Source organism: Escherichia sp. E4736, from assembly GCF_005781225.1.
In the GTDB taxonomy this organism is placed as follows: domain Bacteria; phylum Pseudomonadota; class Gammaproteobacteria; order Enterobacterales; family Enterobacteriaceae; genus Escherichia.
Genome location: NZ_VATT01000005.1, coordinates 115,344 through 162,165, shown reverse-complemented (window position 1 = coordinate 162,165; position 46,822 = coordinate 115,344). Strand labels below are relative to the sequence as shown.

General features: G+C 48.7%; 48 protein-coding genes and 3 pseudogenes (1 of these 51 running past the window's edge). 22 read left to right on the top strand and 29 right to left on the bottom strand.

Going from position 1 to position 46,822, the window contains the following annotated elements; translation table 11 throughout:
- The 6 genes and pseudogenes from FEK46_RS04100 to FEK46_RS04080 form a co-directional block, all read right to left on the bottom strand.
- A pseudogene (locus FEK46_RS04100) lies at window positions 1–195 on the bottom strand (glutamate decarboxylase); the annotation flags it as partial.
- Between the two features lie 360 nt (window positions 196–555).
- Window positions 556–651, bottom strand: a pseudogene (locus FEK46_RS23635) (hypothetical protein); the annotation flags it as partial.
- On the bottom strand, window positions 633–779 hold the full coding sequence (locus tag FEK46_RS23380) for a hypothetical protein (protein WP_167852915.1): 147 nt from the start codon (window positions 777–779) through the stop codon (window positions 633–635). The pseudogene FEK46_RS23635 and the gene FEK46_RS23380, both read right to left, overlap by 19 nt.
- A gap of 35 nt (window positions 780–814) precedes the next feature.
- A complete protein-coding gene (locus FEK46_RS04090) occupies window positions 815–1,183 on the bottom strand; it encodes a helix-turn-helix domain-containing protein (protein ID WP_135559574.1) in 369 nt (122 codons plus the stop codon).
- A 56-nt stretch (window positions 1,184–1,239) separates the two neighbouring features.
- Entirely contained in the window at window positions 1,240–1,491 is a 252-nt protein-coding gene (locus FEK46_RS04085) for a DUF1471 domain-containing protein (protein WP_135559589.1), read from the bottom strand.
- Window positions 1,492–1,616: 125 nt separating this feature from the next.
- On the bottom strand, window positions 1,617–2,399 hold the full coding sequence (locus FEK46_RS04080) for an SDR family oxidoreductase (protein ID WP_135559573.1): 783 nt from the start codon (window positions 2,397–2,399) through the stop codon (window positions 1,617–1,619).
- A 148-nt stretch (window positions 2,400–2,547) separates the two neighbouring features.
- On the opposite strand from FEK46_RS04080, the gene FEK46_RS04075 reads away from it, so the two are divergent.
- Window positions 2,548–3,441 (top strand): LysR family transcriptional regulator, encoded by an 894-nt coding sequence (locus tag FEK46_RS04075; protein WP_135406649.1) that lies wholly within the window; start codon window positions 2,548–2,550, stop codon window positions 3,439–3,441.
- Window positions 3,442–3,687: 246 nt separating this feature from the next.
- On the opposite strand, the gene FEK46_RS04070 is transcribed toward FEK46_RS04075, so the two are convergent.
- The 7 genes from FEK46_RS04070 to FEK46_RS23630 form a co-directional block, all read right to left on the bottom strand.
- Complete coding sequence (locus tag FEK46_RS04070; RefSeq protein ID WP_130210830.1) at window positions 3,688–4,752, bottom strand: alpha/beta fold hydrolase; 1,065 nt, start codon at window positions 4,750–4,752, stop codon at window positions 3,688–3,690.
- A gap of 157 nt (window positions 4,753–4,909) precedes the next feature.
- Window positions 4,910–5,671, bottom strand: a complete 762-nt coding sequence (locus FEK46_RS04065) for a carboxymuconolactone decarboxylase family protein (RefSeq protein ID WP_130210828.1) — start codon at window positions 5,669–5,671, stop codon at window positions 4,910–4,912.
- A complete protein-coding gene (locus tag FEK46_RS04060; RefSeq protein WP_130260642.1) occupies window positions 5,649–6,128 on the bottom strand; it encodes a cupin domain-containing protein in 480 nt (159 codons plus the stop codon). The genes FEK46_RS04065 and FEK46_RS04060 overlap by 23 nt, the downstream gene beginning before the upstream one ends.
- 64 nt (window positions 6,129–6,192) lie before the next feature.
- A complete protein-coding gene (locus FEK46_RS04055) occupies window positions 6,193–7,650 on the bottom strand; it encodes a heavy metal sensor histidine kinase (RefSeq protein WP_135559572.1) in 1,458 nt (485 codons plus the stop codon).
- A 15-nt stretch (window positions 7,651–7,665) separates the two neighbouring features.
- On the bottom strand, window positions 7,666–8,346 hold the full coding sequence (locus tag FEK46_RS04050; protein ID WP_135559588.1) for a heavy metal response regulator transcription factor: 681 nt from the start codon (window positions 8,344–8,346) through the stop codon (window positions 7,666–7,668).
- A 40-nt stretch (window positions 8,347–8,386) separates the two neighbouring features.
- Window positions 8,387–8,839, bottom strand: a complete 453-nt coding sequence (locus FEK46_RS23555; RefSeq protein WP_240731113.1) for a hypothetical protein — start codon at window positions 8,837–8,839, stop codon at window positions 8,387–8,389.
- Between the two features lie 62 nt (window positions 8,840–8,901).
- Window positions 8,902–9,696, bottom strand: a complete 795-nt coding sequence (locus FEK46_RS23630; protein ID WP_240731112.1) for a hypothetical protein — start codon at window positions 9,694–9,696, stop codon at window positions 8,902–8,904.
- Window positions 9,697–10,188: 492 nt separating this feature from the next.
- Between FEK46_RS23630 and FEK46_RS04040 the strand changes: the two genes are divergently transcribed.
- A complete protein-coding gene (locus FEK46_RS04040; RefSeq protein ID WP_135559571.1) occupies window positions 10,189–11,238 on the top strand; it encodes an alpha/beta hydrolase in 1,050 nt (349 codons plus the stop codon).
- 357 nt (window positions 11,239–11,595) lie between these two features.
- The gene (locus FEK46_RS04035; RefSeq protein WP_130219576.1) at window positions 11,596–12,942 is read left to right on the top strand and encodes an ISNCY family transposase; all 1,347 of its coding nucleotides are present in this window, start codon (window positions 11,596–11,598) and stop codon (window positions 12,940–12,942) included.
- 176 nt (window positions 12,943–13,118) lie between these two features.
- Here FEK46_RS04035 and hipA read toward each other — a convergent pair whose 3' ends face one another.
- The 4 genes from hipA to lsrR form a co-directional block, all read right to left on the bottom strand.
- Window positions 13,119–14,441: a type II toxin-antitoxin system serine/threonine protein kinase toxin HipA gene (gene hipA, locus FEK46_RS04030; protein WP_135559570.1), complete on the bottom strand. Its 1,323-nt coding sequence runs from the start codon at window positions 14,439–14,441 to the stop codon at window positions 13,119–13,121.
- Complete coding sequence (gene hipB / locus FEK46_RS04025; protein WP_130209223.1) at window positions 14,441–14,707, bottom strand: type II toxin-antitoxin system antitoxin HipB; 267 nt, start codon at window positions 14,705–14,707, stop codon at window positions 14,441–14,443. The genes hipA and hipB overlap by 1 nt, the downstream gene beginning before the upstream one ends.
- Before the next feature lie 365 nt (window positions 14,708–15,072).
- On the bottom strand, window positions 15,073–16,665 hold the full coding sequence (gene lsrK / locus FEK46_RS04020; RefSeq protein ID WP_135559569.1) for an autoinducer-2 kinase: 1,593 nt from the start codon (window positions 16,663–16,665) through the stop codon (window positions 15,073–15,075).
- A 78-nt stretch (window positions 16,666–16,743) separates the two neighbouring features.
- A complete protein-coding gene (gene lsrR, locus FEK46_RS04015; protein WP_135559568.1) occupies window positions 16,744–17,697 on the bottom strand; it encodes a transcriptional regulator LsrR in 954 nt (317 codons plus the stop codon).
- A gap of 248 nt (window positions 17,698–17,945) precedes the next feature.
- Here lsrR and lsrA point away from each other — a divergent pair, with 248 nt between their 5' ends.
- Genes lsrA through tam form a run of 7 tightly spaced genes read left to right on the top strand, consistent with a single transcriptional unit; the run spans window position 17,946 to window position 24,566 of the window.
- Window positions 17,946–19,481: an autoinducer 2 ABC transporter ATP-binding protein LsrA gene (lsrA, locus tag FEK46_RS04010; RefSeq protein ID WP_130209229.1), complete on the top strand. Its 1,536-nt coding sequence runs from the start codon at window positions 17,946–17,948 to the stop codon at window positions 19,479–19,481.
- The gene (gene lsrC, locus FEK46_RS04005) at window positions 19,475–20,503 is read left to right on the top strand and encodes an autoinducer 2 ABC transporter permease LsrC (RefSeq protein ID WP_135559567.1); all 1,029 of its coding nucleotides are present in this window, start codon (window positions 19,475–19,477) and stop codon (window positions 20,501–20,503) included. Before lsrA ends, lsrC begins: the two co-directional genes overlap by 7 nt.
- Window positions 20,503–21,495: an autoinducer 2 ABC transporter permease LsrD gene (gene lsrD / locus FEK46_RS04000; RefSeq protein WP_001222725.1), complete on the top strand. Its 993-nt coding sequence runs from the start codon at window positions 20,503–20,505 to the stop codon at window positions 21,493–21,495. The genes lsrC and lsrD overlap by 1 nt, the downstream gene beginning before the upstream one ends.
- Window positions 21,496–21,506: 11 nt before the next feature.
- Window positions 21,507–22,535: an autoinducer 2 ABC transporter substrate-binding protein LsrB gene (gene lsrB, locus FEK46_RS03995; RefSeq protein ID WP_135559566.1), complete on the top strand. Its 1,029-nt coding sequence runs from the start codon at window positions 21,507–21,509 to the stop codon at window positions 22,533–22,535.
- A gap of 26 nt (window positions 22,536–22,561) precedes the next feature.
- A complete protein-coding gene (gene lsrF / locus FEK46_RS03990) occupies window positions 22,562–23,437 on the top strand; it encodes a 3-hydroxy-5-phosphonooxypentane-2,4-dione thiolase (RefSeq protein ID WP_000774178.1) in 876 nt (291 codons plus the stop codon).
- A 23-nt stretch (window positions 23,438–23,460) separates the two neighbouring features.
- Entirely contained in the window at window positions 23,461–23,751 is a 291-nt protein-coding gene (lsrG, locus tag FEK46_RS03985; RefSeq protein ID WP_130209237.1) for a (4S)-4-hydroxy-5-phosphonooxypentane-2,3-dione isomerase, read from the top strand.
- A gap of 56 nt (window positions 23,752–23,807) precedes the next feature.
- Entirely contained in the window at window positions 23,808–24,566 is a 759-nt protein-coding gene (gene tam / locus FEK46_RS03980; RefSeq protein ID WP_135559565.1) for a trans-aconitate 2-methyltransferase, read from the top strand.
- Window positions 24,567–24,569: 3 nt separating this feature from the next.
- On the opposite strand, the gene FEK46_RS03975 is transcribed toward tam, so the two are convergent.
- The 6 genes from FEK46_RS03975 to sad form a co-directional block, all read right to left on the bottom strand.
- Window positions 24,570–25,484 carry a bestrophin family protein gene (locus FEK46_RS03975; RefSeq protein WP_130260624.1) on the bottom strand — a complete coding sequence of 305 codons (915 nt, stop codon included), beginning with the start codon at window positions 25,482–25,484 and terminating at the stop codon, window positions 24,570–24,572.
- A 197-nt stretch (window positions 25,485–25,681) separates the two neighbouring features.
- Window positions 25,682–27,133 carry a tagaturonate reductase gene (gene uxaB / locus FEK46_RS03970; protein ID WP_135495305.1) on the bottom strand — a complete coding sequence of 484 codons (1,452 nt, stop codon included), beginning with the start codon at window positions 27,131–27,133 and terminating at the stop codon, window positions 25,682–25,684.
- Window positions 27,134–27,378: 245 nt separating this feature from the next.
- Window positions 27,379–28,797 carry a diguanylate cyclase gene (locus FEK46_RS03965; RefSeq protein WP_135559564.1) on the bottom strand — a complete coding sequence of 473 codons (1,419 nt, stop codon included), beginning with the start codon at window positions 28,795–28,797 and terminating at the stop codon, window positions 27,379–27,381.
- 138 nt (window positions 28,798–28,935) lie between these two features.
- On the bottom strand, window positions 28,936–29,295 hold the full coding sequence (locus FEK46_RS03960) for a DUF4186 domain-containing protein (protein ID WP_135559563.1): 360 nt from the start codon (window positions 29,293–29,295) through the stop codon (window positions 28,936–28,938).
- The gene (gene glsB, locus FEK46_RS03955; RefSeq protein WP_130260621.1) at window positions 29,295–30,221 is read right to left on the bottom strand and encodes a glutaminase B; all 927 of its coding nucleotides are present in this window, start codon (window positions 30,219–30,221) and stop codon (window positions 29,295–29,297) included. The genes FEK46_RS03960 and glsB overlap by 1 nt, the downstream gene beginning before the upstream one ends.
- A gap of 63 nt (window positions 30,222–30,284) precedes the next feature.
- Window positions 30,285–31,673 (bottom strand): succinate-semialdehyde dehydrogenase, encoded by a 1,389-nt coding sequence (sad, locus tag FEK46_RS03950; protein WP_130258981.1) that lies wholly within the window; start codon window positions 31,671–31,673, stop codon window positions 30,285–30,287.
- Between the two features lie 100 nt (window positions 31,674–31,773).
- Between sad and FEK46_RS03945 the strand changes: the two genes are divergently transcribed.
- The gene (locus tag FEK46_RS03945) at window positions 31,774–32,655 is read left to right on the top strand and encodes a LysR family transcriptional regulator (protein WP_135522405.1); all 882 of its coding nucleotides are present in this window, start codon (window positions 31,774–31,776) and stop codon (window positions 32,653–32,655) included.
- 88 nt (window positions 32,656–32,743) lie between these two features.
- Window positions 32,744–33,934, top strand: a complete 1,191-nt coding sequence (gene ydeA / locus FEK46_RS03940; RefSeq protein WP_130260618.1) for an L-arabinose MFS transporter — start codon at window positions 32,744–32,746, stop codon at window positions 33,932–33,934.
- A gap of 24 nt (window positions 33,935–33,958) precedes the next feature.
- Here ydeA and marC read toward each other — a convergent pair whose 3' ends face one another.
- Window positions 33,959–34,624 carry an NAAT family transporter MarC gene (gene marC / locus FEK46_RS03935; RefSeq protein ID WP_130209251.1) on the bottom strand — a complete coding sequence of 222 codons (666 nt, stop codon included), beginning with the start codon at window positions 34,622–34,624 and terminating at the stop codon, window positions 33,959–33,961.
- Between the two features lie 210 nt (window positions 34,625–34,834).
- Between marC and marR the strand changes: the two genes are divergently transcribed.
- Genes marR through marB form a run of 3 tightly spaced genes read left to right on the top strand, consistent with a single transcriptional unit; the run spans window position 34,835 to window position 35,922 of the window.
- Window positions 34,835–35,269 carry a multiple antibiotic resistance transcriptional regulator MarR gene (gene marR / locus FEK46_RS03930; RefSeq protein WP_130209253.1) on the top strand — a complete coding sequence of 145 codons (435 nt, stop codon included), beginning with the start codon at window positions 34,835–34,837 and terminating at the stop codon, window positions 35,267–35,269.
- Window positions 35,270–35,289: 20 nt separating this feature from the next.
- Entirely contained in the window at window positions 35,290–35,673 is a 384-nt protein-coding gene (marA, locus tag FEK46_RS03925; protein WP_130209255.1) for an MDR efflux pump AcrAB transcriptional activator MarA, read from the top strand.
- Between the two features lie 30 nt (window positions 35,674–35,703).
- Window positions 35,704–35,922, top strand: a complete 219-nt coding sequence (gene marB / locus FEK46_RS03920; protein ID WP_130209257.1) for a multiple antibiotic resistance protein MarB — start codon at window positions 35,704–35,706, stop codon at window positions 35,920–35,922.
- Between the two features lie 30 nt (window positions 35,923–35,952).
- Here the strand turns inward: marB and eamA are convergent, their stop codons facing one another.
- Window positions 35,953–36,852: an O-acetylserine/cysteine exporter gene (gene eamA, locus FEK46_RS03915; RefSeq protein ID WP_130260617.1), complete on the bottom strand. Its 900-nt coding sequence runs from the start codon at window positions 36,850–36,852 to the stop codon at window positions 35,953–35,955.
- 194 nt (window positions 36,853–37,046) lie between these two features.
- Between eamA and ydeE the strand changes: the two genes are divergently transcribed.
- Window positions 37,047–38,234, top strand: coding sequence for an efflux MFS transporter YdeE (gene ydeE, locus FEK46_RS03910; protein ID WP_135559562.1), 1,188 nt, complete (start codon window positions 37,047–37,049; stop codon window positions 38,232–38,234).
- Between the two features lie 40 nt (window positions 38,235–38,274).
- Here the strand turns inward: ydeE and FEK46_RS03905 are convergent, their stop codons facing one another.
- Window positions 38,275–38,670 carry a rhodanese-like domain-containing protein gene (locus FEK46_RS03905; protein WP_001271101.1) on the bottom strand — a complete coding sequence of 132 codons (396 nt, stop codon included), beginning with the start codon at window positions 38,668–38,670 and terminating at the stop codon, window positions 38,275–38,277.
- Window positions 38,671–38,764: 94 nt separating this feature from the next.
- Between FEK46_RS03905 and ftrA the strand changes: the two genes are divergently transcribed.
- The 3 genes and pseudogenes from ftrA (at window position 38,765) to FEK46_RS23625 (ending at window position 40,041) form a co-directional block, all read left to right on the top strand.
- On the top strand, window positions 38,765–39,736 hold the full coding sequence (gene ftrA, locus FEK46_RS03900; protein ID WP_135559587.1) for a transcriptional regulator FtrA: 972 nt from the start codon (window positions 38,765–38,767) through the stop codon (window positions 39,734–39,736).
- Window positions 39,737–39,843: 107 nt separating this feature from the next.
- Window positions 39,844–39,939, top strand: a complete 96-nt coding sequence (gene mgtS, locus FEK46_RS03895) for a protein MgtS (protein WP_064529968.1) — start codon at window positions 39,844–39,846, stop codon at window positions 39,937–39,939.
- A pseudogene (locus FEK46_RS23625) lies at window positions 39,939–40,041 on the top strand (hypothetical protein). Before mgtS ends, FEK46_RS23625 begins: the two are co-directional and overlap by 1 nt.
- Before the next feature lie 114 nt (window positions 40,042–40,155).
- On the opposite strand, the gene FEK46_RS03890 reads toward FEK46_RS23625, so the two are convergent.
- Both FEK46_RS03890 and dcp read right to left on the bottom strand, forming a co-directional pair.
- A complete protein-coding gene (locus FEK46_RS03890) occupies window positions 40,156–41,046 on the bottom strand; it encodes a diguanylate cyclase (protein ID WP_135559561.1) in 891 nt (296 codons plus the stop codon).
- A gap of 363 nt (window positions 41,047–41,409) precedes the next feature.
- The gene (dcp, locus tag FEK46_RS03885) at window positions 41,410–43,455 is read right to left on the bottom strand and encodes a peptidyl-dipeptidase Dcp (protein ID WP_135559560.1); all 2,046 of its coding nucleotides are present in this window, start codon (window positions 43,453–43,455) and stop codon (window positions 41,410–41,412) included.
- A 136-nt stretch (window positions 43,456–43,591) separates the two neighbouring features.
- Between dcp and ydfG the strand changes: the two genes are divergently transcribed.
- The 3 genes from ydfG (at window position 43,592) to ydfZ (ending at window position 45,492) form a co-directional block, all read left to right on the top strand.
- Complete coding sequence (gene ydfG / locus FEK46_RS03880; RefSeq protein ID WP_130260613.1) at window positions 43,592–44,338, top strand: bifunctional NADP-dependent 3-hydroxy acid dehydrogenase/3-hydroxypropionate dehydrogenase YdfG; 747 nt, start codon at window positions 43,592–43,594, stop codon at window positions 44,336–44,338.
- 88 nt (window positions 44,339–44,426) lie between these two features.
- The gene (gene rspR, locus FEK46_RS03875; protein ID WP_130209269.1) at window positions 44,427–45,113 is read left to right on the top strand and encodes a DNA-binding transcriptional regulator rspR; all 687 of its coding nucleotides are present in this window, start codon (window positions 44,427–44,429) and stop codon (window positions 45,111–45,113) included.
- Between the two features lie 175 nt (window positions 45,114–45,288).
- Window positions 45,289–45,492, top strand: coding sequence for a putative selenium delivery protein YdfZ (gene ydfZ, locus FEK46_RS03870; RefSeq protein WP_000214710.1), 204 nt, complete (start codon window positions 45,289–45,291; stop codon window positions 45,490–45,492).
- Between the two features lie 39 nt (window positions 45,493–45,531).
- Here the strand turns inward: ydfZ and FEK46_RS03865 are convergent, their stop codons facing one another.
- Window positions 45,532–46,822, bottom strand: partial view of a mannitol dehydrogenase family protein gene (locus tag FEK46_RS03865; protein WP_135559559.1) — the 3' portion only. 170 nt of this gene lie beyond the right edge of the window; the window shows 1,291 of its 1,461 coding nt (coding positions 171–1,461); its start codon lies off the right edge, out of view — the gene reads right to left on this strand; the stop codon is at window positions 45,532–45,534.

The following is a 46,822-nucleotide window of genomic DNA, read 5'->3' as shown; positions in this document are numbered from 1 at the left end:
CTGGCAAAAAGTTGCCAGATTTTGACGAGCGTTACCGTCGAGAAATAATTCATCATTGATAATTTGAAATGCGACATCATCACGCATTTCATGCAGCGGAAAATGTTTAGATTCAGCGATGGTGGAAATAGATTTTGTACCAAAACGTGAATCGAGTAGTTCCGACTTTAAATCCGTTACTTGCTTCTTATCCATTTCAAACTCCTTAAAATGATTGGAACGCAATAAAAAAGTAGGATTTATCGATAAAGTAAGCAAGCTCAATGGCCTGGCCTTTAAATAACAAAATCCTAATCTTGTTTAGTCTCTGACAATAATTACATTATGTTTTTTTAAGTAAAAACAAAAGGATGAGCAATATACTAATGATAATTTCGATCTTTTTAGCGTTATTTTAATGTGTTTTTTTACCTGCCGTTATTATCACGTAAAAATTAGCCAATAAAATATCATTATTAGTTAGTGGTTAATTTTTTTTGAACGTTTTTAAAGATTATCGAATAAAAAAGATATAATTACCAGAATCCCCGCCAACATTGTTCGTGGGGTAAGTTGTTATTTCGGCAGTAATACTCCGGTATAAGTATTCACCGGATGGGTAAGATGTTGTTTAACATTAGTGTTAACGTTTTCTACTGTCGGTTGGTGGATGTCCGGGAATCATAACGCTTCCACTGTGAAACTTGTGCTACAGGTTCGTTTTGTTCTTTTACCGTAACAGCTGCGCTCCAGCGTTTCAGGCTGGAAGAGGAGAGTTCGCCAACACCGCTGCCGCCCACGGCTTTATGCAGAATAAATTACCATTTAAGTGATACTACGTAAGTGTGAAATTATTTAAAATGTTAATGTTTTTTATCCTTTCGGTGTTTCTATATTTTAATGGTGACAATTTGTATTTTTTAGAGAAAATCCGAGTAAAGGTCTGTTGTGAATCGAACCCATATTTATAGGCGATGCTCATCACAGACTCATTAGTCCCGACAAGATCTTTAGCTGCAAGACTAAGTTTTTTATCTTTGACATATTTCCCAAGGCTAACTTTTTTTATCTGTACAAAAATCCGCTGAAGATGCCACTTAGAATATCCAGCCCGCGTAGCAACATCGTCTATCTTCAGCGGTTTATGTATGTTTGAATCAATCCATTGAGTTACCTCATCGATAATATCTTCTGTTCTGGACATAAGACGACGCTAACTATAAGAGGGCTGTGACATATATTGTTAAAAATGCTAATTACTTACTTATAGATTTCAGCAACCCCGTGCAACCGGTTATTCCCCGCGGTTGACAGAATTTTGAATGATGTTGCTCCTTGCTCATCAGCTTTACGAGAAAGCGCATTCGATAATTCATCAAGCGTCAGGGCATTACTGGCTGAGACTACACCAATCTTTTCTTTGCCATCTGCATGACGAATCTCCTCAGCAGCAGATGCAGTATTTGTCGAAATGAATCCCATGAATAATGTAGTAATTAGTAGTGCTTTCATATCTGATACCTGTTTTAAACGATATATTTGGAAGTTGACAAATATCAGAAGGAGCTTCCTCCTTCTTGATCTGTAAATATACAGTTCTAAGCTGTCATAAGACTGACTGTCATATGACAACGCTGTCAGATTTTTGAATTTTTCGAATACAGATTCAGGTCGTTAATAACGCACTCAGGTTCTTCAGTAAGGGGCATATTGTCTATATCGAAAACCCCATCATTTTTTTGGGGATTATCACTCTGCAGCTCTGCAAACAGAGGAGTGAGATCCTGCTGTGCTTCTCCTCGCTCTGCGACCAGTTCGAACGTTTTATTTTTTGCCGCATCATTGCTCAAGGCCGTTACCAGTACCCGGGCGATTTGTTCCCGGGAAATAACACCATCTTCCGGCGTTCCCGCATGGCGTTTATCCCCCTGAAGCATGACGATTCTGTGCTCATCATCATTATTGTAATCAAACCAGCCGGGTCTGACGATAGTGTAGATATGCCCGCTGGCTCTGACCAGGCGTTCAGATCTTCTCTTCCAGTCATGAACTTCAGTACGTTGATTCCAGCTACTGAGCCGCTCAGTAACGCCAATCGTTGTCATCAGGGCGATGCGAACAGGTGTATCCATGAATATTCGCAAAATGTTACGTACACCGCCGTAATCTATCGCTCTGGCACCAATACGTCCCTGACCATCGGAGCCGAGTGTAAAAATGATGGCATCAATATCTTTCGGTAAATCGGTGAGTGTTTCAGGTATTGAAACATCGCCATAGAAAATATCTGTTCCACGAGGGAGTAACTTGATTTTCCGCCGATTCCTGATCAGAGCCACTGGCTGATGGCCCATTGCAATAGCAGTATTCACAACATGAATACCAATGCTTCCTGTTGCGCCAGCAATGAGTATTTTCATGATAAACCTTCTGATAATTCAGCCTTATTTTTGATACAGCCAGAATATCAATTATCATTATTGCCAGTAATGAGGCTAAAATGATTGTGTCTATGAACGCCCTTCATGAATGCGCTTTGAAGGGAATGCTTCTACAAGGAAATCGTCAATGCTTAAAGAAAACTTCAACGAACTGCAAATCTTTCTTGTGGTGGCAAGAGAGCGAAGTTTTACCAAAGCAGCGAGCAAACTCGGCGTCTCTCAGTCTGCACTTAGCCATGCAATGAAGGCACTGGAGGAAAGGTTAAATATCCGTCTCTTAACCCGAACTACCCGTAGCGTGGCTCCCACGGAAGCAGGGGAGAGAATAATTGCCTGTCTTGAGCCACGTATAGATGAGCTTGAGCGCGAGCTGGAATCACTTATCCAACTGAATGGCACGCCCACCGGGAATATTCGTTTATCAGCCGGGGAACATGCTGCGCGCAGTCTGGTCTGGCCGAAGCTAAAACCGTTCCTCAGGGAATATCCCGAAATCAATGTCGAACTGGTGGTGGATAACGGTTTTGTCGATATTGTTGAAGGCCGCTTTGATGCCGGGATACGGCTGGGTGAAAGTGTGGATAAGGATATGATTGCAGTGCGAATTGGGCCGGATATGCGGATGGCCATGGTGGGATCGCCGGCGTATTTTGCTGCAAACCCTGCGCCTGAAACGCCTCACGAACTACAAAATCATCGCTGCATCAATATGCGTCTGCCAACTGCCGGTGGACTTTATCACTGGGAGTTTGAACGCGAAGGGAAACCGTTACGGGTCAGAGTTGATGGGCAACTGACGTTTAATCTGCTGCCAGAAAGAATTGATGCCGCATTATCAGGATTTGGTATCGCCTGTGTTCCCGAAGACGCGATTCAGGATTATGTAACGTCAGGCGAGCTTATTCAGGTTTTACAGGAGTGGTGTCCAACTTTTCCCGGATATTACCTTTACTATCCCAGCCGTAAGCAGCATCCGCCTGCTTTTGCGCTGTTGATTGATGCACTTCGCTACGCGGAATAACGTGTCCACATTTTGCTGTGGGCCTTGCGCGGGCATAATGACCTTTTTCACTGCACGCCTGTAGGCCAGTGCGCTTTAATACAGCGAAGGCCAGCGCTTCAGTAACGTTGAAAGCTTGATACAGCAGTGAACAGAGCAAACATCTTCGAGGCTGTGAATCTCCATCAGAAAAAGCTACACAATACGATGAGCGCCCACTGAAGGTTAGGCGCTCTATTAAACGTTTAAGGTGATCTTCTAAAATGGCTATTGCAGATTTTTCTCTTTCAAAAACCGACTCACCAAATCAGCGATCTGCACATTATTCAGGTCGGAAAACGGGAAGTGGGTATTACCTCTGATTCCAGCCTCAGGCAGATGCGTCACCGTCACATCCCCACCATGCTTGTTAACCACGTCACGCCACTTACGCGCCATTGCCAGCCGTACTCGCCAGCTGTCCTGTGCGGGCATGGCTACAGGTTTATCCGGTATGTTATCGCCGTAAATAATCAAAATCGGGATTTTAGTCAGCGCCATAAACTGTTCCATTGGCACGGATTCACCCTTCAGCGTGTCGAACGCACTAGGCATAGGGGCAGGGAGTTCTTTCTCCGGGAACACAAAACCGCTGCCTGGCTCGAAGGCGACAATGGCTTTGACCTTGTTGTTTTTCATCGCGGTATACCAGCCTGGTCCACCCCCCTGAGAGTGAGTAAAGAGGATTGCCGGGCCTGATTTATCCACTACGGCAGACATCGCATCAGAGATGACATTGACATCAAATGGCCCTGTATTCGGAGTCATCTGGCGGAAATACTGATTTAGTGCCTCTTTGTCGTGGGAAAACTGGACGCCTTTAAAATACTCTGGCCACACGCCAACACGGAACTGGTTAAACCACATCTGCTCATCAGGTTTTGGTGTCATCGTACCTTCTACAGTGGTTCGTCCGGCATCACCCCGACGCGGCTGATCGACAATATACGTGGAGAATCCGCGGCGCAGGAATATGTTCTGGAACCCTTCTCGACCATCCGGCGTACTTTCCCAGGTACGAGAAGACTGGCCCGCGCCATGCAGCATAACTATGGGATATTTATGCGGATTCTCCGGTATTTGATAGAACACCGACGCATGATCGCCATGATAAGTTTGACCTGCAGAGTCCAGCGGCTTTTTCGCATCAAATGTTCCCGGGGCGGTGATGATGGTGCCTCCGGCAGAAAAACTTCCTTGCTCCTGAATGACCAATGGTTCGGCGTATACAGACTGCGCCCCCAGGCCTCCTGCCATCATGCAGATGGCCAGCATTTTTAAGACCGTTTTCAAAATCACATCCTCTGTTATGGTTGCCGTTTAATCATATCTGAGTTGCCAGCGTTAATTATTTCTCCCCCTTGATTGCCTTTATTTGGCGGATTCATAAATGCAGAGGATGAATCACGTATGTGCACTGCCCAGGGGAGAGTCTGCATGACGACCGTCTCTATTTGTTCTCAAGCGCTTTTCGCAGTGCCTCTTCAGCTCTTGTGGCTGCATCATTGTCGCCATGTTCACGCAGAACCTGTGCTAACTGTCGTAACTGCGCTGCCGTCAGACCGACTCGCATACTTGCTCGCGTATGTGACAGTAACTGGGCTTCAACGCCTGGCGTAGCGGCTAATGCGCCAACTGTTGCCAGTTCACGGCTTTGCCAGTCGAGGTTATCGCGAGCGAAAATATCGCCGAACAGATGTGTTTGCAGGAATTGATTTATTGTTGGCGCAAAATCAAACAGTGGCCCCTGAACAGGCGCTCCTGAGATTTTCGTCTGGTTTGCGGTACCGACACGGCGAAGCTCATCCCCGACGGGAATCGGGGCGATCGGCGCTTTACCTTCAATGTCTTCGATGCCACGTTGTTTACGTGTTTCGACGACTTTCATCAGCTCATTCAGTGCATTCAGGCTGCGGGGGAATCCCGTATAGGCATAGAGCTGGATGAGAATTTCTTTAGCTTCGTTTATCGTGAGTCCTGTATCAAGTCCTTGATTAAGCGCTGCATTCAGCTTATCCATCTGACTGCTGGCCATTGATGCGGCAATCAACGGAATGGCCTGCTGGCGAGCTGACAGCGTATCTGAAACCGTATATTCATGATTCATTTCGGTAACTCCTTTATTGATGAGCGCAGCATTTGCGGTAAGCGCAAAACCAAAGGTGAGCAGTACCGCTGCCGTTAATATCTTAATGGGCGTGGTATTGTTCATCTGTCACTAACTCCTTCCAGTTAACGCTTTTGCCATCCACCACGCCGGTTATTGCCAGATGTGTCATCGCACTACCGGGGGCCGCCCCATGCCAGTGTTTAACGTCCGCCGGACAAGAGACAACATCGCCAGCACGGATCACCTGCACCGGCTTGCCTTCTTGTTGGGTGAGTCCAACACCAGAGGTCACAATCAGTCGCTGACCTGCTGGATGCGTATGCCAGGCGGAGCGGGCACCAGGTTCAAAGGTGACATAAGCCGCGGAAACACGGATGTCGTTGTCAGCGTTGAACAGAGGATCAACCCGGACACGACCGGTAAAATTCTCCGCCGAGCCATACACCGCAGTCTGGCTTCCGGCGGGGGCGATATGGACAGTGGAATTTTGCTCCGCAGCCCATGATGAAGTTGTGAAGAGAGGCAGTAGTAGCCCAAGGTAATGTAACTGTCTGATCATACAACGCGTCCTTATCTACGGTGACAGGAGGGGAGACAATGATTCTATTCAGACGGACATGTCGTCAGGCTGACGCCTCGCTGACAATTTTGTCAGTTAACGTTGCTCCAGACTCAGTGCCTGAAGGCGCATTGCTCACCGTTTTATCCGCTTTCAGCGCAAAAGTGAGGCCAAATGTATTGATGCCGCCTTCACTACGGGCAAAGACATCACCCTGGTGCATAATAGCGACGGCACGCACGATCGACAGGCCCAACCCATGATGGGCATCACTCCTTGCTCGTGAAGTGTCGATGCGATAAAACCGCTCAAAAAGCCGATCTAAGTGTTCTGGTGCTATCGGATTGCCTGGATTGGAAACTTCAACACAGGCCTGATTATCCCTTTCGCTTAAGCGCACAGTAATAGTGCTATTGGAAAGGGAATGCCTTGCGCTATTTTCCAGTAAATTGGCCAGTGAGCGGTGGAACAGCCGCCGATCGATAAACGCAGTAACATCGCCTTCAACATCCAACGAAAGCTGTTTTTCAGTAAATGAGGGCTCGACATATTCTGCTGTCTTAAGGGTTTCTTCTCGCAAGGAGACTTGTGTAAGCTGAGAAGCATGTTCTCCCGCGTGGGCATGAGACAGGAACAGCATGTCATTGACGATGGACGTCATACGTTCAAGTTCTTCCAGATTCGAGCCCAGTAATTCTTCCAGTTCCTCATGAGAGCGTCGTCGTGATAGCCCCAGTTGCGTCTGGCCAATCAGGTTAGTCAGCGGCGTGCGGAGTTCATGAGCAACATCGGCATTAAAACTTTCGAGTTGCCGCCAGGCGATTTCCTGGCGCTCCAGCACGCCATTAAATGATGAGGCCAGTTGCTGCAATTCTTCGGGTAAGGCTCTGGCGTCCAGTCGCTGACTATGGTCCCCAGGGGCGAGATGTTGCGCCTGCTTACTGAGCATACCCACCGGACGCAGGCCAATCTTTGAAACAACGTAGCCCAGCAGGGCGACGATCGCTACGCCCAGAGCCGCAATGATCAGCAGTGTCCGCGTAAAGGCATTGAGCGTTCCCATGTACGGCGTGGAATCAATGGCGACCACATAACGTAACTCAGGTCTTTCACCGTTTGCCGGGATCGTTTTCACTAACAAAAACAGTGAACATGCGCCCTCTGATGTGCCGGGTACTTTATTAAATCCCTCCCGTAAAGAAGACCACTGAACTCCCACTGGCGGCATTCCTCCCACGCTAAAACGCGGGTTATCGCTGACAATCCAGTAGCGAACACGCTCACCTTCGGAATTGGCTAATACGGTGAATTTATTGGCAAGCGTGGACCAACCATCGGCCGAGGTTCGCGCGGTGATCCACGGGCTCATCAATGATTCCCTGAACAACAGTTCGTTGTGCATCTGTTTTTGTAAGGATTCATGCAAAGAGCTTCTGAGCAGGATGCCAATTACGGAAACAATCAGCAGCGCAGATAAAGCAAACATCAGCGCCAGGTGGACAGAGATAGAACGCTTAACCATGCTTATCCTCTTTATTTACTCAGGCCGGACTTCGAGGACATACCCCATGCCGCGCACGGTATGAAGTAGCTTAACGTCGAATGGGGTATCAACTTTGGCGCGTAAACGTTTAATGGCGACTTCAACTACATTGGCATCACTATCAAAATTCATGTCCCAGATTTGTTCAGCAATCATCATCTTTGACAAAATCTCTCCCTGATGACGAGCGAGCAGACTCAGCAGGGAAAATTCTTTTGCGGTCAGTTCCAGTCTCGTTCCACCGCGAAATACCCTGCGCGCCAGTAAGTCCAGATGCAGATCCTGAATGTGAAGTTGAGTGATGTCTGCGCCATCAGTAGGGCGGCGACGCACCAAGGCCTGAATACGCGCCACCAATTCAATGAGTGAGAAGGGTTTAGGGAGATAATCATCTGCGCCCAGACGAAGCCCTTTGACGCGTTCGTCGACCGAGCCCCGAGCAGACAGCATCAGCACGGGTGTCTGTTTTCTGGCCCGGACGCCTTCCAGCACTTGATAACCATCCATTCCCGGTAGCATCACATCAAGAATTATCGCGTCGTAGTCTAATTCCAGCGCGTAATGAAGCCCTTCAGCGCCATCGGCTGAAATATCAACGATGAACCCCGATTCTTTTAATGCACGACTGATATACGTCGATGTTTTCTCTTCATCTTCTATAATTAAAAGGCGCATAATATTCATCCCTCTACACCTATGGCTTTAGGGTGCTGATTTATTTATCGAGTCCTTTATCGTGTAACCACGATGCCAGTATTCCGGCAATCTCCTGATTATTCTTTTCCGCCATCAGGAAATGAGAATTGCCTTTGATGCCAATATCAGGAAGATGGACAAGGGTGGCGTCTCCACCGTGACGATTAACTGTCTTGACAAATTGCTTTGCCATTTCATATTCACTTCTCCATTTATCCGGGCCAACGGCAGCATCCGGTTTTTCAGCAATAAAATCGCCATAATAGATAACGATTGGGATTCGCGTGAGTTTGAGAAACTCGTTCATGGGAACTCCCATCGCGGAAGCGCTCAATGGTGCAAATGTCGTCTTCACCGGTGCTGGCATCTCATTTTCCGGGAAGATAAATGGTGTTCCGCCTGGCTCATAAGCAACAATGGCTTTTACATTGTCGGTATAAAAGGGCGTTCTCCAGCCAATAGTGCCGCCCATCGAGTGAGTGATTAAAATACCCTGACCAATTTTTTCAAATAACTGTGCAAGTGTTTTCGCATTCAGGTCATTATCAAGTTCTCCTGAATAGGGATTCCAGGAACGCTGGAATGCTTCAATACTTGCAGGGTTGTCAGGGAACTGCGAATTTTTAAAAACACCCTGTTCATTGCCAACACGGGACAACAGAAAAAACGTCTTGTCGGCATACATAGGATTGCCCGCCAGGGATTTTTACCCGCATCATCTTTGGTCGATAAACCGGCTTCACCCATGCGTGGTTGATCAACGAGATAAACACTATAATTTTTTTTCAGAAAAATATTCTGAAATCCATCGCGTCCATCTGGTGTACTTTCCCATGTTCTTTTTGTTTGAGCACCGCCATGCTGGAAGACCAGCGGATATTTATGTGCATTTACCGGAATTTGGTAGAAGACATAAGCATGATCGCCATAAGCGGTTTGACCATCAGGGGAGAGAAAATTTTGTTCTGAAAATGTTCCTGAATGCTTGACTGTTGTGCCTCCCACAGCAAAACTTCCCTGAGTTTGTAATACAATTTGCGGTTCTGTACTTTGGCTCTGAATGCTGTGCGTTGCGCAACCAGAAACGGCAAATATTAGTCCGGACAACAAGATATTACCGATCGTTTTTTTGAATGGAATGAATTCCTTTCCGGAAATATGTGACTGGTCAGTCGTAACCCCGGAAAGTATAATAGCTGGCATCGCAAAATTAAAAACAAGAGATGTGAGTCGGGGCGTGTTTCCCGGTGTAATAACTCCCAATTTACGTGCTTTAACGCCAATACCAATAAGAAGAAAGAAAATAATAAGTTGCTCAAGTGTCGCCATATTAATATCCTTGTCATGGTATATATAATAGTTATCAACCAAGACGCTGCGAATTTTATTCGTCGAAATGTTATGAGTGACTTATTTTATACGGGGTATATCACGGCCGCTTAAGTCAGAATGAGTATATACTCGTCATACTTCAAGTTGCATGTGCTGCGTCTGCGTTCGCTCACCCCAGTCACTTACTTATGTAAGCTCCTGGGGATTCACTCGCTTGTCGCCTTCCTGCAACTCGAATTATTTAGAGTATAGCAACATATTTATGTTCATTTGAGAGAGCTTTACCGATAGGGTTAATCAGCCTGATTCATAAATCAGACCCGGGAAAGCGTATTTCAACCGTCCTCAACGGAAAACACGATGAGCTGGGGACTTCCTGACAAAAATGTTATTTAGCGGTCATGATACTGACAGCTTTTTCTCTCTACTCTGTGTCTGAATGTTCCATCTCGGTTGCCTTATGAACACGCATTTTTATCGGGAGAAACCATGAAATTGACACTTTTAAGTGCAATGCTGATGACGGCAGTCGTCGGTATCACTTCAGCAAATGCAGCAGATTACAAAAAGAACCCGTTTACTCTCGTCTATGACGGGGCTATCACCGAAAATGTCGCAGGCAAGGTCAATATCCATCCTGTGAAATATGAGCTGCATGGCATTCAGATTGCAGCGAATGTGTATACACCGGCTAACTATGACCCTGCGAAAAAATATCCGGCAATAGTGGTGGCTCACCCTAATGGTGGCGTAAAAGAGCAGGTCGCCGGATTATATGCCCAACGCTTGGCTGAGCACGGATATATTACCATCGCCGCCGATGCTGCTTATCAGGGGGCCAGCGGAGGGCTGCCACGTAACGTAGACAAACCTGCGAATCGTATTGAAGATATCCACGGCATGGCTGATTTCATCAGCCAGTATCCCGGTGTTGATAGCTCCCGTATTGGTTTGTTGGGGATTTGCGGGGGAGGAGGGTATTCACTTGCTGCCGCCGAGACGGACAAACGATTCAAATCGATTGCAACCATTAGCATGTTTAATTCAGGACTTGTACGGCGCAATGGTATGCAGGATTCACAGTTGGATACTATTCAACAACGTCTTCAGCAGGCTTCAGATGCACGAGCTCAGGAAGTGGCCGGTGGCGAAGTGCTTTACTCCGGTGATGCCAACCTGACTGATGAACAGATCGCTAAATTACCTTTTGCGTTATATCGCCAGGGCTACGAGTACTACTGGAAAACCCACGCACATCCAAACTCAACGTTTAAATACACCACGAGCAGTCTGTTAGACTTGATGAACTTTGACGTGACGGACCATATCAACCTGATCAATAAACCTCTGCTAATGATTGCCGGTTCCAAAGCGGATACGCTCTATATGACTAAAGATGCGTTCGCTAAAGCTACCGGTACGAAGGACAAAGAGCTCTTCCTGATCGATGGTGCTACCCACATTGAGACATATTGGGTGCCAGAATACGTTGACCAGGCGACGCAAAAGTTAGACGTTTTCTTTCATAAGAATATCTAGTTACCCTCCAGGGGATCCCCAGCCGTAAAGGCTGGGGGACATCCATCAACTGTAGCCATTTTCCACTTTAAAAAAACAAGTTGGCGAGGTAGTTAGAAAATCGAAAGAGAGCTACTGCATCCTGGGGAATCAAGATTCCGACAATAGGGTAGTCATTTGCTGACTCTACGAGGCGAGACGTGGGTGTAAGGCGTTGCTTATCCAATCCAATTCATCATTTAACATAATATACATTATGCGCACCAACATTGTAACTACAATATTCTAATGTCACTTTTAACCCATTTAGTGATGTCACTTTTTATGGCATAAAGGATCAAGCCTTTGTGCCATGGAGACATCAGGATGCTAGTGACCATGTCAGATAAAGAACTGCACAGGATTAATGTCATTCAGTCAGTTGTCGAAAAGCGCATGCGCCGTCGTGACGCTGCACACCAACTTGCTCTGACCGAACGTCAGACGCAGCGTCTGATGAATCGCTTTCGTGAGTCTGGCGCTGCAGGACTGGCAAACCTTCGGCGTGGACGCCCCGGTAATCACAGGCTTCCTGAGTCACTTAAGCTGCGTGTTCTTTCTTTACTTCACGATCACTACAGCGACTTTGGACCCACACTTGCCGCAGAAAAATTGCGCGAACGCCATAACATCATGGTGTCTGTTGAAACGCTCAGAAAATGGATGACGGCTGATGGACTCTGGGTTCCATACTCACGTCGCAGGCCTCGTGTTCACCAACCCAGATACCGGCGTGACTGTCTCGGAGAACTTGTTCAGATCGATGGGTCCCCGCATGACTGGTTTGAAGGACGTGCGCCGAAATGCTGCCTGCTCGTCTTTATTGATGACGCTACTGGCCGCCTGATGCACCTGCGCTTTGGTGAGACTGAATCAGCCTTTGATTACATGATGGCCACTCGTGAGTATCTTGAGCAACACGGCAAACCCCTGGCGTTTTACAGTGATAAGCACGGTATTTTCAGGGTCAATAATGGTGGTTCTACCACGACCGGTGTTACGCAATTTGGCCGTGTACTTTCTGAACTGGGGATCGGGCTGATTTGTGCCAACAGTCCACAGGCTAAAGGTCGCGTGGAGCGAGCAAATCAGACACTTCAGGACAGGCTTATCAAGGAAATGCGCCTCGAAGGCATCAGCAGCATCGAGGAAGCCAATGCCTGGCTGGATACCTTCATTGCTGACTTCAATCGTCGCTTCGCAAGACCAGCAAAATACCCCAAAGATCTGCACCGACCCGTGGCTGAAAGCAACGAAGAGCTGGATGATATTTTTGCCTGGCAGGAATCACGTAAGCTGTCGAAAACGCTGACGTTCCGTTACGATAAGATGATATATCTTGTTGAACCTACAGAAGAAAATACCAGAATTGCGGGCGAAAAGATCACAGTTTACGATTACCCGGACGGCACTTTGGCATTTAAATACGGCTACCGTTCACTCAATTATCAGGTCTTCGACAAACTGGAATGCATCGACCAGGGGCAAATCGTTGATAACAAGCGGCTTGGTGCCGTACTGAAACTGGCTCAGGATAAGATGGATGATCTGGAGCGGGCTGGGAAGCGGGACCGAAGTAAAAAGATGCCCAAAAGACGGGCACAGGCCCGGGTTCAGGAGCAACTCAGGGCCATTAACCCGGTACTGGCTAATCCTGAAGAGTTCCGGGCCAGTTTGAAACGCTAGCCCCCTGCTCTGTTTGGACTTTTTATCTGTGCTTTCATGTCACTTCAGGTGACATTTAAAACTGGTTAAAACAGGTGACTTTTTAATCTTGCAATAACAAAACATAAACAAAGGGAAAATCCAGTCTTTAGCGGTCATGATTGTCCTGCTCATTAGCAACGACCAAACCCCACATCTCACTTAATTCCGTATTCTCGGCTTAACCGACCGTGCAACCTCAACACATTGGTTTCAATTGCCGTCACAACATTCTCCGGAAAATCTGCCGGTAATGAAGTCTTCACGTTATCCAGTGCTGCGGGAATCATTCTGGCAAAGTCACTCAGGATTTCATGCATCTGCACTTCCGGGAATTTCAGCGCCTTTGCTGTCGCCAAAAAATGTCGCGGATAAATTTTATCGATTGCCGTTTTTCTGCCTTTGGATGCGTTAAGCCCCATTGCCAGTTTGAGATCGCTGATGTGTATTCCCGCGCCACCCAATACCGGAAATGCTGAAATGATGTCGTAAAATGGCGTGAGTCGATAACTGCCACCGGCCTGGATAAAAACCGAAAAATTTTTCGCATGGCCGTCCGTCGCGCCAATCAACCACTGGAATACCTGGAATTTCATAAAATCATAACGATCGCGAAGCGCCTCGCTGGACCCCATTAAAAACGCCATGATCCGCGCGATGCCTGGGCCTCCGTCAGATTCATATTTCACCGATGAAGGTAAACCGAATGTCTGACACATATCCTCCTGTGGCAAGCGAAGTAAAATCGTTCGTTCAGTATTCCAGCGCCTGTCAAAGCGTTCGACTGCTAACGCGCGCACTCTACCCGCTTTTATGATTTCTGCGTCCGGAACATTCAACCCGAGTTCTTTCGCCAGCAGCAGACAGTAATATTCATTATCCACGCTTTGACTGAGATCGAGCGTCGCGTTGGGCTGCCTGATTTCACCAATCGGTAATTTAATGATATGCGTCGTCGGCGTTATTCCTTTCGGAATGCACCAGTCATTGCCCATTCTGAGCAGCGCGGTCTTTTCCTGCGCGCCAGCAACTGAGATGCGAAAGTCATTTTCTTCTCTTATCATGCCTAGCGGAATATCTGCTTTATAAGCCGTTAATACTTCTTCAAGTCTGGCGTCAGTAAGCTTTTCCCATGCCATTATCGGGTGCGTTACGGTTTCATCTTCTGGTAATAACGTCACGGCGCCAACGCTGTCTCGCCCTATTTCTGACAATAAATCAAACGGTTGTCTGGATATAGCATGATAACGTTTAACGATCCGGTCGCGTACAACCGGGCTATCGGGTAACAGGTTATCGAAGAAGTTAAACACGGCATCAGAGGTGATATTCCCCCTCTGCAATGGCAGCGATAGCGACAACGGCCTGGCATAACGGTTGGCTAACCACTCCGGCGCATACCTAAAAGTGTGCGCGCCATTGGCCAACTTCGTTAACTCGCCTACCCGCTGGTTGTTCATCCAAGTGACAAGTTTAGGCATTACCACTCCAGATCTTGCTGTCCTGTTGATTCTGGCGCAGCGTTTTTCGTGTCGCATAGCGTCATTGAGAGTTCAAGTGACTGTAATATCTTAAAAAATGTCGTCAGCGTGGTGTTATCGGGATTATTCTCGAAATTCGAAATCGTCGCCTGCTTAATGCCGATTTTTTTCGCCAGCTCGCTCTGCGTCCAGCCATTTTGCTGACGAACCAGTTTCATTGCATTCGCTAATTGCGTTGGGCTATAGATCATCGGAAAGCTCATCATGCCATACGTCCACAAGAAGTTTATCCGCTCAAGGGGATATTGTCAGTTTTATCCCTTAGTGAGGATAAAGTCAATCTGTAAACGCATTTTATCCGCTATACAGGATAAACGCTGCGATATCCGCGATCGCGGATAAAATGGAGGATTAAAAAACGGCGCTGATGTGCCATTTGAGGTTGCTGACTAAAGTCGTCAATACTAAACCGCATACCATCTTCGGCATGCGGCTTGATACGGTTTAGCAGATATATTTCACTCCCGGCATGCCCAGCCGTTATCACCTAATCCTAATAAAGAAAAGAAATAGGAATACCGATACTCAAAAATTAACAGCCACGGTTATCAGGATGTGGCTGTCAATAAAACTATAACCCAGGCGCTTTCCATAACGATGTCGTCAGTCCGTGATCAACCAGCCCCAGTTGATCCTGATATACAGCCTGCCACTTATCGCGTGAATCTTGATAAAGTTCATGCTTTTCCGGGTCTGGTGTATGCGTCCGTTCCCAGCGTACAAGACGTTCTCCAGTTTCTGCCATTGATGAATAAATCCCGGCACCGACGCCAGCTGCAATGGCACATCCTAATGCGGTGGCTTCTTTGACCACCGGAATATTAACGGGTAATCCCGCGACATCAGCGAGAATTTGACTCCATAATTTCCCTTTTGAACCTCCGCCTGCAAAGACCAGCGATGTAGGATGAATATTCGAGAAATCAGCAATTTGCTGCAAGTTACACGCCGATACAATCGCCGCATTTTCTTCCAGAGCACGGAACAACGTCGCTTTGTTACATTTATCCGGGTCAATGGATAAGTTAATAAAAGAAGGCGCAGCGTGATACCAGGTTTTAAAGCGCATTCTGTCGGAGAATATCGGCATCACGCCCCACGACCCAGGCGGCACCCGACTGGCCATCTCTTCCAGCAGCGTATAGGTGTCGATACCTAAACGTTCGGCAATCAGTTTTTCTTCGGCACAAAAGGCATCGCGGAACCAGCGCATGGTGAGTCCGGTAAAAAAGCTAATAGATTCAGCTTGTACCATGCCAGGAACAACATGGGGATTAACGCGCACGTTCATTTCTGGGTCTGTCATCGGCGCGGCTAAGTTTACAACTTGCTGCCAGAATGTGCCGCCAAGTACGGCAGTTTGTGCCGGGCGCACTACACCTAATCCCAGGCAACCAAGCTGTACGTCCCCTCCTCCCACGACCACCGGAGTGCCAGCCTTCAAGCCGCAAAGTTTCGCAGCTTGTGAACTTACCACGCCCAGCAATGTGCCGGTTTCTTTGACAGGAGAAAGAATATCAGCCCGCAGTCCGGCCATATCCAGCAATGCAGGTTTCCAGTCACGGGTGGTTAGATCGAGAAGTCCCGTGGTGCCTGCGTTAGACGGATCGACCGCCAGTTCCCCACTTAACATATAGGCCAGCCAGTCGCTGATCATGGTGATGGTCGACGCTTGTCGGTAGATATCAGAACGATGATACGCCAGCCAAAGTAATCTGGGAATGGCGCTTAAAGCCAACGTTTGTCCGGTCGCGCGATAAACTTCGTTTTCAAAGGTATTGTTATGCAGTTCTTTAAGTTCGCTGACTTCCCGCGCCGCTCTGGCATCCACATTGGCGCAGGCCCAGATCGGTGTTCCTTCATTGTTATATAAAACAATACCTTCGCGCATCGAACATGCCGAAACGGCAGCAATATATTCCGGCGCGATACCAGAATTATGTAACGCCTGGCGCATACATTCGCACGCCAGTTGCCAGTTCTTATTCAGATCAAATTCCATTGAACCGGGAACGTCAGGTACTGCCAGATGCCGCCACTCCGCCTGTCCTACTGCGATTTGATTGCCTTCCAGGTCGAAAATCACAGCCCGAATACTTCCGGTGCCTGCGTCCAGCGCCATCAGGTAATGCTTTGATTCTGAAGGGGTAAAGAGTCGAGCCATTAGATTATCCTCGGCTTAAGCGTTCTGTCTGTTCCTCTATACGTTCTCCATCGTTCCCGGTAATAAGGTGATGCTAAATTAACCACGTAAAATCGCAGCGGCAGTATCCTGGTCGGTAACCAGCGCGTTAATGTAGCCGCCTTTCATCGCAGCGGCGATCGCTTCGGCTTTATTTTCGCCCCCTGCGACACCTACTCTAGTTGGAATAGTTGTCATCGCGGTTAAAGGTAAGCCAATCAGATCGTTATGTATTTTGATATCCGTGACAACGTCACCTTTAGCGTCAAAAAAGTAACCTAAAATATCGCCAATGGCCCCTTTTCGACCAATCATTAACTGTTCGCCCTGGCTGATATAACCGGAGCGAATAATCGTCGCATTCTCTTTTTGATTCACTGCGCCAATGCCGACAATGGCCACATCCGCAGCTTGTGCGGCTAACAGGACATCTTTGACGCAGTTTTCATTTTTCAGCGTTCGGGCAATTTCAGCCGAAGATGCCCGTAATGGCGCCGGAATGATGTTGACGCTGCACGCTGCGTTAAGTTGCCCGATGCCTGTCATATAAGAGCCGACACCACCGGAGAGCGTGACCAGGCGGATTTGCTGTGACGAAATAAACCCACTTAAGCGTTGCAGCGTGTTCATCGTTGCCTCGCCAAAGCCAATCGCCAGCATTTGCTGTGGCTGGAGCAATCCCATCAACATATGCGCTGCGCCGATTCCTAAGCGCCCGCCGACATCTGCATCTGCGAGTCCAGGGATCACCCGCACATGCTGTAATGAAAACTGGCGACGTAATTGCGTTTCATATTCCAGACAGCCTTCAAAGCGAGAATTAATCTGCACGCGAATAATGCCGGACTGATGCCCTTTCTCCAGTAACCGCGACACTTTCAAACGCGTTAGCCCGAGGCGATCGCTAATCTCGCTCTGGGTCAGCCCGTCGTGATAGTAAAACCACGCGATCCGCGCGACCTGTTCTTCTTCGCACATTCCCTGTTCTGAAATTGCCGAATCGTTGATTGTCATAATTCATTCTTCACTTTGAACATATTTAAATCTTTAATGCAATTGTTCAGTTATTGCGCGCTTATATCTGTGATAACCACCACAGTTTGGTCAAACAGCAATGAACAAACGCAACCATAAAAATCAAAATAGCATAAATTGTGATCTATTCGTCGGAATTATGCGCAATAGCCACCTAAGGTTATGAACAAATTAAAAGTAAAAATACATTTGTTCAAAACTCACCTGCAAAACTGAATGGGGGAAATATGCAAACGAGTGATACCCGCGCGTTACCGCTACTTTGCGCCCGCTCGGTTTATAAACAGTATTCAGGGGTTAATGTCCTGAAAGGCATCGATTTTACGTTGCATCAGGGGGAAGTCCACGCCCTGCTCGGCGGTAACGGCGCGGGTAAATCGACGCTAATGAAAATCATCGCCGGTATTACCCCTGCTGATAGCGGTACGCTGGAGATTGGAGGCAACAATTACGCCAGATTAACGCCAGTTTATGCTCATCAGCTAGGTATTTATCTCGTTCCCCAGGAACCGCTGCTTTTCCCAAGTCTGTCGATAAAAGAAAACATCCTGTATGGGCTGGCAAAAAAACAGCTTTCTATGCAGAAAATGAAGAACTTGCTGGCGGCGCTGGGCTGCCAGTTTGATCTGCATAGTCTGGCGGGCTCACTGGATGTTGCCGACCGCCAAATGGTGGAAATCCTGCGCGGTCTGATGCGCGATTCGCAAATTCTTATTCTCGATGAACCTACAGCGTCGCTTACCCCTGCGGAAACCGAACGCTTGTTTGGCCGTTTGCGGGAACTACTCGCCACTGGCGTGGGTATTGTTTTTATCTCACATAAGCTGCCGGAAATTCGCCAGATTGCCGATCGGATTAGCGTGATGCGCGACGGAACTATCGCGTTAAGTGGCAAAACCAGTGAGCTGTCTACCGACGACATCATTCAGGCCATTACGCCAGCAACGCGGGAAAAATCTCTCTCAGCCAGTCAAAAGTTATGGCTGGAGTTGCCCGGTAATCGCCCACAACATGCAGCTGGAACATCGGTACTGGCGCTGGAAAATCTGACTGGCGAAGGTTTTATGAATGTCAGTTTTACGCTGAATGCCGGAGAAATTCTTGGCCTGGCTGGGCTAGTGGGGGCCGGGCGCACTGAACTGGCAGAAACGTTATATGGTCTGCGGCCTTTGCGTGGCGGGTGCATCATGTTGAATGGTAAAGAGATCAATAAATTATCTACCGGAGAACGTTTGCATTGCGGTCTGGTTTATCTACCAGAAGATCGCCAGTCCTCAGGATTGAATCTCGATGCTTCGCTGGCGTGGAACGTCTGCGCCCTCACCCATAATCAACGCGGATTCTGGGCAAAAACCGCGAAAGATAACGCCACACTGGAACGATATCGTCGCGCGCTGAATATTAAATTTAACGAATCGGAACAAGCTGCACGAACTTTATCCGGTGGCAACCAGCAAAAAATCCTGATTGCCAAATGTCTGGAAGCTTCGCCGCAAGTATTGATTGTTGATGAGCCGACGCGCGGCGTGGATGTCTCGGCGCGTAATGATATCTACCAGCTGTTGCGCAGCATCGCCGCACAAAATGTGGCCGTGCTGCTTATTTCCTCCGATCTGGAAGAGATCGAACTGATGGCTGACCGCGTGTATGTGATGCATCAGGGTGAAATTACCCACTCGGCACTGACCGGGCGCGATATTAATGTCGAGACCATTATGCGCGTTGCCTTCGGCGATAGTCAGCGTCAGGAGGCGTCATGCTGAAGTTTATTCAGAACAACCGTGAAATCACGGCACTGCTGGCGGTGGTGCTGTTGTTTGTATTACCCGGTTTTCTCGACCGTCAGTATTTAAGTCTGCAAACGCTGACCATGGTTTATAGCAGTGCACAAATCCTGATCCTGCTGGCAATGGGCGCGACGCTGGTGATGCTGACGCGCAATATCGATGTTTCGGTAGGCTCAATTACGGGTATGTGCGCGGTGCTGTTGGGGATATTACTGAACGCTGGGTATTCACTGCCTGTTGCTTGTGTCGCGACGTTACTGCTTGGTTTGCTCGCGGGATTTTTCAACGGTGTCCTGGTCGCGTGGCTAAAGATCCCAGCCATTGTCGCCACGCTCGGTACATTAGGATTGTACAGGGGCATCATGCTGCTGTGGACTGGCGGTAAATGGATTGAGGGATTACCCGCTGAACTGAAACAACTCTCCGCCCCGCTACTGTTTGGCGTTTCCGCGATTGGTTGGTTGACGATAATTCTGGTTGCATTTATGGCCTGGCTGCTGGCGAAGTCGGCGTTTGGACGCAGTTTTTATGCCACGGGCGATAATTTACAGGGCGCTCGTCAATTGGGCGTTCGTACAGAAGCCATTCGGATTGTGGCATTTTCGTTGAACGGCTGCATGGCGGCACTGGCGGGGATTGTGTTTGCTTCGCAGATTGGGTTTATCCCTAACCAGACCGGCACCGGGCTGGAAATGAAAGCTATCGCTGCCTGCGTGCTGGGCGGTATTAGTTTGCTCGGCGGTTCCGGCGCGATTATCGGAGCGGTGCTCGGCGCCTGGTTCCTGACGCAGATCGATAGCGTTCTGGTGCTGTTGCGCATTCCGGCATGGTGGAATGATTTTATCGCGGGCCTGGTTCTGCTGGCGGTGCTGGTGTTTGATGGACGCCTGCGTTGCGCGCTGGAACGTAATCTGCGGCGGCAAAAATATGTCCGCTTTATGACGCCACCGCCATCCGTTAAACCCGCTTCGTCAGGTAAAAAACGGGAGGCCGCGTAATGCGTATTCGCTACGGTTGGGAACTGGCCCTTGCCGCACTGCTGGTTATTGAGATTGTCGCATTTGGTGCAATTAACCCACGGATGTTAGATCTCAATATGCTGCTGTTCAGCACCAGTGACTTTATCTGCATTGGCATTGTCGCCCTACCGCTGACGATGGTGATTGTCAGTGGCGGGATCGATATTTCGTTTGGTTCGACCATCGGCCTTTGCGCCATTGCATTGGGCGTACTGTTTCAAAGTGGTGTGCCGATGCCACTGGCGATTCTCCTGACCTTACTGCTCGGCGCATTGTGCGGGCTGATCAACGCCGGATTAATCATCTATACCAAAGTTAACCCGCTGGTGATTACGCTTGGCACACTGTATCTGTTTGCCGGAAGCGCTCTGCTGCTTTCCGGGATGGCCGGAGCGACAGGGTACGAAGGTATTGGTGGATTCCCGATGGCGTTTACTGATTTCGCTAACCTGGATGTGCTGGGACTCCCCGTTCCGCTGATTATCTTCCTGATATGTCTCCTCGTTTTCTGGCTGTGGCTGCATAAAACCCATGCCGGACGTAACGTGTTTTTGATTGGGCAAAGCCCGCGCGTGGCGGTTTATAGCGCGATTCCAGTTAACCGTACCTTATGTGCGCTCTATGCCATGACAGGGCTGGCGTCTGCGGTCGCCGCTGTGCTGCTAGTGTCGTATTTTGGTTCCGCGCGTTCCGATCTCGGTGCGTCGTTTCTGATGCCCGCCATCACCGCAGTGGTGCTCGGCGGTGCCAATATTTATGGTGGCTCCGGTTCCATTATCGGCACCGCCATTGCGGTTTTATTAGTGGGATATTTGCAACAAGGTTTGCAAATGGCAGGAGTGCCAAATCAGGTGTCCAGCGCCCTTTCCGGTGCGCTGCTTATCGTCGTTGTCGTTGGCCGTTCCGTTAGCCTGCATCGCCAGCAAATTAAAGAGTGGCTGGCGCGTCGGGCCAATAACCCATTGCCATAAAGGATATCTTCATGACACTTCATCGCTTTAAGAAAATCGCCTTACTTAGCGCCCTTGGCATTGCCGCAATCTCTATGAATGTGCAGGCCGCAGAGCGTATTGCATTTATTCCCAAACTGGTTGGCGTGGGATTTTTTACCAGCGGTGGCAACGGCGCACAACAAGCGGGTAAAGAGTTGGGCGTTGATGTGACCTACGACGGGCCGACAGAACCCAGTGTTTCTGGTCAGGTACAGTTGATTAATAACTTCGTCAATCAGGGATATAACGCCATTATCGTTTCTGCGGTTTCGCCAGATGGTTTATGCCCGGCGCTGAAACGCGCCATGCAACGTGGGGTGAAAGTACTTACCTGGGATTCTGACACCAAACCGGAGTGCCGTTCTTACTACATTAACCAGGGAACGCCCGCCCAGTTGGGAGGTATGTTGGTGGATATGGCGGCGCGCCAGGTAAATAAAGACAAAGACAAAGCCAAAGTCGCGTTTTTCTACTCCAGCCCCACAGTGACGGACCAAAACCAGTGGGTGAAAGAAGCGAAAGCGAAAATCGCCAAAGAGCATCCAGGCTGGGAAATTGTCACTACGCAGTTTGGCTATAACGATGCCACCAAGTCATTACAAACTGCCGAGGGGATATTAAAAGCCTATAGCGATCTCGATGTCATTATCGCCCCCGATGCCAACGCCCTGCCCGCTGCCGCACAAGCCGCAGAAAACCTGAAAAATGACAAAGTTGCGATTGTCGGATTCAGTACGCCAAATGTGATGCGTCCGTATGTAGAGCGCGGCACGGTGAAAGAGTTTGGCCTGTGGGATGTGGTTCAGCAAGGCAAAATTTCGGTCTATGTCGCAGATGCATTATTGAAAAAAGGTGCAATGAAAACGGGCGACAAGCTGGATATCGAGGGCGTAGGTCAGGTGGAAGTCTCGCCAAACAGCGTTCAGGGCTATGACTACGAAGCGGACGGTAATGGCATTGTACTGTTACCGGAGCGCGTGGTTTTCAATAAAGAAAATATCGGCAAATACGATTTCTGATGTGCATTACTTAACCGGAGTAAGTTATGGCAGATTTAGACGATATTAAAGATGGTAAAGATTTTCGCACCGATCAACCGCAACAAAATATCCCTTTTACCCTCAAAGGTTGCGGTGCACTGGACTGGGGAATGCAGTCTCGTTTATCGCGGATATTTAATCCGAAAACGGGTAAAACCGTGATGCTGGCCTTTGATCATGGTTATTTTCAGGGGCCGACTACCGGACTTGAACGCATTGATATAAATATCGCCCCGCTGTTTGAACATGCCGATGTATTAATGTGTACGCGCGGTATTTTGCGCAGCGTGGTGCCACCCGCGACCAATAAGCCGGTGGTACTGCGGGCGTCAGGTGCGAACTCTATCCTGGCGGAATTAAGTAATGAAGCAGTGGCGTTATCGATGGATGACGCCGTGCGCCTGAACAGTTGTGCGGTGGCGGCGCAGGTTTATATCGGCAGCGAATATGAACATCAGTCGATCAAAAATATTATTCAGCTGGTCGATGCTGGAATGAAAGTGGGAATGCCGACCATGGCAGTCACTGGCGTGGGCAAAGATATGGTGCGCGATCAGCGTTATTTCTCGCTCGCGACTCGAATCGCCGCTGAAATGGGGGCGCAAATTATCAAAACCTATTATGTCGATAAAGGTTTTGAACGGATTGTTGCCGGATGTCCGGTACCTATTGTTATTGCTGGCGGTAAAAAATTACCGGAGCGCGAAGCGCTGGAAATGTGCTGGCAGGCTATCGATCAGGGCGCTTCTGGTGTGGATATGGGGCGAAATATTTTCCAGTCAGACCATCCGGTGGCGATGATGAAAGCCGTACAGGCGGTGGTACACCATAACGAAACGGCTGATCGGGCATATGAACTCTATCTGAGTGAAAAACAGTAACTGCGGATTTAAGGAGAAGAATCATGCACGTCACACTGGTTGAAATTAACGTTCATGAAGACAAGGTTGACGAGTTTATCGAGGTCTTTCGCCAGAACCACCTGGGCTCGGTACAGGAAGAAGGTAATTTACGCTTCGATGTCTTACAGGACCCGGAAGTAAATTCGCGCTTTTATATTTACGAAGCCTATAAAGATGAAGACGCAGTGGCGTTCCATAAAACTACGCCCCACTACAAAACCTGTGTCGCGAAACTGGAAGCGCTAATGACCGGGCCGCGTAAAAAACGTGTGTTCAATGGGTTGATGCCGTGAGGCGAATTCATCAGTTTTATCTACAATTGGGGTAACGCGCTGACGGGAGTAAAAAAATGTCTGACTGGAACCCCTCTTTATATTTGCACTTTGCCGCTGAACGATCGCGTCCGGCGATGGAGCTGCTTGCCAGAGTGCCGCTGGAGAATGTCGAATATGTTGCCGATCTTGGCTGTGGCCCAGGTAACAGCACCGCCCTGCTGCATCAACGTTGGCCTGCGGCCATGATAACGGGCATCGACTCATCTCCGGCGATGATTGCCGAAGCGCGCAGTGCTCTTCCAAAGTGTCAGTTTGTGGAAACAGACATCCGCAACTGGCAACCGAAACAGGCACTTGATCTGATTTTTGCTAATGCCTCGCTGCAATGGCTGCCCGACCACTACGAATTGTTTCCTCATCTGGTTTCGTTACTTAATCTCCATGGTGTGTTGGCAGTACAGATGCCAGATAACTGGCTGGAGCCGACCCATGTGCTGATGCGCGAAGTCGCCTGGGAACAAAATTTTCCAGATCGCGGGCGTGAGCCGCTGGCTGGCGTTCATGCTTATTACGATATTTTGAGCGAAGCCGGATGCGAGATTGATATCTGGCGAACCACTTACTATCACCAGATGCCGTCGCACCAGGCGATTATTGACTGGGTGACCGCAACCGGATTACGCCCGTGGTTGCAGGATCTGACTGAGAGCGAACAGCAGCATTTTCTTACGCGCTACCATCAGATGCTGGAAGAGCAGTATCCCCTCCAGGAGAACGGGCAGATACTGCTGGCATTCCCGCGACTGTTTATTGTTGCCCGACGTATCGAGTAATTATCACGTCAGCTGGTAATGGCGATCGGGAAGAATTTTCGCTGGAATTTCTGCTTCATCGTTCATCTGTAACAGGTCAATTTCAATAGCGTTGCAGATGGCATCCAGTGGTAAATCGTTGTTTTCTGTACCGAACGGATCTTCAAGTTCTTCCGCCAGACAATCCAGCGAAATAAAGGTGTAGGAAATCAGCACAGAGATAAAAGGCGTCATGTAATGCAGATCCACGACCAGCGCGAACGGCAGCATGATACAAAACAGATAAACGGTACGATGCAAAATCAGGGTGTAGGCAAAGGGAATTGGCGTATAGGCAATGCGCTCGCAGCCTGCCAGAACCGCTGAAATATCATTAAGCCGATCGTTGAGGCTAATAAACAGGATATCTGAAAGTTGTCCATTGCGTCGCTGAACCGCCAACCACTCCCCCATTATCAACAAGATACGGTTAGCTGGAGTGTTTGAAGCCAGTACACGCTGAAGATCTTCGGCATTGAGATAATGTGCCAGCACTTCCGCCTGTGGTTGTTTGCGTAACGTCATGCGTAAACAGTGGGCGAAGGCGATTTGCAGTCGGGCAAACTCCCTTACACTTGCCGAATCTGGCAATGTCGTTTTTACCTCACGCAGTAACGACCGTGAAGCAATCATCAACTGCCCCCAAAGTTTGCGCGCTTCAACATAACGGGCATACCCCGCGTTATTACGAAAACCCAAAAAGATGGCGATGGCGACACCGAGAATGCTGAACGGTGCAAGGGTGAATTTGATGCCCAGATGCGTGTACCAGGGCAGCATGAAAATAACAGCGATAGAAAAGAGAAAATTGAGTAGTAAGCGCGAGGATATCTTGGATAATACTGAACCGTGCCAGACAAAAATACGGCGCAGCCAGTGTTGTTGTGGACGAACAATCATGGTTATCTTCAGGCGTGGAAAAGTCGCCCTATTAAACGTGATTACGATCACATTCTCAAGATGCTTCTTACAAATTACCAACAAGCTTACAACATGAACAGGTGTGACATATGGCACCTAGTTGTGATAAATGGCATATAGGATGTTGTAACTAATATGGTGGAATAAGAAACCCGGTCGAAACCGGGTTCAGAGTATTAGCACAACGGACGTACAGCTTCGCGCATCCCTTTTTCCAGAATGGAATCCAGGTCATTAGCAACCAGTTCGACCAGGCCAGGCACTTGCGTCAGGTCCTGTTCCCAGTGGTCTTTTTCTGCCAGCACAGTAGCGACCAGCTCCTGGGTGTCGATGATACGGTCACGATGCTGGCTCCAGAGCTGCTGATAACGTTCCAGCCAGTGGGCATCATCCTGTACCGGATACGCTTCCCCGTTACGTTCTCCACGATAGAATGCAATCAATGCCGCTAGCGCGAAGGTCAGTCGGGCCGGAAGTTTACCGTTCACCTTCTGCCCTGCCAGCAACTGAGGCAGAATTCGAGTACGGAACTTGGTCATACCGTTGAGCGCGATGGAAAGCAGCTGATGTTTGATATACGGGTTACGGAAACGCCCGGTTACCGCACTGGCGAAAGATTCCAGTTCATCACGTGGCAAATCCAGTACTGGAATAATTTCTTCGTAGATGGCTTTTTCAACGAATGCGCAAATTTCAGCATCGTTCATCGCTTCGCCTACAGTATCCAGCCCTGCCTGGAACGCCACCGGCACCAGCGCGGTGTGTGCACCGTTGAGGATTGCCACTTTGCGCTCTTTATACGGTTTAATATCGTCAACAATCAGCACGTTGAGCGGATATTTGTCCAGACGTAATTCTGAAGCTAAAGATTTCGGCCCCTGAATTACAAACAGGTAAAAGTGTTCAGCGGTATCGAGGAAACCATCGTGATACCCCAGTTCTTCTTCCAGTTTCGCCACTTCATCACGCGGATAACCGGTAACGATACGGTCCACCAGCGTTGAACAGAAGCTATTAGCCTGATCCAGCCATTGAATAAATGCTTCTGGTAGCGCCCACTCCTGCGCGTAGCGCAGAACCAGTTCACGCAGCGCATCGCCGTTATAGTCGATCAGTTCACACGGGATGATAATCCAACCTTTATCCAGCGCACCGTTGAAATGACTAAAACGTTCGAACAACAGGCGAGTCAGTTTTGCCGGATAGCTTACCGCTGGCGCGTCATCAAATTTGTCGCCTGCATGGTAGCTGATACCTGCTTCGGTGGTGTTAGAGAAAACAAAGCGCATTTCCGGGTTGTGCGCCAGTTTCAGGAATTCATCGTATTCACTGTAGACGCTGATTTCACGATTAACAGAACGAATCAGACGCGCATCGCTGACCGCCTCGCCCTTCTCATTCAAACCACGAATGATGGTGGTGTACAGACCATCCTGAGTGCTCAGTGACGGCGGGAATGAAGTTTCAATCGGACGAACTACGACCACACCAGAATTCAGATCGGTGTGCTCATTCAGGAGATCAATTTGCCAGTCGACAAAGGCACGCAGGAAGTTACCTTCACCAAACTGAATGATACGTTCTGGATACTGTGCACCGGGAAAATCGCGACGATTTAGTGTTTTCACAATGGGTTCCCTTTTGATTAGTCATACAACCTGTTTGAATTGGTACGACAGGTTAGCAAACTTTGATACGCTGAACCCCTGTTTTGATCAACTCGCGGCGAACAATTCACGTTTTTTGGCGAAAAATGTGCTGTTGGTCAAGGTTCCGGAAAGTGAAAGCTTGTAATCATGATTTCCGGTAAAAATGGGAAATGACAAAATTGGTAGAACAAATTAGATGTTCACCGCAAAAAAATCACAACCTGTCAGACAACTTCTTCGCCATAATGCATAGTGCTGGTTCGATTTCGCCCGTCTTTTTTCGAGCGATAAAGACAAGTATCGGCTTCTACCATCAGTTTGTTGAAATCATCGATTAACGTACGAAATGTTGCACTCCCACTTCCGACACCAATGCTAACCGTCAAATAAAGCGTTTTTTGTTGCCAGATAAACGGTTGCATTTCTACGCCTTTATGGATTTTTTCCGCCATCAGCAGACCATCCACAGGATTCACTGAAGGCACTGCAACAGCAAATTCTTCGCCGCCCATCCGCGCCACCAGCCCTTTATCACCAACTATCTTCTGTATATGCCGGGCAAACACGCTTAAAACTTTATCGCCACATTCATGACCATAGTTGTCGTTTATGCTTTTGAAATAGTCGATATCAAGCAGCATCACCGTCAGATGTTGTGTCTGTTGTAGTGACGGATTTTTTAATGCCTCAAAAAGACCTGAGCGCGAGTAAACCTGGGTGAGAAAATCAAAATCGGCACGCAGAGAAACTTGCTTAACCAGCGAGTTAATTGCCGCCACGCTAAAGGAAACCATGATTGGGCAAATTGCCATGGTAGCAATCCCCAGACGAGCGGAGAACATTTGTGGGATAGAGAACGGCGAACCGACGGCGATATCTATCACCGAATTTGCCACCAGCACGATCTCCACCGCGCCCGTCAAAAAAGTCAGCAAACACGTTACCTGCGGGGTATAGCGTACCGCACACCAGATCAATGCAGGCAATGGGAACGCCAGACTCCCCGCACCGCCAATAACTACCGAGGCAATGACCGATACAATGAGCGCAATAAACGGCATCATCTGTTCTGCTTTAAAGCGTGGCAACGCCCTGGGGATCGCCAGCGTCAACATACACGGAACAATTAACACGCCCGTCGAAAACTGTTCGCTAAACCAGTCAGCAAGCAAGGGCCAGAAATCCAGACTATCAATACTTACTGAACCAACCGCCCCGACAATTGCGCATAATAATGCGGCTATAAGGCAATAATTAAACAAGCGTAAGGCACTTACTGGCTCATACTTATTTTTCCCCAGTCGCTTATCCCTCAGCACTAACCGAGCCACGGTCACAATAAACATCATATTGGACAAGTTGATGACCAGTGAAACTAAACCCCATTCGGTAGTCATCGCATCATAAGCCATCATCGCCACGTAACTGATTGCATAGTAATGCAGCCGATTGAGCCAGACATACCGGGCAAAAACCCCTGCCATCACACCATTCAGCGGCCAGAAGAGAGAGAGTTCATGAACCAGACGTAACTCTGCACCAACAAAATAGAACAGCGTGGTTAGCGCAAAAATCGCGATGCTATTACGTAGCAAATGGCCTTCCAGGAACAAATGGAAAGTTGAGATGGGGAGTACACGCATTAATTATCTGTCCATACAATTGCAGGCTGCAATTATTTTAACGCAATAAGTAAATTCTCATAAAGGATAGCATGTTCACTGGCAGCGGTGACAAATAAAGATATTAATCCGATACGGCTTTGTCGAAATCTGACATTCTTATGGCTGATTCATCTGAATAACCAGCCACTGGTAGATAACCGTCACAATATAACGTTGTTGTTCCTCACTTAACGAAACACCCTGCGGAATGTTGTGCCACTTAGCCAGACAGCCGCGACAACATGTTGCTGTAGCATGCTGGGCAATAAATACCGGATGCCCGCGCATGGGAGTTTGCTTGCCATCGTTCGCAGGTAAGGCCGGGGCAAGACGTTTAGCGACAAAATCCGCCGCATGTTGTTCGATAACCGGCGCGCCCTTCTCCAGACAATACTGACGCTCCTTCACACCTAAACGAAAGCGGGAGCGAAATTTTGAACGGGATAAACGCGCGAAGAGTGGATCAAGAGACTGCATTAGTAAACCGAGCGTCCTAATTGTTTCGTCAATTGTTCAAGTACTGCAATACCGGCAAGAGAGTTACCTGCGTCATCCAGTTCCGGACTCCAGACCGCAATGGCCATTTCATGTGGGACGATCGCCACAATACCGCCACCAACGCCAGATTTCGCCGGAAGTCCCACCCGCCAGGCAAACTCGCCCGCGTTCTGGTACATACCACTGGTTGCCATCAGCGCGTTAATTTGTCGCGCCTGCATTGGCGTTACCACCGGCTCATCGATATGAATAGCCTTCCCCTGATTTGCCAGAAAGACAAACGTTCGGGCCAGCTCAACGCAGCTCATTTTTAGTGCACAGTAGTGAAAGTAGTTTTGCAGTACTGTTGTCACATCATGATGGAAATTGCCAAACGACTTCATCAGCCAGGCTATCGCCGCATTTCTCGCAGAATGCTCGAACTCTGAACGCGCTACCACCGTATCGTAGGCAATATCAGACACGCCGCTTAGTCCACGCACCACTTCCAGCATACGTTGCCGTGGGGCGCTTAATCGCCCTTGCAACATGTCGCAGACCACCAGCGCACCGGCATTAATAAAAGGATTTCGTGGAATACCCTGTTCCATTTCCAGTTGCACCAGAGAATTGAATGGCGATCCCGACGGATCCTTGCCTACACGTTGCCAAATCTCTTCTTCGGAGTAATGACGCATTGCAACAACGAGGCTGAGCACTTTAGAAATAGACTGAATTGAAAAACGCTCTTGCGCGTCTCCGGCCTGAAAAAGCTGCCCGTCAACGGTACAGATAGCAATGCCCAGTCGGGAACCCTCTACCGTTGCCAGTGCCGGAATATAATCCGCGACTTTCCCCCGACCAATTAGCGGTCGTACTTGCCGCAAGATGTTTTCTAAGATTGCATTATCCATGGCGACTGCCACTCTCTGCTCCTTGCTCGCAGGTCTGAAAAGACCTGCGAGTATAACAGAGCTAAATATGTGACGTCAGATCCGGTCTTTCCATACCGTCTGGATATTACAGAACTCATGTAACCCAAAATGGGAAAGCTCACGACCAAAGCCGCTCTTCTTCACACCGCCAAACGCTACCCGTGCATCACTGGCGCTGAAACCATTGATAAACACCCCTCCACATTCCAGACGTGCTGCCATTTGTTTCGCCAGTGCTTCATCAGAGGTAATAATGGTTGCAGAAAGTCCAAACTCGCTGTCATTAGCCAGTTTAAGTGCATGTTCAGCATCTTTCGCAATGGTGATTGCCGCGACGGGTCCAAACAATTCTTCACGAAACGCGGTCATTTCTGGCGTGACGTCTGCCAGAACCGTTGCCGGATAGTAGTTTCCTGCGCCTGCTACCTTTTCCCCTCCGAGTAACAGACGGGCGCCCTGTGCCAGCGATTTTTCAACCTGATGATGTAGCTCATCACGCAAATCGAAACGCGCCATCGGTCCGAGGTCGTTATCCTCATGACTCGGATCGCCCATTTTTAACGCCGATACCGCCGCCACAAAACGTTCGGTAAATGCAGAGGCAATCCCCTCTTCGATGATAAAGCGTTTTGCTGCTGCACAAACCTGCCCGGTATTCTGATAACGTCCGGCAACCGCGGCTTTCACGGCAAGGTCCAGATCGGCATCGTTAAGCACAATAAATGGGTCGGAACCGCCCAGTTCAAGCACACATTTTTTCAGCGCCGCCCCAGCCTGCGCGCCAATGGCTGCCCCCGCACGGACACTTCCGGTGACTGTAACCGCAGCAATGCGCGGGTCTTTAATCATCTGGCTTACACCGTCATTGTCGGCATTCAACCAGCCATATACGCCTTGTGGGATACCTGCATCGTTAAAGACCTGAGCAATTAACTGTGCACAGCCCATCACATTTGGCGCATGCTTAAGCAAATAACCGTTACCTGCCAGGATAATGGGAACAGCCCCTCGCATCACCTGCCATAACGGAAAGTTCCACGGCATAATCGCCAGGATCGTCCCCATAGGACGATATTCAATAACCGCTTGCTGATTTTCTACCTGCGTAGGTTCGCTCTTCAGCATTGCCGGACCATGCTCTGCATACCAGTCACACAAGTTTGCTGATTTCGCCACTTCGGCACGCGCCTGTTTGATCGGTTTCCCCATTTCTCGAGTGATCATTTGCGCCATCTCTTCGCTACGGGCGCGCAAAGCCTTTCCAAGATCACGCAGTTTTTCTGCGCGATAATCTACGTTTGTTACGCGCCAGTCGCGAAAGCCTGCCGCCGCGAGCCGAAGTGCGTGTTCAATATCGTCAGCGCCAGCCCACGGCAGTGCAGAAAGTTGTTCGCCATTGGCTGGATTTATTGAAATAGCATGGGTAAGCGGAGTAATGGTCATCCGGGTATCTCCTTCGTGAGTTATGGTGTGAAGATACGCAGATTTACTCTTTCGTTAAAATGAATAATATTAAGTCACTTGTTCACGAATCGAGAATGCTATGGATCTGACCCAGCTGGAGATGTTTAACGCCGTTGCCGAGGCTGGCAGCATTACCCAGGCGGCAGCAAAAGTGCATCGTGTGCCATCTAACCTGACTACCCGTATCCGCCAGCTGGAAACAGAACTCGGCGTGGAACTGTTTATTCGTGAGAATCAGCGTTTACGTCTCTCTCCTGCCGGGCATAATTTTTTGCGCTATAGCCAACAAATTCTCGCGTTGGTCGACGAAGCGCGAAATGTTGTTGCTGGCGATGAGCCACAAGGCTTGTTTTCTCTCGGTTCGCTGGAAAGCACCGCAGCGGTACGCATCCCAGCTACACTGGCAGAATTTAACCGTCGTTATCCTAAAATTCAGTTTTCCCTTTCCACTGGCCCTTCCGGAACTATGCTGGACGGTGTACTTGAGGGAAAACTGAATGCGGCATTTATTGATGGTCCGATTAACCATACAGCCATTGACGGGATGCCGGTGTACCGCGAGGAGTTGATGATCGTTACGCCGCAAGGACATACTCCCGTTACTCGCGCCAGTCAGGTTAATGGTTGTAATATCTATGCCTTCCGCGCTAACTGCTCGTATCGCCGCCACTTTGAGAGCTGGTTTCATGCCGACGGCGCAGCGCCGGGGACAATTCATGAGATGGAGTCATATCACGGTATGCTGGCCTGTGTAATCGCCGGAGCGGGAATTGCGCTTATTCCTCGTTCCATGCTGGAAAGTATGCCGGGGCATCATCAGGTTGAAGCCTGGCCATTAGGTGAGCAATGGCGTTGGTTAACGACATGGCTGGTCTGGCGTCGTGGCGCGAAGACTCGTCAGCTTGAGGCGTTTATTGAGCTGCTTGACACATCGCTGGAACAGCATGATGCGGCAAAATGAGATGTAGATCACAAAGTCATTGTATTCACATCATTAACCGTTTTAAGATCATTTCATCACCTTTTTGCAACTCACCCGATAATCTGTTATGACAACAAACACTGTTTCCCGCAAAGTGGCGTGGCTACGGGTAGTTACGCTGGCAGTAGCCGCCTTCATCTTCAATACTACCGAATTTGTCCCTGTTGGCCTGCTTTCTGACATTGCGCAAAGTTTTCACATGCAAACTGCTCAGGTCGGCATCATGTTGACCATTTATGCATGGGTAGTAGCGCTAATGTCATTGCCTTTTATGCTAATGACCAGTCAGGTTGAACGCCGCAAATTGCTGATCTGCCTGTTTGTGGTGTTTATTGCCAGCCATGTGCTGTCATTTTTATCGTGGAGCTTTACCGTTCTGGTGATCAGCCGAATCGGCGTTGCTTTCGCACATGCTATTTTCTGGTCGATAACGGCGTCTCTGGCGATTCGCATGGCGCCAGCAGGTAAACGAGCGCAGGCGTTGAGTTTAATCGCTACCGGTACAGCACTGGCAATGGTATTAGGTTTACCCATTGGTCGAATTGTGGGGCAATATTTCGGCTGGCGAACGACGTTTTTTGCCATTGGTATTGGAGCGCTTATCACCCTGCTATGCCTGATTAAGTTACTTCCATTACTCCCCAGCGAGCATTCCGGGTCGTTGAAAAGTCTTCCGCAACTGTTCCGCCGCCCGGCATTGATGAGCATTTATTTGTTGACGGTAGTGGTGGTTACCGCGCATTACACGGCATACAGCTATATCGAGCCTTTTGTGCAAAACGTAGCTGGGTTCAGTGCCAATTTTGCTACAGCATTGCTGTTAATGCTCGGAGGCGCAGGCATTATTGGTAGTGTGATTTTCGGCAAACTCGGCAATCAGTATGCGTCTACGCTGGTGAGTGCGGCAATTGCGTTATTGCTGGTGTGCCTGGCGCTACTGTTACCTGCAGCGAACAGTGAGATGCACCTCGGCGTACTGAGCGTTTTCTGGGGGATTGCGATGATGATCATCGGCCTTGGGATGCAGGTAAAAGTGCTGGCGCTGGCACCGGATGCTACCGACGTTGCGATGGCGCTATTTTCGGGGATATTCAATATTGGTATCGGCGCCGGGGCGCTGGTGGGTAATCAGGTGAGTCTTCACTGGTCGATGTCGATGATTGGCTATGTTGGCGCGGTGCCTGCTCTCGCTGCGTTAATATGGTCAATCGTCATATTTCGCCGCTGGCCAGTGAAACTCGAAGAACAGACACAATAGTTGAAAGGCCCATTCGGGCCTTTTTTAATGGTACGTTTTAATGATTTCCAGGATGCCGTTAATAATAAACTGCACTCCCATACACACCAGTAAGAAGCCCATCAGGCGGGAGATCGCTTCAATTCCCCCCTTGCCCACCAGCCGCATAATTGCGCCAGAGCTACGTAGGCTTCCCCACAAAATGACCGCAACCAGAAAAAAGATCAGCGGCGGCGCAACCATCAGTACCCAGTCTGCGAAGGTTGAACTCTGACGTACTGTGGACGCCGAACTGATGATCATCGCAATGGTCCCCGGTCCAGCGGTACTTGGCATTGCCAGTGGAACAAAGGCGATGTTGGCACTGGGTTCATCTTCCAGCTCTTCGGATTTGCTTTTCGCCTCCGGTGAGTCAATCGCTTTTTGCTGGGGGAAGAGCATACGGAAACCAATAAAAGCAACAATTAAGCCGCCAGCAATACGCAGACCGGGAATCGAAATCCCGAATGTGTCCATCACCAGTTGTCCGGCATAGTACGCCACCATCAAGATGGCAAAAACATATACCGAGGCCATTAATGACTGACGATTACGTTCGGCGGTGTTCATGTTACCCGCAAGCCCGAGAAACAACGCTACGGTGGTTAACGGGTTAGCTAACGGCAATAACACCACCAGCCCCAGGCCTATCGCTTTAAACAAATCTAACATTGGTGGTTGCCATCCTGTGTCGCTAGTTATCTGCGAAAAGTATAAAGGGTAAACAAGGAGAAAGTTTCACTCTTTAACTAATCTTGCAGCACACTGCGCAATACTTGAACCGATTTAGCAAATCGTGGCATCGAGGGATTCATTCGTTTGACTTATACTTGCCTGGGCAATATTATCCCCTGCAACTAATTACTTGCCAGGGCAACCATTGTGAAAAGTACCAGCGACCTGTTCAATGAAATCATCCCATTAGGTCGCTTAATCCATATGGTTAATCAGAAGAAAGACCGTCTGCTTAACGATTATCTGTCACCGCTCGATATCACCGCGGCACAGTTTAAAGTGCTCTGCTCTATCCGCTGCGCAGCATGCATTACTCCCGTTGAGCTGAAAAAAGTCCTTTCGGTTGACCTTGGCGCGCTGACCCGCATGTTGGATCGCCTGGTTTGCAAAGGCTGGATTGAGCGGTTGCCGAACCCGAATGACAAGCGCGGCGTGTTGGTGAAACTCACCAGCAGTGGCGCGGCAATATGTGAACAATGCCATCAATTAGTTGGCCAGGACCTGCATCAAGAATTAACAAAAAACCTGACGGCGGACGAAGTGGCAACGCTTGAGCATTTGCTTAAGAAAGTCCTGCCGTAAACAAAAAAAGAGGTATGACGATGTCCAGACGCAATACTGACGCTATTACCATTCATAGCATTTTGGACTGGATCGAGGACAACCTGGAATCACCACTGTCACTGGAAAAAGTGTCAGAGCGTTCAGGTTATTCCAAATGGCACCTGCAACGGATGTTTAAAAAAGAAACCGGCCATTCATTAGGTCAATACATCCGCAGCCGTAAGATGACAGAAATCGCGCAAAAGCTGAAAGAAAGCAACGAGCCCATCCTCTATCTGGCAGAACGTTATGGTTTCGAGTCACAGCAAACGCTGACTCGCACCTTCAAAAATTACTTTGATGTTCCGCCACATAAATATCGGATGACCAATATGCAGTGCGAGTCGCGGTATTTGCATCCATTGAACCATTACAACAGTTAATAAAAATGTGACAACGTCACTGAGGCAATCATGAAACCACTTTTATCCGCAATGGTAACCGCGCTTATTCTGTTTTCCGCGCAGAGCTTTGCGGAGCAAACCTCGCAACCGGTCGTTACTTCCTGTGGCGATGTGGTGATTGTTCCACCATCGCAGGAACAACCACCGTTCGATTTAAATCACATGGGTACAGGCAGTGACAAATCGGATGCGCTGGGCGTGCCCTATTATAACCAACACGCCATGTAGTTTATTCAGGCCCCGGCATATCGGGGCTTGTTAGCCTCTCACCTTCACCGCTTTACGCCACCGCAAACCAAACACATTGATATACAGTCCGGTCATAATAAGCACGGCACCTAAGAATTGCAGACCTGTTAGGCGTTCATCCAGCAGTAACGCTGCACTTGCCAGACCGACTACCGGCACCAGTAATGATAATGGTGCGACACGCCATGTCTCATAGCGTCCAAGCAGCGTACCCCAGATCCCGTAACCAACTATCGTCGCCACAAATGCCAGATACATCAACGCCAGAATGGTGGTCATGTCGATAGTGACCAGACTGTGAATCATTTTTTCGGCGCCATCGAGAATGAGCGAGGCGACAAAAAACGGGATTATCGGGATTAATGCGCTCCAGACGACCAGAGACATCACTGCCGGACGGGATGAATGAGACATGATCTTTTTATTGAAGATATTGCCACTCGCCCAACTAAATGCCGCCGCCAGGGTCAAAATAAAACCGAGCATCGCCACATGCTGACCGTTAAAGCTATCTTCGATTAACACCAGTACACCAAAAATCGCTAACGCAATCCCCGCCAGTTGCTTACCGTGCAGCCGTTCGCCAAAAGTAAAAGCACCGAGCACGATAGTAAAAAACGCCTGAGCCTGTAAGACCAGCGAGGCTAGCCCTGCCGGCATACCGAAGTTAATGGCGCAAAAGAGAAAGGCAAACTGCGCAAAACTGATGGTTAAACCATACCCCAGCAGTAAATTCAGCGGTACTTTTGGTCGCGCCACGAAAAAGATTGCCGGGAAGGCGACCAGCATAAAGCGTAAACCGGCCAGCATTAGCGGTGGCATGTTATGGAGCCCCACTTTGATGACCACAAAATTAAGCCCCCATACAACGACGACTAATAGCGCCAACAACCCATCTTTCCGCGACATTTTTCCGCCTCTGAATTTTCATTTTTTGTCAGCAATCAACTTAGCTGAATTTACTTTTCTTTAACAGTTCATTCGTTAATCACCGTTTACCACGGCATTAATGGCAAATAAGTCGCTATACTTCGGATTTTTGCCATGCTATTTCTTTACATCTCAAAAACAAAACATAACGAAATGCATTGTCGGACAGCCAAATGAACTTATCTCTGAGACGCTCTACTTGCGCCCTTCTCGCCTCGTCGTTGTTATTAACTATCGGACGCGGCGCCACGCTGCCATTTATGACTATTTACTTGAGTCGCCAGTACAGCCTGGGTGTCGATCTCATTGGTTATGCGATGACAATTGCGCTCACTATTGGCGTCGTTTTTAGCCTCGGTTTTGGTATCCTGGCGGATAAGTTCGACAAGAAACGCTATATGTTACTGGCAATTACGGCCTTCGCCAGCGGTTTTATTGCCATTCCCCTGGTGGACAGCGTCACGCTGGTGGTGCTTTTTTTCGCACTCATCAACTGTGCCTATTCCGTTTTTGCCACTGTATTGAAAGCCTGGTTTGCCGACAATCTTTCATCCACCAGCAAAACGAAGATCTTCTCGATCAACTACACCATGCTCAATATTGGCTGGACCGTCGGCCCGCCACTCGGCACGCTGTTGGTCATGCAGAGCATCAATCTGCCCTTTTGGCTTGCAGCTATCTGCTCTGCGTTTCCCATGGTTTTCATTAAAATTTGGGTAAAGCGCAGCGAGAAAATCATCGCCACAGAAACAGGCAGCGTCTGGTCGCCAAAGGTTTTGTTACGGGATAAAGCGCTGCTGTGGTTCACCTGCTCTGCCTTTCTGGCCTCTTTCGTGAGCGGTGCCTTTGCCTCTTGTATCTCGCAATATGTGATGGTCATAGCGGATAGTGGTTTTGCAGAAAAAGTGGTCGCAGTGGTTCTGCCTGTTAATGCCGCTATGGTAGTTACGTTGCAGTATTCCGTTGGGCGGCGTATTAACCCGACCAACATACGCGCGCTGATGACGGTAGGCACACTCTGTTTTGTCGTCGGTCTGGTCGGTTTTATTTTTTCCGGAAACAGCCTGCTATTGTGGGGAATTTCAGCTGCGGTATTTACTGTTGGTGAAATTATTTATGCTCCCGGTGAGTATATGTTGATTGACCATATTGCGCCGCCAGGAATGAAAGCCAGCTATTTTTCCGCCCAGTCATTAGGCTGGCTGGGGGCAGCGGTAAATCCATTAGTGAGTGGTGTTGTACTTACCACTCTCCCGTCTTCTTCGCTGTTTATCATTCTGGCGTTAGTCATCATTGCCGCGTGGGCGCTGATGTTAAAAGGTATTAACGCCAGACCGCAGGGGCAGCCAGCACTCTGTTGACATTCGTGCCGTGCCACTACTGGCACGGCTTTGCTAATCATTATTCTGAGGCAAAGGCATAGCCTTCATCTTCCCAACCGGTTATCCCGCCGAGCATGATTTTAACCGGCTTTCCGAGTCGAGCCAGTTTGAGTGCCGCACGGTCTGCACCATTACAATGTGGCCCCGCGCAATACACCACAAATAGCGTATCGTCCGGCCATTCGGCCATTCTTTCTGCGGTCATTTGCTTATGGGGTAAATGGAGAGCGCCTGGGATATGCCGACGAGCGAAGTCCTCTTCACGACCAACCACATGAAGTAAAACGAAATCATCGCCAATATAAGCCAGAGAGTCATGAACATCGGCACAATCTGTTTCGACACTCAAGCGCGCGAGAAAATGCGCCTCAGCAACTTCTGGCTTCGCTGTGGTAAATTCAGTGACATAACGCATAGTGCTTTTTCCTTTTGGTTTGTTGTGTTAACAATAATGTAACCAATCTACTTTTCACTGACCGCCTCCCGATATGCCAGAAAAGAGCAAAATGATGACAACGTTACAACGCCCGCTGGTCGTTGCACTGGCTTATGACGGGCTATGTACTTTCGAATTTGGCGTAGCCGTTGAAATATTCGGCCTGCCACGACCGGAACAGGGCGATAACTGGTATCGTTTTGCCGTTGCTGCGGTAGAGCCTGGTGCGCTGCAAGCCACCGGGGGGATCCACGTGGTGGCAGATGGAGGGCTGGAATTATTGCCCAACGCCGATATGGTTATTATTCCTGGCTGGCGTGGAATAGATGCAAAAGTGCCAGAGATGCTATGTCAGTCATTGCGCGAAGCACACCAGCGCGGTACCCGCCTGGTATCGATATGCTCTGGCGTGTTTGTCCTTGCCGCTGCGGGCCTTCTTCACCAGCGAAAAGCGACCACCCACTGGCGCTACACTGAACAACTCCAGCACCGTTACCCTTCAATCAGCGTAAGTGACAATGTGTTATATCAGGATGAAGGACAAGTGATGACCTCCGCCGGAAGCGCCGCGGGGATCGATCTGTGTTTACATATCGTGCGCAAAGATTTTGGCCATGAGATTGCTAATAATGTCGCCCGACGGCTGGTCATACAGCCACATCGCCAGGGGGATCAACCACAAAATCTGACGCGCCCAATGGCCTCACCGCGTGAAAGTCAGACGTTAGGTGCATTATTCGACTTTTTGCAGCAGAATCTGGCACAAACACATACTGTGTCTTCCCTCGCCGAGCGGGTAAATATGAGTCCGCGCACTTTTTTGAGACGTTTTGAGGCCTTAACCGGCATGACGCCCGCCCGCTGGCTGCTCAATGAGCGCTTAATACGAGTTCAGGATTATCTGCAAAATTCGGCTTTTAACATCGATAAAATTGCCGAGCTGACGGGTTTTGGCAATTCAGCGTTATTGCGTCATCACTTTCACCAACGTTTTTTATTATCCCCTTCGCAATATCGTAAAAACATCCATTCCCCATCACAATAACCGCCTGATTCAGCCTTTGTTTAGGTAATCTCTGCTAATATCTTTCTCATTGAGATGAAAATTAAGGTAAGCGAGGAAACACACCACACAATAAACGGAGGAAAATAATGTTGGGTAATATGAATGTTTTTATAGCTGTTCTGGGAATAATTTTATTTTCTGGCTTTCTGGCCGCATATTTCAGCTACAAATGGGATGACTAATGAACGGAGATAATCCCTCACCTAACCGGCCCCTTGTTACAGTTGCGTGCAAGGGGCCTGATTTTCTGACGGCAAAAAAAACCGCCAGTAAACCGGCGGTGAATGCTTGCATGGATCGATTTGTGTTTTGCTTTTACGCTATCAGGCATTTCTCTGCGCTGGTAACGGTTCTTTGACACAGTAGCATTATTTTTCTCAATGAATGTTAAACAGAGCTTAAACTCGGGCTATCACACTCTGCTCGTCAATAAACATGCAGCGATTTCTTCCGGTCTGCTTGCCTTCGTACATTGCTCTGTCAGCCCTTCCAATAACCACATCCAACGGTTCTTCAGGAAACGCGCGGCTCACGCCAGCGGTCACTGTTATTGGGATATGTCCGCTAGGATGCGCTATGGCATGGTTATCGACTAACTGACAAATACGTACCCCAGCACGACACGCCTCAGCATCATTTTGCGCTTTGATGATAATAATAAACTCTTCACCACCATAGCGATAAACCGTATCGTAGTCACGCGTCCAACCGGCTAAGTAAGTCGCCAGGGTTCGTAATACCACATCACCGATTAAATGTCCGTAGGTATCATTAACCAGTTTAAATCGGTCTATATCCAGCAGCATTAAATAAAGATTTAATGGTTCAGCATTACGTAATTGATGCTCAAAGGATTCATCAAGTACCCGACGGCCAGGTAATCCCGTCAATACATCCATATTGCTACGAATAGTCAGCAAATAAATTTTGTAATCTGTTAATGCTGCGGTAAAAGAAAGCAACCCTTCCTGAAATTCGTCAAAATGAACTTCCTGCCAGCGATTTTCGACAATAGCCAGCATTAATTCCCGGCCACAGTTATGCATATGCTGATGGGTAGAATCTATTATCCGAACGTAGGGTAATTCATCACTATCGAGTGGTCCATGATGATCAAGCCACCGACCAAACTGGCACAGTTCATAAGAATGGTTATCCGTAATTTCTGGCCGACTGGTATCCCTCGCTACCACGCTATGAAACATACTCACCAGCCACTGGTAATGGGCATCGATAGCCTTATTGAGATCTAACAAGATAGCATCGATTTCCGTTGTCTTCTTGATCATTGCCACTCCTTTTTCACAATTCCTTGTGCGTTCTATTATAACGAGAGAAAAGAAAATTTATGTCAACAATTCCATAGAAAAAACATTAATTAATGGATAAAAATATAACAGCGTGATTTAAAACAAAATAAACAGAAAAAAGTGATTAAATCTGTCAGAACACGTTAAATTCAAGCCAGAAGATATAATACCGATTATGCCAAAGAGAAGAAGGTAATGGCCTGAAAGATTAGGGCTTTTGGCAGTATTATAAATCCAATTATTTCTGCAAATGTACGCAGATCCCAGATAACTAAAAAAGAAATGAACAGCATATTATAATATAGCACCGGACTGGATGTAGCCCGGTGCTATATGGGGGAATTATACGTTCAAGCCGCGATGTTGCAGCATCGGTGTAATCTGTGGTGCCTTACCTCGCCACTGGCGATACAAACGTTCTAAATCTTCGCTATTACCTTTGGAAAGGATAGCGTCGCGAAAACGTTGCCCATTTTTACGCGTTAAACCGCCTTCCTCGACAAACCATTGATAACCATCGTCTGCCAGCATTTGCGTCCACAGATACGCGTAGTAACCCGCCGCATATCCGCCACCAAAAATGTGAGCGAAATAACTGCTGCGATAACGCGGCGGTACAGCGGGAAGATCCATGTTTTCCGCCGCCAGCGCCCGAAGCTCGAAATCGTCCACGTCCTGGCGTGCTTCATTCTCCTCCAGACAATGCCAGCGCATATCAAGAAGCGCAGCGCTAAGTAACTCGCTCATCTCGTAGCCTTTATTGAACAGGCTGGCATTGCGCATTTTCTGTTGTAACTCTTCCGGCATGGTTTCTCCGGTTTGGTAATGCCTCGCATAGCGAGAGAATACCTGCGGATTTGTCGCCCAGTGTTCGTTGATTTGTGAAGGGAACTCGACGAAATCACGCGGCGTGTTGGTGCCAGAAAGCGTAGCATAACGTTGGCTGGCAAACAGGCCGTGCAGCGTATGACCAAATTCATGGAATAAGGTTATAACATCGTCCCACAATAACAATGCAGGTTCGCCTGTCGCTGGTTTCTGATAATTGCAAACATTGTAAATAACGGGACGTGTGTCATTGAGCGTGGATTGCTCAACAAAATTCCCCATCCACGCGCCGCCGCTTTTGGAATCACGGGCAAAGAAATCACCGTAAAATAGCGCAAGCCCGACTCCATTATGGTCAAATATTTCCCATACGCGCACATCCGGGTGATAGACAGGTATATCAAAGCGCTCGACAAATTTAATGCCGAAAAGCTGGTTGGCAGTCCAGAATACTCCCTCATTCAACACCGTGTTCAATTCGAAATAAGGTTTGAGCTGAGCTTCATCGAGACAGAATTTCTCGCGTCTTACCTGCTCAGCATAAAATGCCCAGTCCCACGGCTGGACGCTAAATCCGCCTTGCTGCTTTTCGATAACCGCCTGAATAGACGACAGTTCATCGTCTGCTCGCTTACGCGCGGCCGGGACAATTTCACGCATGAAGTTAAGTGCTGCTTCGGGGGTTTTTGCCATCTGGTCGGCGATTTTCCACGCAGCATAATGAGGGAAACCAAGCAGTTTCGCCTGCTGCGCGCGGATCTCCACCAGCCGTTGAATAATGGCACGGGTATCGTTAGCGTCATTTTTTTCTGCCCGCGTCCAGCCCGCAGTAAACAGTTTTTCACGCGTCGCGCGATCGCGCAGTTCGGCAAGCGCCGGTTGCTGGGTGGTATTCAGTAGTGGGATAAGCCACTTGTTATCCAGACCTTTCTCGCGCGCTGCATCCGCCGCCAGGGCAATATCTTGCTCACTCATCCCCGCCAGTTGCTCAATATCGTCAACCACCAGCCCACCGGATTTGTTCGCCGCTAATAACCGCTGGTTAAACTGACTGATGAGGGTCGCAGCCTCTGTATTCAGCACTTTTAATTTTGCCTTATCGGCCTCTGCAAGTCTGGCCCCGGCAAGAACAAAACGTTGATGAATCACCTCGACCAGTCGAATGGATTCGCTATCAAGACTCAGAGATTCACGGCGCTGCCAGATGGCATCGACCCGAGCGAACAATTCGCCGTTCAGGTAAATGTCATTAGCCAGTTCCGCAAGTTCTGCCGAGAATTGTTCATCAAGACGCTGTAATTCATCGTTGGTATGCGCCGAGGTCATAGCGAAGAAGACGCTGGTTACACGTGTGAGTAATTCCCCGCTCTTTTCAAGAGCCAGAATAGTGTTAGTAAAATCGGGCGTCTGCGGGTTTAACGCTATCGCTTCTATCTCAGCCCGCTTTTGCCGCATCCCCTCGTCGAATGCCGGGCGATAGTGATGATTTGCAATCTGATCAAAATGGGGCGCCATATAAGGCAGCGTGCTCTGCGTAAGAAAAGGATTCGTCGTTGACATTTTCTACTCCTGAAAACGAGGTGTTCCATAGCGTAGGCTTACTGATAACGGAGTGCAATGTTGCAAACCAGTATTACCCGCTCTTAAGCATCACGTGCTATGTTAGTGACACACAAAAGCGTTGAGGAACAGTGAGATGATCGTATTAGTAACTGGAGCAACGGCAGGTTTTGGTGAATGCATTACTCGTCGTTTTATTCAACAAGGGCATAAAGTTATCGCTACTGGTCGCCGTCAGGAGCGGTTGCAGGAGTTAAAAGACGAGCTGGGAGATAATTTGTATATCGCCCAACTGGACGTCCGTAACCGCGCCGCCATTGAAGAAATGCTGGCATCACTTCCTGCCGAATGGAGTGAGATTGATATTCTGGTGAACAATGCTGGACTGGCGCTGGGTATGGAACCTGCACATAAAGCGAGCGTTGAAGACTGGGAAACCATGATTGATACCAACAATAAGGGCCTCGTGTATATGACGCGGGCAGTCTTGCCGGGCATGGTTGAGCGCAATCGTGGTCACATTATTAACATTGGTTCAACGGCCGGTAGCTGGCCATATGCAGGTGGCAATGTCTACGGCGCGACAAAAGCCTTTGTTCGTCAGTTCAGCCTGAATCTACGCACAGATCTGCACGGTACGGCAGTACGTGTCACAGACATCGAACCAGGGCTGGTGGGTGGCACCGAATTTTCCAATGTCCGCTTTAAAGGCGATGACGGCAAAGCAGAAAAAACCTATCAAAATACCGTTGCACTGACGCCAGAAGATGTCAGCGAAGCCGTCTGGTGGGTAGCCACTCTCCCCGCTCACGTTAATATCAATACCCTGGAAATGATGCCGGTTACCCAAAGCTATGCCGGGCTGAATGTCCATCGGCATTAATTTTTATACCCGGCCTCACCGCCGGGTTATTGCTTGTCACAAAAAAGTGGTAGACTCTTGCGGTTAACCCACTCAAAAGCAATAACGAATGACCGTCGAAACACAACTTAATCCCACACAGCCTGTCAATCAGCAAATTTATCGTATTCTTCGTCGCGACATTGTGCATTGCCTGATTGCACCAGGTACGCCGTTGTCGGAAAAAGAAGTTTCTGTTCGTTTCAATGTGTCACGTCAGCCGGTTCGCGAAGCCTTCATTAAACTGGCTGAAAACGGCCTGATTCAAATTCGCCCGCAGCGTGGCAGCTACGTCAATAAAATCTCCATGACCCAGGTTCGCAATGGCAGTTTTATTCGACAGGCCATTGAGTGCGCGGTGGCACGGCGGGCAGCGAGCATGATCACTGAAAGCCAGTGCTACCAACTTGAGCAAAATCTTCACCAGCAACGCATTGCCATTGAGCGCAAGCAACTGGATGATTTTTTTGAACTTGATGACAACTTCCATCAGCTCCTGACTCAGATTGCTGACTGTCAACTCGCGTGGGATACCATTGAGAATCTGAAAGCGACCGTTGATCGCGTACGCTATATGAGTTTCGACCGCGTCTCCCCACCAGAAATGCTGTTACGCCAACATCTCGATATTTTCTCTGCTCTGCAAAAACGTGATGGCGATGCCGTAGAACGTGCAATGTCGCAACATTTGCATGAAATCAGCGAATCTGTGCGCCAAATCCGCCAGGAAAATAGCGACTGGTTCAGCGAAGAGTAATTCTTTACCTCTCATCCCATTCGGGGTGAGAGTTCATCCCCCTTCTTCTGGTTTATGCAAGCATCAAAAAAGATGTGAACTTGATCATAAACAAAAAAAAATTCACTCGACAGGAGTATTTATATTGCGCCCGTTACGTGGGCTTCGACTGTAAATCAGAAAGGAGAAAACACCTATGACGACCTACGATCGTAACCGTAACGCAATCACTACTGGCAGCCGTGTTATGGTTAGCGGCACCGGTCACACTGGCAAGATCCTGTCGATTGATACTGAAGGTCTGACCGCAGAGCAAATCCGCCGCGGTAAAACCGTAGTAGTTGAAGGTTGTGATGAAAAACTCGCGCCTCTGGACCTGATTCGTCTCGGCATGAACTAAGCGTGTGAATGCCGCCGATGGCGGCATTGCTGTCACTTATCACTTCACCGCATATTTCGCCACGGTCGCTTTCGCGCCATGCGCTAATAAAGACAAATACGCTTCCGTCACCTTTGCTGTGAACAACGCATTGTTCGGCAAATCATCACCAAATATCGCATTAATCGCCATCAAGGACTGCACGCGCACTTGCCCTTCTGCACTACTTTGCACGGCCTCCTGAATGACCGGTAATAACGGGTCACTAATTTCGATGGGATTACCCTGCTCATCAACACCGCCGACATACCGCATCCAACCGGCGACGCCAAGCGCCAACAGATCGAACGCGCTGCCCTGTTTCAGATGCCAGCGAATGGAATCCAGCATTCGCTGCGGGAGTTTCTGACTGCCATCCATCGCAATCTGCCAGGTTCGATGGCGTAACGCTGGATTACTGTAGCGTTCAATCAGTCGATCCGCATAATTTTGCAGATCCACGCCCTGCACTTTCAGCGTCGGCGCCTGTTCCTGCAACATCAAGGCATGTGCCGCACGGCGATAATTTTCATCTTCCATGCAGTCATTAATATGCTGATATCCGGCCAGATAGCCCAGATACGCCAGGAATGAATGACTGCCGTTGAGCATACGCAGTTTCATCTCTTCATAAGGCAGCACATCGCTGACCAGTTCAGCACCTGCTTTTTGCCATTCCGGACGTCCGGCAACAAAGTTATCTTCAATAACCCACTGACGGAACGGTTCACAGGCTACACCTGCTGGATCGCGCACACCGGTGAGCTGCTCTATTTTATTCAGCGTTTCAGCCGTCACCGCCGGGACAATGCGATCGACCATTGTCGAAGGAAAAGTCACGTTTTCGACAATCCATTGCGCCAGTTCCGCATCAACAGAATGTGCATGAGAAGTGACAACGTCACGCATTACATGACCATTTTCCGGCATATTGTCGCACGACATCACCGTAAATGCCGGTAACCCTGCGGCCTTGCGCCGGGCCAGCGCCTCCACAATAACCCCTGGTGCCGTTTTCGGCTGGTGGGGGTTGTTTAGATCGTCAACGATCATTGGGTGATCCAGCATTAACTGCCCGGTCGCCGGAGAGTGAAAATAGCCTTTCTCTGTAATAGTCAGAGAAACAATTGCAATTTGCGGTTCGCACATGGCAGCAAGCACAGCGTCTAAACCGTCTATTTGCACGTGCAACGCTTTTTTCACTACCCCCACTACACGAGCGGTCCAGGCATCGGCCGACATTTCCGCAACGGTATAGAGATTATCTTGCTGTTTTAGATCAGCTATTTGCTGTTCACCGCCGATCAGGTTC

Excerpts from the sequence above, each read along its gene's own strand:
- FEK46_RS04090 (WP_135559574.1), bottom strand. The coding sequence starts at position 1,183 with ATGTCCAGAACAGAAGATATTATCGATGAGGTAACTCAATGGATTGAT.
- FEK46_RS04085 (WP_135559589.1), bottom strand. The coding sequence starts at position 1,491 with ATGAAAGCACTACTAATTACTACATTATTCATGGGATTCATTTCGACA.
- FEK46_RS04080 (WP_135559573.1), bottom strand. The coding sequence starts at position 2,399 with ATGAAAATACTCATTGCTGGCGCAACAGGAAGCATTGGTATTCATGTT.
- FEK46_RS04075 (WP_135406649.1), top strand. The coding sequence starts at position 2,548 with ATGCTTAAAGAAAACTTCAACGAACTGCAAATCTTTCTTGTGGTGGCA.
- FEK46_RS04065 (WP_130210828.1), bottom strand. The coding sequence starts at position 5,671 with ATGAACAATACCACGCCCATTAAGATATTAACGGCAGCGGTACTGCTC.
- FEK46_RS04060 (WP_130260642.1), bottom strand. The coding sequence starts at position 6,128 with ATGATCAGACAGTTACATTACCTTGGGCTACTACTGCCTCTCTTCACA.
- FEK46_RS04055 (WP_135559572.1), bottom strand. The coding sequence starts at position 7,650 with ATGGTTAAGCGTTCTATCTCTGTCCACCTGGCGCTGATGTTTGCTTTA.
- FEK46_RS04050 (WP_135559588.1), bottom strand. The coding sequence starts at position 8,346 with ATGCGCCTTTTAATTATAGAAGATGAAGAGAAAACATCGACGTATATC.
- FEK46_RS23555 (WP_240731113.1), bottom strand. The coding sequence starts at position 8,839 with ATGGGCGGCACTATTGGCTGGAGAACGCCCTTTTATACCGACAATGTA.
- FEK46_RS23630 (WP_240731112.1), bottom strand. The coding sequence starts at position 9,696 with ATGGCGACACTTGAGCAACTTATTATTTTCTTTCTTCTTATTGGTATT.
- FEK46_RS04040 (WP_135559571.1), top strand. The coding sequence starts at position 10,189 with ATGAAATTGACACTTTTAAGTGCAATGCTGATGACGGCAGTCGTCGGT.
- FEK46_RS04035 (WP_130219576.1), top strand. The coding sequence starts at position 11,596 with ATGTCAGATAAAGAACTGCACAGGATTAATGTCATTCAGTCAGTTGTC.
- hipA (WP_135559570.1), bottom strand. The coding sequence starts at position 14,441 with ATGCCTAAACTTGTCACTTGGATGAACAACCAGCGGGTAGGCGAGTTA.
- hipB (WP_130209223.1), bottom strand. The coding sequence starts at position 14,707 with ATGATGAGCTTTCCGATGATCTATAGCCCAACGCAATTAGCGAATGCA.
- lsrK (WP_135559569.1), bottom strand. The coding sequence starts at position 16,665 with ATGGCTCGACTCTTTACCCCTTCAGAATCAAAGCATTACCTGATGGCG.
- lsrR (WP_135559568.1), bottom strand. The coding sequence starts at position 17,697 with ATGACAATCAACGATTCGGCAATTTCAGAACAGGGAATGTGCGAAGAA.
- lsrA (WP_130209229.1), top strand. The coding sequence starts at position 17,946 with ATGCAAACGAGTGATACCCGCGCGTTACCGCTACTTTGCGCCCGCTCG.
- lsrC (WP_135559567.1), top strand. The coding sequence starts at position 19,475 with ATGCTGAAGTTTATTCAGAACAACCGTGAAATCACGGCACTGCTGGCG.
- lsrD (WP_001222725.1), top strand. The coding sequence starts at position 20,503 with ATGCGTATTCGCTACGGTTGGGAACTGGCCCTTGCCGCACTGCTGGTT.
- lsrB (WP_135559566.1), top strand. The coding sequence starts at position 21,507 with ATGACACTTCATCGCTTTAAGAAAATCGCCTTACTTAGCGCCCTTGGC.
- lsrF (WP_000774178.1), top strand. The coding sequence starts at position 22,562 with ATGGCAGATTTAGACGATATTAAAGATGGTAAAGATTTTCGCACCGAT.
- lsrG (WP_130209237.1), top strand. The coding sequence starts at position 23,461 with ATGCACGTCACACTGGTTGAAATTAACGTTCATGAAGACAAGGTTGAC.
- tam (WP_135559565.1), top strand. The coding sequence starts at position 23,808 with ATGTCTGACTGGAACCCCTCTTTATATTTGCACTTTGCCGCTGAACGA.
- FEK46_RS03975 (WP_130260624.1), bottom strand. The coding sequence starts at position 25,484 with ATGATTGTTCGTCCACAACAACACTGGCTGCGCCGTATTTTTGTCTGG.
- FEK46_RS03965 (WP_135559564.1), bottom strand. The coding sequence starts at position 28,797 with ATGCGTGTACTCCCCATCTCAACTTTCCATTTGTTCCTGGAAGGCCAT.
- FEK46_RS03960 (WP_135559563.1), bottom strand. The coding sequence starts at position 29,295 with ATGCAGTCTCTTGATCCACTCTTCGCGCGTTTATCCCGTTCAAAATTT.
- sad (WP_130258981.1), bottom strand. The coding sequence starts at position 31,673 with ATGACCATTACTCCGCTTACCCATGCTATTTCAATAAATCCAGCCAAT.
- FEK46_RS03945 (WP_135522405.1), top strand. The coding sequence starts at position 31,774 with ATGGATCTGACCCAGCTGGAGATGTTTAACGCCGTTGCCGAGGCTGGC.
- ydeA (WP_130260618.1), top strand. The coding sequence starts at position 32,744 with ATGACAACAAACACTGTTTCCCGCAAAGTGGCGTGGCTACGGGTAGTT.
- marC (WP_130209251.1), bottom strand. The coding sequence starts at position 34,624 with ATGTTAGATTTGTTTAAAGCGATAGGCCTGGGGCTGGTGGTGTTATTG.
- marA (WP_130209255.1), top strand. The coding sequence starts at position 35,290 with ATGTCCAGACGCAATACTGACGCTATTACCATTCATAGCATTTTGGAC.
- marB (WP_130209257.1), top strand. The coding sequence starts at position 35,704 with ATGAAACCACTTTTATCCGCAATGGTAACCGCGCTTATTCTGTTTTCC.
- eamA (WP_130260617.1), bottom strand. The coding sequence starts at position 36,852 with ATGTCGCGGAAAGATGGGTTGTTGGCGCTATTAGTCGTCGTTGTATGG.
- ydeE (WP_135559562.1), top strand. The coding sequence starts at position 37,047 with ATGAACTTATCTCTGAGACGCTCTACTTGCGCCCTTCTCGCCTCGTCG.
- FEK46_RS03905 (WP_001271101.1), bottom strand. The coding sequence starts at position 38,670 with ATGCGTTATGTCACTGAATTTACCACAGCGAAGCCAGAAGTTGCTGAG.
- ftrA (WP_135559587.1), top strand. The coding sequence starts at position 38,765 with ATGACAACGTTACAACGCCCGCTGGTCGTTGCACTGGCTTATGACGGG.
- mgtS (WP_064529968.1), top strand. The coding sequence starts at position 39,844 with ATGTTGGGTAATATGAATGTTTTTATAGCTGTTCTGGGAATAATTTTA.
- FEK46_RS03890 (WP_135559561.1), bottom strand. The coding sequence starts at position 41,046 with ATGATCAAGAAGACAACGGAAATCGATGCTATCTTGTTAGATCTCAAT.
- dcp (WP_135559560.1), bottom strand. The coding sequence starts at position 43,455 with ATGTCAACGACGAATCCTTTTCTTACGCAGAGCACGCTGCCTTATATG.
- ydfG (WP_130260613.1), top strand. The coding sequence starts at position 43,592 with ATGATCGTATTAGTAACTGGAGCAACGGCAGGTTTTGGTGAATGCATT.
- rspR (WP_130209269.1), top strand. The coding sequence starts at position 44,427 with ATGACCGTCGAAACACAACTTAATCCCACACAGCCTGTCAATCAGCAA.
- ydfZ (WP_000214710.1), top strand. The coding sequence starts at position 45,289 with ATGACGACCTACGATCGTAACCGTAACGCAATCACTACTGGCAGCCGT.